A 57,671-nucleotide genomic window follows, 5' to 3' on the forward strand; every position below is an offset into this window, starting at 1 on the left:
CTCGCGGCGTCCGAAACTCTAAACGTAAGCCGAACGTCCGCTTGACCAGGTCCGGCGCTCGATAGCAGACTGTCCGGAAACGGCCCATAAGCAGAATTGGTATTGCATCATTAAACTGCGCGCCCATTACCCACTCCCGTTACGGCCGTCGACTGATTCAAGGCAACGTCTCAAAAAACGCACATTGATTATTGATCGCCGAGCGGCAACGAAGGCGGACGATCTGCCATTAATTACGATATGAATCCAATTGCAGGCCATGTTTTGCAATTTTCTCATAAAACGTTTGCCGCGATATGCCCAACACAATGCATGTCTCCGAAACTTTTCCACGCGTATGCTGCAAAGTTTCAATCAGTATGCTTCTCTCATACGCCGATATACGCGCGGATAAGCGAACGTCTCCATTCCCCTTTCCTGTGATCGTCCGACTTAAACCCAGTACCGCGTTAAAGGCGTAGCTGCGCAATTCACGGGCGTTGCCGGGCCAGTCATGTTCAAGCAATTGCCGTCGGTCAGCTGCGGAAATGGCAAAGTTCGTGCGCCGTGTGCGGTCAAGCGCCTCGCGCACGAATTGCGCAAACACGACGGGAATGTCATCGCGCCGTTCGCGCAACGGGGGAATGCGAAGGCGCAGCAAGGCGAGCCGATAGAACAGGTCTTCGCGGAAGCGGCCGGCAGCAACTTCGGTGTCGAGCGCGGCCCGGGTCGCGGCGATAATCCGCGCGCCGGCGGGGCCATCGCCCTGCCGCTGCTCGCGCGTCTCAAGATAGGCAAGCAGCCGGGCCTGAAGCGGCGCGGGCAGCGCATCAACCTCTGCGAGGAACAGCACCCCGCCGTCAAGCGCGCGCAGCCAGTTGCCAGCCGATCCGGCGTGGCCGAACAGATCGCCAAGCCCGCTTTCGCCGAGCGTGGAGCAGCGGATCGCACGGAACGGCATCAGCGCCCGGGGTGAACGCCTGTGCAGCGCCCGCGCCATGACTTCCTTTCCGGTGCCCGTTTCACCTTCGATCAGCACGTCGAGATCAAGCATCGCCATTTGCCCGACCATCGTGCGCAGGCTGGTGATCGCCTCCGAGGTGCCGACAAATTCATCGGCCGCCGCCTGTTCCACCGCCTCGCGCAACGCGCGGTTGTCGAGCACCATTTCGCGCGTTTGCGCTGCCCGGCGCACTGCTGCGATCAGCTGATCGGTAGAAAACGGCTTGGCGAGAAAATCGAAGGCCCCGCCCCTGAGCGCTGCCACCGCCATCTGCACATCACCATGCCCGGTAATGAGGATGACAGGAATGTCCGCGTCAATCGCATGAACTGCCCGCATCAGCTCGAGCCCGTCCATCCCGTCGAGCCGGATATCGGTGACAACGCAGCCTGCGAAAGCCCGGTTGATTTTTGCCAGCGCTGGCCGGGCGGAGGGATGGGCGGCGGGGCTGTAATCAGCCAATTCGAGCGCCTGCACCGTGGCCAGGCGCAAGGGCTCGTCATCCTCGACGAGGATCACGCGTAGCCGCTGTTCGGGCGCGCTCATGCCGGGATCAGCCGGGCGACGAAGACGGAACCGGTCGGCCCGGTTGACCAAAGCGACAGGTCGCCGCCGAATTCGCGCAGAATGTCGCGCGCGATGGCGAGGCCGAGGCCGAGCCCATCCTCGCGCGCCGTCGCAAAGGGAGTGAATAGCCGGCCGCGCAAGGCTGCCGGCACGCCGGTGCCATCGTCAGCGAACGAGACCGCCACGCTGTCGGCAGCGGGCTCGATGCCGATCGTAAGCACGCCTCCGGGACGCGTGTCCGATGCGTCGAGCGCATTCTGGATCAGATTGACGAACACCTGCTCGAGCCGCACCCGATCGCCTCTCACACTGCGCTCTGCATCGGCCGCGTCCCACAGCACGCGGGTCTGCGTCTCGGTGATCCGATGGTGCACCAGCAGCAGCGCGCCCTCGATCGCGTCGCCCAGCTGGACGGGCCCGACATCGGGTGTCTTGCGGCGCGAAAAGCTGCGCAGTTCGGCGGTGATTTGCGAAATGCGCTGCGTCAGATCGACGATCTGGCCGAGGTTGCCGGCCACCTTGACTGCTGCCCCGGCGGCGAGGAATTTCTCGGCATTTTCGGAATAGGCGCGGATCGCGGCGACGGGCTGGTTTATTTCGTGAGCCACGCCGGCGGCGACCTGCCCGAGCGTCGCCAGACGGTTGGCCTGCGCCAGTTCTTCGCGCGAGCGCCGGAAGCGTTCATCCGCCTGCTGGCGCCGCGCGCCTTCGGTCAGCAGCCGGGCATTGACCTGGCGAAGCTCGGCCGTCCGCTCCTGTACCTTCGTCTCCAGATCGCGTTGCGCCGCATGCTGCATTCGCGCCCGCTCGCGCTGCCGCCACAGCCAGATCGCGCTGCCGCCAAGAAGGATCGCCAATATCAGCAACACCACGCGCGCCCGGGCGCGCGCCGCCGCCAGCGCAGGTTCGAGCGGGGCCAACGCGACGAGTTTTGCGCCCGCCAGGGCAACCCCGGCGTCTGCCCGACGATAGGCGACGCCATCGCTGGTCGCCGCTTTGCCGCTGAACGCCACCGGCAGCGGCCGCAGCGGCAGGTCGTCAAATTGGCGGGTGCGGGCAATCTCTGCCTGTTCGGCCCGCCGCAGCGCGCGCAGACGGTTAAACCGCCACGCCGGCCGGGAACTGATGATCACCACGTCGTGCACGTCCGTGACAAAAGTCGTGCCCGCCTGCGCACCCCAGGCCGCCTCCATCCTGTCGAAGGCGATCTTGGCGACGACAACACCGGCCGGCGCGCTTGCTGTCCCCACCCGCCGGGCGATGAACAGGCCGGGGCGCCCGCTGACCGTGCCGAGCGCAAACAGTTCGGACGCACCCGTGGCCAGCGCTTCAGTGAAATAGGGCCGGAAGCCGTAGCTTTGCCCGACAAAGCTGGTCGGCAGCGCATAATTGCTCGCCGCCACCGTGCGCCCGCGCGCGTCGATCACATAGATGGCTGACGCGCCGGTGCGCCGGGCCAGCACCTCCAGCCGCTGGTTCAGCGCCAGCGGGTCCCCGGCTGCCGATCGCAGCAGGGCGGACACATCGGGGTATTCCGACAACAAGGTCGGCACGAGGCGAAATTTCTCGAGCTCGCTATCGAATAGGAAGGCGTTAGACCGCGCCATTTCGCGCGCCTGCGCATCCGCCGCTCTCGTCGCCCAGCGCGCGGCCCAATGCTCACTGGCCCACAGACCGGCCGCCAGCAGGGCGAAGGTGGCAAAAGCGGCGGCCGCAGCCGTTCGCCAGCCCCGATTTGAAACATGCGCTGTCAGCCTTTCCAGACGATACCGCCCCAAACTGTCCGGATTTCCTGACATACGCGCATGATCCGGCGAGCGATTATCTCTAAGCTAGGTTGAAAAACAGATGCTTACGGGAATTTATCAAGTCCGTTGACACCGCACTCTAACGACCGTCACACAGGAGTCAAAGAAGCTGACGCAGCGGGGATGGGGCATGGGGGCACGTCAGGCCAGTAGCGATAGCGCGCCGGTTCCACGCAGTCGTTGGCGGCGCACTGTCGGCTCGCTCTATTTTCAGGTCATCGCGGCAATCATTGCCGGGATCGTCTTGGGCGCCGTCAGGCCGGACATCGGCGTTGCTTTGCAGGCGTTGGGTGACGGCTTCATCAAGCTGGTCAAGATGATCATCGCCCCGGTTATTTTCCTCACCATCGTCACCGGTATCGGCAATGTGCGCAGCGCGGGCAATTTGGGCCGGGTTGCCGGCAAGGCATTTGTCTATTTCCTCGCCCTGTCCACGCTGGCGCTGATTATCGGGCTGATCGTTGCCAATGTCGTCCAGCCGGGCGCCGGCATGGGCGTTAACCCGGCCACGCTGGATGCAACCGCGATCGAGGAATACCGCACAAAGGCCGACGAATCTTCGGTCGCACAATTCCTCCTCGACATCATCCCCACGACCTTCGTGTCGGCCCTGACCGACGGGTCGATCCTCCAGGCGCTGTTCGTCGCCGTGCTGTTCGGCCTTGCGCTGATGGGCGCGGGCGAGGCGGGTGCGCGGGTGACACAGGCGCTCGAAAGCGTGGCCGAGGTGGTGTTCCGCCTCGTCGCGATGCTGATGCGCCTTGCGCCGATTGGCGCCTTTGGCGCGATGGCCTTCACTATCGGCAAATACGGGGTCGGGGCGCTGATCGATCTCGGCACGCTGATCGCGACGTTCTACGTCACCTCGGCGCTGTTCGTGTTTGTCGTGCTGGGCGCGGTTGCGCGGTACAACGGCTTTTCGATCGTCCGCCTGATCGCCTATCTCAAGGAAGAGCTACTGCTGGTGCTGGGCACCTCGTCGAGCGAGGCCGCGCTGCCGCGGTTGTTGCAGAAAATGGAGGCTGCCGGCTGCCCCAAGGCGATTGTCGGGCTGGTCGTTCCCACGGGATATTCATTCAACCTTGACGGCACCAACATCTACATGACGCTGGCGGCGCTGTTCATCGCGCAGGCCACCGGTGTCGAGCTGTCGCTGACCGAGCAAATCACCCTGCTGCTGGTGGCGATGGTCAGTTCCAAGGGCGCTGCCGGGGTAACCGGGGCCGGCTTCATCACGTTGGCGGCCACTCTGTCGATCATCCCGTCGATCCCGATTGCTGGGATGGCGCTGATCCTCGGCATAGACCGCTTCATGAGCGAATGCCGGGCGTTGACGAATTTCATCGGCAATGCTGTGGCAACGATTGTCGTCACCCGGTGGGAAGGCCAGCTCGACAAGGGGGCCTTGGACGCGGCGCTGCATGGCGCGCCCGTGGTGCTCCCTGGCGAACCGGCGTTCACTGTCGAGCCGCCTGCCGGGGTTCGCTTGGGAGAGCGTGATGTCGATTGACCAGGTCAACCGCCGCGGGTTCATCACCGGTACCACGGCGCTGGCGGTGGGCGCATCGCTGCACGCGGCCAGCCCGGCGCGGGCGCATGATTGGGAAGAGATCGCCTTGTGGCCGGGCGTACCGCCCGGGCGTGGACGCGTAACAGGTCCGGAAAAGATCGGCGGCGAGGGCGCGGGGTTCGGCGCCGTTTCCAATATCTCCAACCCGCGCCTGCGGGTCTATCGGCCCAACCATACCAATGGCCGCGCGGTCATCGTCTGCGGCGGTGGGGGCTATTTCCGCATCCAGTTATGGAAGGAGAGCACACCGGCCGCACAATGGCTGCAGAACCGCGGCTACACGGTGTATGAGCTGATTTACCGCCTGCCCAACGACGGCTGGGAACCGGCCGCGCCGTTCGCAGATGCGCAGCGCGCGATGAAGATCGTTCGCAGCCGCGCGGCCGAGTTCGGCATCCGCCCCGATGCCATCGGGATCATGGGCCATTCGGCGGGCGGACATCTGGCCGGCTTCACCGCGCTGCAGCCGGACCGGCCGCTATACGCCGGCTCCGACCGGTTCGAAGCGACCAGTGCCCGGCCCGATTTTGCCGCGCTGCTGTTTCCCGTCGTATCCTTGCGGATGCCCTTTGCGACGCGGACCCGGCGCGAGATCATCGGCGATAATGCCGACCGCGCAGCCGAAGATGCCTGGTCGCTCGACACCTACGCCGCTGCGGGCGCCCCGCCGATGATCCTGTTCAGCTCGGCCGACGATGCGACCACACCGCCGGCGCACAACCTCGCGCTGTTTGGCGCGCTGCGGCAGGCGGGCGCCAGTGCTGAATTGCATATTTTCGCTGATGGCGGCCATGGCTGGGGCCTGGGCACACCGCACCAGACGCTGCACCGCTGGCCTGAATTGTTCACCACCTGGCTCGACACGCGGATGGCCGGCAGATTGTAATCGGGAGGATCGAGATCATGTCCACTACCACGCTCGCCAAGCTGGCACTGCTCGCCAGCACCAGCCTGTTTGCCGCAACCCCGGTGGCTGCACAGGTGCAAACCGCACCGGCCGCCCTGGCGCAGCCGGCTGATGCCGCGCCGGAGCCTGCCGAGGCGGAAATTGTCGTCACCGGTACGCAAATCCAGGGCGCGCAGATCAATGACGTGCTGCCCGTCACGGTGGTCGATGAACAATTGATCGAAGCCAGCGGCGCATCCTCGGGCGACGAGATGTTCCGCGCCATTCCCCACGCCGGTACGGTCGCGTTCAACGAACAGAATGCCGACACGCAGAACAATGTCCGCGGCGATGCCTCGTCGATCAACCTGCGCGATCTGGGCACCGGCAACACGCTGCTTTTGATCAACGGCCGGCGGATGAACCTCCATCCCGGGTTTCAGACCGAATTGCTGGTCCCGGTGGTTTCGCCCGATACCAACGAAATCCCGCCGGGCAGCGTCCGCCGGATCGAGGTACTGCGCGATGGCGCCTCGGCCTTGTATGGGGCTGACGCCGTTGCCGGCGTGGTGAACACACACCTCAAGGGCAACCTTACCGGCGGCTTTGTCGAAGGCGATATGCGCCTGTCTGATGGCACGAGCCTCTACAGTTACACGCTGACTGGCGGCCTCGGGTTCGATTTCGGCGACGGGCGGGGCAATATCACGGTCTATGGCAGCTATTTCCACGAAAACGGGCTGCCCGCGCGTGCCCGCGCCTATTCGCGGGATGATGACCGGCTACCGCTGGTCGAAGGCACCGACTTTGCCGGCGATGCTTCGTTCAACAATCGCAACACCTTCGGCCCGTTTGGCCAGTTCGACATTCAGGCGCCGGCCAACCGCACACCGATTGGCGATGATGATTTCTACCTCCAGCCCGGTACCTTCACCGGCTGCCGGCTGAATTTGGGCAACGGGCTGTGCGCGCGCGACGGTACCACGCCGGCCACCGAGGTGCGCTACAACACGCTGTTCGGGAACAGCCTGATCAGCGAAAAGGACCGCTACAACGCGATGGCGCTGCTCAGTTACGAGCTGACCGACGCGGTCGAAGCCTATTTCGAAGGCAGCTACTATCGGTCGCAATCAGAGCGCTTGTTCGATGCCTCGACCATCCTCAGCGCCGTGCCGGTCGGGATTTCGCGCAACGCCTATTACAACCCCTTCGGCCCGACCACGCGCGACGGGCGGCCCAATCCGCAGCGCCTGCCGGGAACGACCATCCCCACGACCGGCGCCGATGTGATCATGGAGCGGTACCGGTTCGTCGATGCCGGCAACCGGATCATCGATGTCGAGAAAGACGCCTACCGGCTTGTTGCCGGCCTGCGCGGCAATCTGGGGGCGTGGGATTTTGACACCGGCTTCGTGTATTCCGAAGCGGACACGATCGACCTTGAGCGCAACCGCGTCTCGCTGACGCTGATGCAGCGGCAGATCAATCTGACCACACCCGATGCGTATAATCCGTTCAACGGCGGCTGTCTGGATGATCCCGGGCAAGGTGACTGCACCCCCAATCCGGCAAGTTCGATCGACCCGTTCCGGATCGATGTGTACCGCAAGGGTGGCACCAGCCTTGCGCTGGCCGATTTCAAGGTCAGCCGCGACGATCTGTTCGTGTTGCCGGGCGGCAATGTCGGCATCGCGGCGGGCATCGAATGGCGGCGCGAGACGTTCTATGATGATCGCGATCCGCGCCTGGATGGAACGATCACCTTCACCGACAGCGTGACCGGCGTGTTCAACGGCAGCGATGTCGCGGGCACAAGCCCGTCACCGGACACCGACGGGAAGCGGAATGTCTATTCCGCCTTCACCGAACTGTTCATCCCCGTGGTCGGTCCCGAAATGGGCATCCCGCTGATTGAATCGCTGAACCTCCAGCTGGCCGGGCGGATCGAACGTTTTGCCGATATCAACGCGACGGCCGCCGTGCCGCGCGTGGCCGCATCGTGGACTACGATCCCCGGCGTCACCTTCCGCGGCGCATGGTCGCAGGGCTTCCGGGCGCCGAATCTGGTGCAGGTCAACGATGACGGGACCACACGGTCGAACACGCGCGACGATTTCGTGGTTTGCCAGGCGCAGGTGGCGAAACGGATTATCCCGACGCTGGCGGCGTGTGCCGGGGCGGGCGTGATCAGCTTCCGTTCGGGCGCGCGCGATCTGCGCCCCGAAGACAGCGAGAGCATCAATTTCGGCCTCGTGCTGGAACCTGAATTTATCCCCGGTCTGACGATCACCGCCGATTACTGGCGGGTCAAGCAGACCGGGCTGGTCGGCACCTTTGGCGATGATAACGCCATTGCGCTCGACCTGGTGCGGCGACTGGCGGGCAGCACCAATCCCAATGTCATCCGTCAGGCACCAACGGACGAGGATATTGCCCTGTTCACCGGCACGGGCCTCGCGCCGGCGGGCAAGATCATCCGCGTGCTTGATCCCTATCTCAATCTCGACAGCCGGGTGTCGAAGGGGTGGGACTTCGGCCTTGCCTATCGCGTGCCCGATTTCGGCGCGGGCGATTTCAGGATCAGGCTCAACGCCGCGCGGCTGACCAGCTTTGTCCAGTCAGCGGGCGCCGATGGGCAGGAAATCGTCGGTGCGATTGCCGCCGGAACGCTGCCGCTCGACGTGACGGTGGGCGGCCTTGGCGAGCTGCTGCAGGCGGACGGGCGGCCCAAATGGCGCGCGAGCGGATCGGTCAACTGGGAACGCGGGCCGGTCGATATCGGGCTGTTCGGCAGCTATGTCGGGGCGTTCTACGATACCAGTGTGGTCCGCGATGTGCTGGTGGAATCCGACGATCCCAATGCCAATTTCTTCCCGGTGGACGACATTTTCACGCTGAATGTGTCGATCGCCTACACAATCGACAATGACACCGCGCTGGACGGCACCCGGCTGCGGTTCGCGGTCAACAATGTCTTCGGCGAAGACCCGCCGTTGGCCGACGAGAATTATGGCTTCTACAGCGATTTGCACAGCCCGCGCGGCCGGCAATTCGCGATCGAACTGAGGAAGCGCTTCTGAGCGTGCCGGGACGACCTGCCAGCATGAAGGGGGCCATCGCCGCGACGGTGATCCTCCTGCTGGCGGGGTGCACGACCGTCGGATCGCGCGATGCGGTGGGCGAGCGCGGGCCGGCACCCGGTTGCCAGAGCGCGGAGGCCAGGCTCGATTTCGATTTCGGCGGCGCGTCGTTTTCGCGCTGCACGGTGCTGGGGCCGCGATCCTTTGCGCTGACGATTGCGCCCGAACACGCCCCGCCCATCAACCCCAGTCCGTGGTATGCCTTCCGCTATACAACCACGCCGGGGGCTGACGTATCAATCCGCCTCGATTATCTGCACGGCCAGCACCGCTACGCCCCCAAGCTGACGCGGTCGGGCAGCATCGTCGAACTGCCGGTAACCGTCGCGCCCGACCGGCGCAGCGCCGCGCTGACGGTGCCGGCGGGCGTGGGGACGGTCAGCGCCCAGCCTGTGATGAGCGCGGCCGATCACGCACGATATGCGGCCACTTTGCGCACCAGCCACGGTGCTGTCGAGGTTGAGTTGGGGCGCTCGCATGATGGCCGGCCGATCACCGGGCTGCGTCTGGGCGACCCGGCAGCGCGGTGGCTGATCGTGATCCTCGGGCGGCAGCATCCGCCGGAAGTGACCGGCGCCCATGCGCTGGAACCGTTTGTTACCGAACTGGCGGAGATCCTCCGCACATCGCCGGATCTAGCGCGCGACTTTCAACTTTTCGCGGTGCCGCTGCTCAACCCGGATGGCGTGGAGCGCGGGCACTGGCGGGCCAATCGCGGCGGGGTGGATTTAAACCGCGATTGGGGCCCATTCAGCCAGCCCGAAACCCGGGCGGTCCGCGATTTCCTCCTGCGCGAGCTGGGTCGGACACAGCCCATCGCGATGGTCGATTTCCATTCGACGCGAGATAATTTGTTCTATGTTCAAGGTGATGAAGGCAGCGCCGCCAATCGCCGGTTCATATCGCGGTTTCTTATGGGTAAGGAGACCCGTTTTGCGGGGTATGCTTTCTCAATTGAGCCTCGGAACGCTAATCCCGGTTCACCGACCGCCAAGAACTGGTTTCATGCGTGCTTTGGCATTCCGAGCATTACATACGAGGTTGGCGACGACGCTGGTGAGCTACCTGCACGGGAGGCCGCGCGCCATTTGGCTCGCGAATTTATTGCCGCGCTGAGGCGAGATGCACATATTTTGCCTGCGGTGCCACGACCGCCCTGTCCCCAATGAAGCGCGCCCCCGGAGCAGAGCCGTCCGCGAGCGATCACACCGTGTGGCGGCGCAACGCCGTGACAGGAGCGGCGTGCCAAGCCCATCAAGCAAAGGCTTCGCGCTTACGGTAGAGCGCGCGATCACCTACGGCTTCAACTCCGAGACGGAATCTATCCGGCTGGTCGTCGAGACGATTGATGCGACGAGGAGGGATTAGGCCGACGATCCGAGCAGTAGAACTGGCGCATCTATCAACACCAACACATGGGAATTCTGAAAGACCATTTTTGGAAGCCAACAGTGGTCCGCCTGCTATCGGCCCACATGCAGCCATTGTCAGAACAGCTTGTTCAGCAACCCTGGCTCGCTCGCCTTAAGCCGTTCCAGCATCGTATTGACGTAGAACATATCCGGCGCTGCGACTGCGGGAAGCACGACCACGAGGTAATCTGGCTGAGCGACATCTAGCGTAAAGGTCACGAGACCGACACCGTGGAGGCCGCACAAGACCTTCAGCCGGTTCATGTCGTCGCTGCTCGTGGTGTTCGGCACGACGATGTAGCTCTTATGACAGAAGAGGCGGTAGGCGACGGCCTGGCCGAAGGCGACGACCGGCTGGCCCGGAACCGCCTTGATCTCGGCAGTGACGATCTGCGGTTCGAACTTGAATATGTCCTGCGCGCGAGGCTTCAGGACGCCGATGACATCGGGAGTGCCCCACTTGCCCCCGAAGCTACTGCCGCCCAGCGCCGACGCGAATGTGGCCTCGTCGTTCTCCTCCAGCCACGCGGCGAAGCTGTCGTAAAAGTCCTGCTCGGTGACCGATTGCGCGCCCTCGACTTTCACCGGGATTGCCGCAGTCGCTTCATCTTCGGCTTTGGCCTCGACGGCCTCGGCGGTGGCGTATTTTTCGAGCTGATAGGTACCGCGCGCAATCTTGATGATACTCGCATCTGACTGGAAAAGGCTCTGAAGCGCGCCGTGGATACTGTTAGGCGGTGTTTCTGGCGCCCCTGCGTGGATGAGCTTGAGCATTTCGCCCCAGCGAATCCCACCCACCTGCTGTTCGAGAATTTCTTGTGCGCTGGCCTGAATCTGCTTGCGGTTGTACTTCACGCATTCCCCCTCAGCGCGGCATCCAGCCGCGTTGTGAAATCGGTCGCCTTCGAGCGCTCGGCCATCCAGAACACCACTTGACCGCCACTCACTTCGGCCAGCCGGGCGCCGATGTTGGCCTTCTCCAGCGTGTCCGGATCGTTGACAAGGTGGGCGCCCTTGTATTCCAGCACCAGCGTCCGCCCATCGGTCAGCTCTGCGACGAAGTCCGGGTAGAATCGGTCGGTCGAGGTCGGCAGCCAGTAGGAATGCGCGCCGCGCACGATGTTGCGGACCCAGTGCCTGACCAGCGGGTGGCTGTCGATGGCGACCGCGCACTGGTATTCCTCGCCGCTGTCCTTGATATCGTCCGGGCGCGGGTAGAAGTGCTTCTGCCAAGCGTAGCGACCGGTGTAAGGCTTCGGCGGCAGATAGCGGCCCTCGGCGAAGGTGAAGCCGTTCTCGCCCAGCGCCAGCGTAGGCCTGATGTCACCGAGCAGCAGCTGCATTCCTGCCTGCCCGGCTTCGGCGCGTAGCTGCTTCACCCGAAGCGCAATGGCCCTCTTCAGCATATCCTTCGCGCGGACCAGCGAGGCGAGCGACATGCCGCGCGCATCAACGAGATGCGTCACGACACGCCGGCAGTATTCGAGGAAGACGGGCTGCGACACGTCCGGCTGGTGCACCTGCCGGTCGAGCCAGCGCGACAGGTCCGCCGGCGTCCACGCGGTCTCGTCCTCGAGCTGCAAGGTCATCTGCGAGGCCGAACGGCTGATGCGGACCTGGCCTTCGTCGACGTCGACCACAACGGTATCGGGCGTTTCCGACAGCAGGAACTCGGGCAGATCCGGATCGACCCCGTCGAGCGTCCACCCGGCAAGATCGAGGAGCGTCGTCGGCTCGACCAGATCGAGCTCGCCATACTGCTCGAGAGCGAGGCCCGGCACGGTGAAGCTCATCCCGCGTTGCGAAGGCGTTGCCGCCGCCTGGCGCCGCTCGACGTGGGCTGCGATTGCCGGGCGCGGATCCTCGTCACCGGCCAGTGGTGCCAGCACTTCGCCTAACTGCTCGAGCACGGTATCGCTCGCGTTGGGATCGATGACGACCGACACGCCGTCGCCTTCACCGATCAGCGTGATGGCGTCCCGGACCTCAAGCGGCACCGCCGACAGGTCAGGGCGCACCTGCAGGACCACTGGCGGAATTGCGGGGCGTTCGGGCAGCGGCAGCACGGCCGCGGCCGCATCGGCTTGCTGCTGGGCGATGATCTCGTCGCGCGCGGTTCGTTCGTCGAAGTCCATCGCAACCAGCGTATCGCGCAGCTTGTTCGCTGCGGCGTGGAAGCCGACGCCGGTGACGTGAGCGTGTGCCTTGGCGATAGCATCGATCAACCGGGCATCGGGCTCACAGCTGGTCGCTGCCTCGCCGGTATCGAGGACCATCCGCATGGCCAGCCCGGATCGCTTCGGGGTCGCTGACGCGATGATCAGGAGCGCGAGCGATTCCGCATCGATCGCCATTCTGAGATGACGGCTCAGGCCGGCGGGGTCCAGCTTGATGCGCACCTCGGAAGGCATGATGTCGATGCGACCGACGATGTCGCCGACCAGCGTCTGGACCAGACCACCTTCACCACCGCGCAGCAGCGCGGCCAGTTCTCGCGCCTTGTCGACCAGCGCCAGAATGTCCTGTTCGTCCGGGGAAGACGGAGATGCGTCCAGCAGAGGGCCGGGCAGCCGCGTGCGGCGCGGCCCTGCATTTATTGTTATACCTGCGTGTCCACCGCCTATCTGCGTCAGCCCCTGCGCTGCGCGGTCAACCCGGACACCGGCTTTGAATGCGAGCGCAGCGAGGCAGCTAAAAGCCTTTCCGCGCCCCGCCATGTCGTGGTGATCGGCGGCGGGCCGGGCGGGATGGAGGCCGCCTGCCGGCTGGATGAAGCGGGCGTCAAGGTGACCTTGGTCGAGGCCGGAGCGCGGCTCGGCGGGACGCTGCGCTTTGCCGCACTCGCCTACCCGCCGAATGGCGATTTGCTGGACTATCTGACTGCGCAGATCGGGCAGAGCACAGTCGATGTGCATTGCAACACGCCCGCCACGCCTGATCTGTTGCGCCGGCTGGCGCCTGACGCGGTGGTGGTGGCAACGGGCGCGCGCCGGACCATGCCCGAGCTGCCCGGCGCCGACTTGCCACACGTCTTTAGCGGCGACGATCTGCGCGCGCTGATGCTGGGCAATGTCGCGGGCGAAGGCGCGCGCAAGGCTGGCCTCGGCACGCGGCTGGCTGCGCGGCTGGGCGCGGCGAGCGGGCTGTCGGCCAATGCGGCGCTCATTCGCACCGCGACCAAGGCGTGGCTGCCGCTGGGCAAGCGCATCGTCATCCTCGGCGGCGAGCTGGTCGGGGTGGAACTGGCCGAATTCCTCGCGGGACGCGGCCGCGAGGTCACCGTGCTCGAGCCCGCGCCCCGGCTCGGCAAGGGGCTGCTGCTGGTCCGCCGGATGCGGCTGCTGTCCGAATTGAAGGAGCACGGCGTGGCGCTTCAAGGAGGCGTCAGCGAACTGGCGATCGAGCCGGGCGCGGTACGCTACAAGGTGCAGGACGATACCGTCGTGCGCGTCCCCGCCGACCATGTCATCGTGGCCATGGGGGCGACCGGTGATACAAGCCTGGCGGACACGCTGATCGCGCAGGGCCATCGGGTCGAGGTGATCGGCGATGCCACCGGCGTCAGCTATATCGAAGGCGCCATTCGGGGCGGCGCAGAGGCGGCTCGCCGGTTGCTGGGGAACCCTCCGGTGGAGCGGGCGGCCTAGGCTGCTGCCGCGCCGTCGCGCCACCCCATCGGAATATCGCCGCCGGAAAGTTCGATGATCCGGCGCAGCACGCGCTTGGTCTCGGCAATCTCTGCGGCGGTGAAATGCGTCGCCAGTTCCGCCTCGGCCGCCTTGCCGATGGCCAGCGTTTCGATCAGCCGCGTACGGCCGGTTTCGGCCAGATCGTAGCCATCGCCGTCCTGTGTCAGCAGCCCGCTTGAGGCCATCTCTTCGAGCGCGGCAGCATCGGGCAGGTGGCCGGTATGGGCGAGCCGTTCGGCCAACTCTAGGGCAGTCAGCGGTGCTTCCATGCTGAGCGTCGCGAGTGCGAGATATTGGGCCATGCCGAGGCCATGTGCGGCCAGCGTCTCGCGCGTCGGGCGCGATGTCTGGAAATGCGCGCGGGAAATCAGGTAGAACAGGAAATCGTCGCCGAACCGGCCGTGTTCGGTGTCCACTGTCGGCGTGGGAGTGGCGGTCGGCCGGGGTCGTCTTTCGGCATAGCGGCCGCCGTGGAACAGCAGCGGCGCTTCGTCGCGCGCTTCGTAACTCACCACTTCGCCAACCAGAATGATGTGGTCGCCGCCTTCATATTCGTGCCGCGTGCGGCATTCGAAGCGGGCGACGAACTGGTCGAGCAAGGGCGAGCCCAACTCGCCGCAATGCCACGCCACATCGGCAAACTTGTCGTCGCCCGAGCGGGCAAAACGGTTGGACAAATCTTCCTGCGCGGCGGTCAGCACGTGGATCGCGAAATGCCCGGCAGCGGTGAAGGCATCGCGCGACAGCGAGTTCTTGGCGAGCGACCACAGCACCAGCGGCGGATCGAGGCTGACCGAGTTGAAGCTGCTCGCCGTGACCCCGACCGGGCGGCCCTCGGCATCGCTGGTGGTGGCAATCGTCACCCCGGTGGCAAAGGCGCCGAGCGCGTTGCGGAAGGCCCGCTGGGCCTCGGCCGTGTCCATCGTCATGCCCGTCCTTCCGTGCTGCGCCTGAAGCTGTGTTTGGCGGAGCAATCCGGTCGGTTCAAGCGCCCGTCGCCCGTCAATGGTCGCGATAGACGATTTTGCCGCCGACCAGCGTCATCGCCACCCGCTCGGCGCTGAGCTCGGCAAGGATTTCAGTCGGCATTCCGCGGCACAGCACGATGTCGGCGGGGGCGCCGGGGGCGAGCGCGGGGCCGAGCCACATCGCCATCGCCGCCGCGGCGTCAATCCGTTCCGCTGCGCCGATACGGGCGCCAGTGGCGGTAACGCGGTCGCACGCGCTGCGCATCCCCTGCCACGGGTCGAGCGGGCCGTAAGGCGCATCGGACGCTGCCAGCACCGGGATGCCGGCGGCCATCAGGCTGGCCGCGCGGTAGAGATCGTGCTGCTCGTCTGCCGGAACTTCGGCGAGATAGCGATCCCCCCGCGCGTGGAGGAAGCCCGGATTGGTCACCACGGTCAGCCCGGCTTTGGCCAGCACGGGCACGAAACCGGCCGGGATGATCCCGCCATGCTCGATGCGGTCGCCGGCCCTTGCGCCGCCAGCCTCGTCCAGCGCGGCGAGGAAGTGCGCCAGTTCGGGCAACGTCACGCAATGGGCGGCGACCGTGCGCCCCTGCCGGCGCGCTGCGGCGATGCGGCGGGCGGTTGCGGCGCTGGCGGGCAGGGCGCGTTCATCGAGCAGCAGCTTGAGCGGGCCGCGTACATAGCCAGCGCCTTCGAGCAGCGCCTCGCTGCCCATCAGGGTCAGGCGCTGTGGCAGGGCGCCGGCCAGCAGCGCCGCCTCCGCCGGGCCATTATGTGCCCCGGCATCGGTGACGGCGGTGACGCATAGCGGGCCAACTCCGTCCCCAGCGCGGCGAGATCGGGCGGGGGTGAGGGGAGCGCGCCAGCGAGCCACTGATCGCAGCGCCAGAACCGGCCCGTGAGCGCCCCGCTGGCGTCACGTTCGGCCCCTTCGGGCAAGCCGCCCGATGGCAGGAACGCCAGCGCTGCGCTGTTCAGCACCCACAGCGCGCCGGTGCGGTCCTGCACGCGCAAGGGTCTGTCAGCCTCCCAGCGGTCGAGCACCGCCCGGTCGGGCAGGCCGGCGGCCCGCTCGTCATAGCCGGTCGCCCGCAGCATGGCTGCCGCGCGTGGCGCGCGCAGCAGGTCGATGATCGCGGCTTCGCTACTTGCTGCCGCCAAGTCGATCGAGCGTGCGCGGGCGGCGGTGGCGAGGAGGTGAATATGCTGGTCATGCAGGCCCGGCAGCGCGGTCATTCCGCCGCCGTCGATACTTGTCCCCTCCATGTCCGGTCCGGGGCCGACTCTCGCGATCTGGCCGCGCTCGAGAACGATATCGGTACGTGTGTCGTCCATCATCGTCACGTTGCGGATCGTCAGGCGCATTAGCTGATCCGCGCGGCATAGGCTGCGGCGATGCCGGCCAGCGGGCGGTCGATCAGGCCGGTCTCACCCGCCAGCACCGCTCGCGCCGCCTCGACCCCGGTCAGCGGATCGGCCAGCGCATCGCCGAAAAAGGCGGGCTCTCCGTCGGACCACGACATCAAGCCGCCGGCAATCGCACAATCGTCGCCGAAACCGACCCGCATCGCCTTGGCTCCGGTAAAGCCGTGCCCGCTGATCGCGACCCAGGTGCAATGGGCGATTGTTTCCGGTGTCAGCCCCAGCCGGGCGAGCGCTGCGGCGCGGCCGCTGGTCACGACAATGTCGGCGTCGGCCACCAAGCGGTGGAGTCGTGCCCGATCGCTCGCTGCTGTCAGGTCGAGCGCCAGTCGCATTTTCGCGCCAATGAGAAAATGATCGAGCACCGGCGAAGCGCGCGGAGTCGGATCTGGCCGCGCGCTGTTGTCGACCCGCACAACCTCGGCCCCCACGCGCGCCAGCAGCCCGGCACAGAGCGGCCCGGCCCACAGTGCCGAGAGGTCGAGCACTGTGCCGAGCGGGCAGCCGGTCGGCGCGCCGGCAAGCGTGATCGGCTCGGCCTCGCCCGGCAGCGCGACCGGCACATGCATTTCTGCGGCCCGCGCGACAAACGCGGCGCTGGTCGTGGTCGCGGCGTATGCGGCGACCGCCTCCCAATCGTCGCCGGCACCGTAGGTGAGCGCCGGGATCAGCGCGTAATCGTCAGGCCGGGCAAGATTAAGCGCCGCCCAGCCATCCGCCGTGTGTAGCAGTCGGCAGTGGCGATTGGCCGACACCCGCCCCGGCGTTTGCAAGCCGCCCGGCGCATCGCGGATCAGCACATCGGCGGCGCCAAGCCCGAAGGGCGCGAGCCGTTCGGATAACAGGTGACGCAAGCGGCCAATCATGGCGCGATCGCGTGGATCAGGCCCCAGTCGAGCGCCTGCGCCGCGCCAATTCGGAAGCCGCCGAACACCAGCCAGGCGAGCCGGTGCCGGCCGATGGCGCGGGCCAGCGTTGCGGTGCCCCCGGCGCCGGGCATCAGGCCCATGCGCAGTTCGGGCAGTTGCACCAGCAGATCGGCCGAACCGATCCGGCGCGCCGCGGCGGCGGGTATCTCGATCCCCGAACCGATGCAGGCGCCGTGGAGACGGACGCGCGCCCGGTCGCCCATCCGGTGCAGCAGCAGTGCCGCCGACCGCGCCATGCGGATGTGGTGCGCGGCTGCCAGGTCACCGGCGCGGCCAAATTCGTCGAGCGCCCCCCCCGGTCGAGAAGCAGCGCCCCTGGGCCCGCAAGGTCACGTCGGGCCGCGAGGGATCGGCCAGCACATTGGCCAGCCCTTCCCACAAGGCATCGCGCATTGGCGCGTTCATCGCGTTGTTGGTGTCCGGCGCCGAGAGCGTCAGCGTGACGTGCGCGCCAGACCGGTCATAGCGCACCAGCTCGGTGGCAGTTGGCAACAAGGGCGGGCGCTGGGTCGCGGCACGCCAATTGCTGAACTCGTCGCCGCCCAGCAGCGTCGAATAGGCCAGCGGTTCCACCGCCAGCGCCTCGGCAAAGGGCAGCTGCTCGCCGATGCGCAGAACGCGGGCGAAGGTGGTCGCCGCTAGCGGCGCGGCGGCGATATTTGCCGCGATAAGGGCAAGCTGCCGTCAGCCGGCCGGGCGCGACCGAGACCCACGGGGCAGGGGCAGTCGGGCAGGTGGTGACGAGCGCGGCGAAATCGTGGACGGCGACTTCGGGTAAAGTGCCTGCGCGGTCGATCCCGATGACGATCGGGGCGGACGGATAGTCCTCTCCGCGGCTCAGCTCGACCAGGGCCAGCGGCTGGCCCGTCAGCGGCGACCAGGCTTCGGCCGCTAACGGATCAAGCGGGGGTGGGGCGGGTGGCACGCGAACCTCATCGGGCAAGCCCGAGGGCGTGGCAAGTTGTCTCGTGCGCGCGCTGCGTGCTGCTCGGCCGGGCCACGCGCGGCGGCCCGGCCGAGCAGACATGTCACCGCAGGCGGATGCGGAACCCGACGCGGTACGACCGGCCCAACAGGTCCGAGAAGGTCGGGTTCGCGGCCAGCCCCGTCTCCGGCAGGATCATCGCCCCTTCGTTGAACAGGTTGGTGATGTTGAGGAACAATTCGCCCTCCCGATCGGCGCCAATATCGACCTTCGCCGTCAAATTGAGGTCGGTGTAGAACGTGCCCTTGATATCGAGATCGTCATAAGTCGGCGCCTGGGTGGTCGAAACCGGGCAATTGGCCGTGCATTCGATGGCGGTGGCACTGTAGCGACCGGCGCTTACCCCGCGGCCCACCACCGTCGCGGCGAAGCTGGGCGTATCGTAAGTCGCGCTGACGCGGTAGAGCCATTTGGGCGTCGAATATTGCCCGCCATTGACGCCGACCGTGTTGACCGGAACGACGCCGGTGATGCCCGTATCGGTAAAGTTCTCGATGTAACGGGTGGCCAGCGCGCGCAGCGTCAGGCCCGCATTCTCCATATCGAACCAGCGATCCACCGGCAGGCGGTACGACGCATCGAAATCGATCCCCCGCACCAGCCGACGGGCGAAGTTGAACGGCTGGTTGCGGATCAGCAGGTAAGGCTGCGTCGGGGTCGAGCGGATTGGATCGTTGCTGATTGCGTCGCAATAGAAGGTCAGCCCTTCGTAACAGCGATTGACGATTTCCTGCGCGCTGATCGTGTCGATCGCATCGTCGAGGTCGATGCGGAAATAGTCGGCTGAAAACGCAAAGCCCGGCAGAAAGCGCGGGGTGAGAACGCCGCCGATATTCCACGAATCCGCCTTTTCCGGCAGCAGGTTGGGGTTGCCCGTGACAAAACCCGAATAGCCGAAGCTGGCCGGTGCCGTGCCGCCGGGGGTAAAGGCCGGGTTGCGGACCGAATCGCTGTTGGCAGACCCCGCCTGGAACAGTTCGTTGAGGTTGGGCGCCCGGATGTCGCGCGAACGCGTCACCCGCAGGCGGATATCCTCGATCGGCTGCCAGATGGCCCCTGCCTTCCAGGTGGTCACATAGCCGGCGGTCGAGTAATCGGTGGCCCGCACCGCACCGTTGAATTCAAGACCGAAGCCCAGCGGGATGGCGGTTTCGAGATAGGCTTCCTTGACGTCGTATTCGCCCTTGGTCGGCAGGTAATTGCCGACCGACCAGCGGTTGCTCGTTGTGACATTGCCGCTGGCATTGGTGGTGAAGACCGGCTGGAACTCTTCGGGCACGAAGCCGTCGATCTGTTCCTTGCGATATTCCGCCCCCACCGCGATGCTGACGTCACCGGCCCAGGTGGCGAAGGGGTTGAAGGCAAGGTTCACCCCGGCGACATATTGTTCGATCGTCTGGTCGCGATACGGATCGCCCAGCACGTATCCGATCGCCGCCGGATCGGCGACGCCGATGCCGAGCCGGTTGAGCGGCACGCAGGCGCGGTCGTCATTCGTGGTCACGGTATCGACATTCACCCGGCACACGATCGTCCCGGCGGCATAGCCGCCCGGATTGCCGGCGGCGGCAAATACCGCGTCGGTGGCGTTGGCCATCCGCGTCAGGTTCATGATGTTGCGCAGCTGCTCGCGCATTTCAGCGCGGCCATACTGGCCGTAAATGTCCCAATGCGCGGCCCGCCCGAAGGCGTCGAAATCGCCCTGCGCGCCGACCAGATAACGCTGCACATTGCGTTTGTTGTTGGCCACGCGGAACGGCAAATCGGCGGCGGTGGTAGCCAGCGTGACGCTGGTGATGCCGGCCAGCCGGGCGGCGCCAAGCGTGTTCAGCAGAAACGCATTGTCGGGCCTGAGGGTAATCCCGGTGGCAAGGTTCGGCCCGGAGTTGAAATAGACTTCCTGCCAGTTGTACGAACCCTCGGCGAACAGCTCGAACGCATCGCTCACCTCGTAGCTGAGGCGGCCGAACACGCCGTGCCGATCATCTTCCGGGGCAAGGCCGATGCGGCGGCCGGAATCGTTGACCTGCCACGAACCGCCCTGCGTCAGTGTGGGTGCTGCTGCGCCGGTGGGCGAGGGGAAGGTCAGCGCGCCATACTGGAACTGGTTGATCGAGCCGCCCTGGCCGAAATAGATCCCGCGCAGCCGGTTGGCGACGCCGCCAGCCGAACCGGTAATCAGGCCGCCCGGGGTCGAATTGGCCGCGCCCACTTGCGTCCGGATGAGGAATTGCGGTTCGGTGCTGGTCGCGGTCCAGTTGGGGTTCTGGATGCGGACATTGCCGGTCTGGTTCCACGGCCGGTCAATCTGGAAGATACCGTCCGTATGGGCGATCTCCCCCGCCAGCAGCACATGGCCCCGGCCATCGGCAAAGCTCATTCCGCCGGCGATGCCGCCCGAATAGTTGAACCCGTCGCCATAATGGGTGATCCCGGCGTCGCCTTCCAGCTTCAGCCCTTCAAACCTGGTGTCGAGGATGAAGTTGACGACACCCGCGACCGCGTCCGATCCGTAGGCCGCAGAAGCACCCCCGGTCGCCACCTCGACCCGCTGGATAAGCGCCTGCGGAATGGTGTTGATATCAACCAGGCCGGTGACGGTCGAGGGCACCGAGCGGCGCCCATTGAGCAGCACGAGCGTGCGCGTTTCGCCCAGGTTCCGCAGGTTGAGCGCGTTGATACCCGCCTGCCCGCTCGACAGGTTGAGCCGCGAATTGGCCGGCTTGGTCGAACCGGCCATCGAGGGGAGCTGGTTGACGAAATCGGCGACATTGTTGGTTGGCGAGGAGTTGGCGATATCTTCGGCCGTCATCACCGTCAGCGGCGTGGGCGCTTCGAACCCGCTGCGCATGATGCGCGTGCCGGTGACGACGATTTCGCGCGAACTTTCGGTTGCCGGGTCGGCGGGATCGGTGGCGGCCGCCGGCGCGGTTTGCGCCGCCGCGTTGCCCGCGACTGTCAGAGCGGCCAGTGCGCAGCTCGAAAAGAAGCCCAATTTCAATGCGTTCGCCGCGCTCATGATTATCCCCCTCGTGTGACGGTCCGACGACATTAAGAAACACAAATGGTGCCGGGCACCATAGTTTCTTTTGCCGGTGGCATAACCTGGCGTCATTGGGCCTGTCAGCAGCCTTAGGGCGTGTTACCCACCGCAAAACGAGGGGAAGGGGGAATGATGGCGAGCACGGTTGTGCAGCAGGGGCTGCCTTCATCGGCTGCTGCGGCGGAGCACCATGGGCTGCGCTGGCGGCTGCTCTACATCATGCTCGGCTTTTCGGCCGGTCTGCCTTTTTACATGTTCTCGACCGTGCTGGCGCTGCGCCTGCAGGCGCACGAGGTCGGGCTGGTGGTGATCGGCTTCTTTGCCTGGGTGCAATTGCTGCCGACCTTCAAATTCGTCTGGGCGCCGCTGCTCGACCGCTACAGCGTGCCGGGGTTCGGGCGGTTCTGGGGCAAACGGCGCGGCTGGATCATGCTGGCGCAACTGGGCATCTTCACCGCGCTGGTGGCGATGGCGCTGACCGCGGGCGACCGGAACCTGCCGCTGACCGCGCTGTTCGCCGTCCTGCTCGCCTTCTGGACCACCACGCTGGAGGTGGCGGCCGATGCCTGGCGGATCGAATTGGCTCCGACGCAGGAGGCGCAGGCCCCGCTCGCGGCGGCCAATCTGTGGGGCTATCGCACGGCGATGGTCGCAGCGGGCAGCGGCGCGCTGCTGATCGCCGATCTGCCCGGCTGGGGCTGGCGCGGCGCCTATCTCGCGGTTGCGGCCGCCGCGCTGGTGCCGTTTCCCATCCTCGCCGCGATGGAGCGCGAGGGCGGGCAGACGGGCCAGCGCGTCCCGGCCCTTGCCAGCGGGCTGGTCGCCAGCGGCGCGATCCTCGGCGCGGCGGCACTGGCGGCAGCGGCGGTGGGCTGGCTGCTGCTGGGGGTGGCCGCTGGGGCGGGGATCGACAGCCAGACCAATGTCACCCCTTATGTCCTTGTCATCTGCATGGTGCCGTTCCTGTTGCTCGCCGCCGCCTTGCCGCGTATCCGCCGGATGCCCGCCCACGCACCGATGCGCCGCTCGCTCGTGCTTGGCCCTTATGTCGAGTTCTTCTGGCGCTATGGCACCCTCGCGCTGGCGCTGATGGCGTTCGTGTCGATCTACCGGATGGGCGATGTGCTGGCGCTCAACCTGTCGAAGCCGATGATCAAGGACCTTGGCTATTCGCTGACCGCGATCGGGCTGGCTGATTCCTATGTCGCGCTGGTGGCGAGCATTGTCGGGGTCGGCCTCGGCGGATGGATGGCGGCGCGCTGGCGCTTGGGATGGGCACTGGCGGTCGCGGCCTGCTTCGCCGCACTCGGCAATTTTGCCTTTGTCTGGCTGGCACGCCAGCCGGTTGACTCAACGGCGCTTTACATCGCCACCGCCGCCGACCAGTTCGGCAATGGCATGGCCGGCGCGGTATTCGTGGTCTATCTCTCGATGCTGGTGACGCCGGCCTTTGCCGGGGCGCAATATGCCTTTCTGACGGGCTTTGCCTTCCTCCTGCCGCGCCTGCTGTCGGGTGCGGGCGGCGGAATGGTCGAGGCGTTCGACCGCTTGGGCTATGACGGGTTTGACCTGTTCTTCCTCCTTTCCGGCGTGCTGAGCCTCGCTGCGCTCATTTTCCTACCTTGGGTCGCCCGCGCGGCGGAGCACGGGCGATGATCAGTGCCGAAAGCGCCTTTGCGCCCGCAGCGGCAGCCGTCGCGCGGGGCGACGTGCCGGGGGCAACTTTGGGGATCGTGACCGCCGAGGGCGAACGCGCGGTGTTCGTCGCCGGCCATGCCGCGCTGGAGCCCGCGCCCGAACCGCTAACCCGCGCGCACTGGTTCGATCTCGCATCGGTGTCCAAGCTGATCGCGACTACGCGCATGGTGCTGACGCTGGCAGAGCGGGGGCTGCTCGATCTCGACCGACCGCTGACCGATGCAATCCCCGATCTGCGGCAATACGATGTCGCCGGCGCACCAGAGCGGCAGCTGACCTTCCGCGATTGCCTCGCCCATCGGACCTTCCTGCCGGCAGTGGAGCCGATCTACACCTATGGCGACGATCCGGCCCGCCTGCGCGCTTTTGTCCTGCAACGCGCATGGCATCACGGCCCGCCAGTCTATTCGGACATCAATTTCATCCTGCTCGGCATTGCCGTCGAGCGGTTGACCCGCGCGCCGCTCAGCGATTGGCCGCTGGAGGAGGGGCTCGGCTACGGCCCGCCTCCCGGCCCGGCGGTGGCGACCGAGTTCTGTCACTGGCGGGGGCGGATGCTGCGGGGCGAGGTGCATGACGAGAACGCCTTTGCGCTGGGCGGGGCGCCGGGCCATGCCGGGCTGTTCGGCACGGCCGATGGCGTGCTCGGTTTTGCGCACGGCCTGCTCACCGGCGAGGGCGCGTCGCCCGCCATGCTGGCGGCGATCCGCACGCCCGTTCACGCCCATCGCACCTGCGGATGGGAAATCGCCCATCCCGGCTGGCATGGCGGCGAAGCGTGCTCGCCCGGAACGATCGGCCATACCGGCTTTACCGGCACCGGTCTGTGGGTCGATTTCGAGCGCGGGCTGGCGTGGACGCTGCTGACCAACCGCGTCCATCCCACGCGCCACCGCGAGAGCCACATCATGGCCCTGCGCGCGGCCACCAGCGAGGCGGTGATTGCCGCCGCCGATGCGCGCTAATTGGCGGCGGCGATCGCCACCAGCGCTGCATCCATCGCCCCGGTCGCGCCGACATCGCCCGGCACATCATTGGCGATCAGCGAGAAGGTCAGCGTCCGCCCGCTGGCTGCGATGAGGTAACCCGACAGCGCATTGGTCTGGTTGAGCGTGCCGGTCTTGGCGAAGATCTTGCCCTCCAGCGCGGTGCCGCGAAAGCGCCGGGCAATCGTGCCATCGACGCCGCCGATGGGGAACGTCTCGCGCCAGGCCGCGCCCCAGCGTTGGCTCGCCCCATAACGCAGCAGGCCGACCAGCGCGCGCGGCGCGATGCGGTTGTAGCTCGACATGCCCGACCCGTCGGCCAGATCCCACGCGGTGCGCGGCACGCCGGCGGCCGCCATCAGCCGTGCGACCATCGCGATCCCGTCGGCCAGCGAGCCCGCCCCCTCGATCAGGCCCAGCCGCCGCATCAGCAATTCGGCATGGAGGTTCTGGCTGACCTTGTTGACGATGCGGATATCCTCGGCCAGCGGGGCGGCCGTCAGGGTCGCCAGAACGGGCGCAGGGACGAGGGGCTGGACCGTGCCGGCCCCACGGTGCGCCGGATCGTCCGACGCGCTCAGCGGGCGATGGCGGGCCTCTGGCGGGGCGCTGATCCGCACGCCGCGCGCGGCCAGCAACTGGCCCATCCGCCACGCGGCATAATGCGCCGGATCGTCGATCCCGATCCGCAGGGTTGCCGGCGCGGCGTCCGGTGCGATGGTGCCAGTGAGGCGCAGGGTGCGCTCGCCCGGCATCCGCATGATATCCAGCGCGGTCGGGGCGCCCGCGCGGGTTACGGCAAGGTTGGTCACCGTGTAATAGCCGAGGCTGCTGACGGTCGGCGCGGCGGCCGGAGCGCCCGGGGTGATGGTCAGCACCGCCTCATTATCGTCGAGCGTCAGCGCGGAAATGCCCGTGCCATAGCGGGTGGAGATATTGTTCCAGCTCATCCCCGGGCTCCATCGTTCATCGGGAAAGCGCGTATCGTCGCCCACCACCGCACGCAGATGCCGGCTCCGCGCAGCGACGGCATCGGCGAGCGCGGCGAGGCAGTTGGTGACGCAATCGGGCGCGCTCGACAGGCGGGCATCGCCATGGCCGCGCAGGACCGCGTCTTGCCCCTCGAGCGCCACAGTCGCCCCGCCGGCGCGGTCGGGCGCGCCAACATCTGGCAGCATCGCCAGCGCCGCCGCAGTGGTCAGCAGCTTGGTGTTCGAAGCGGGGATGAAGCGCTGGTCGGGGTTCACCGCGATCACCTCCTGCCCATCCTCGTCAACCACCAGCAGCCCGAAGCGCGTGCCGTGCGGCGCCTGCGCAAAGGCTTGCGCCACCGCCTGTTCGAGCGCTGGCGGTGCGCCCGCCGCGGGCAGCGGCGCGAGCGTCAGCAGCACGGCGAGGAGAGGGGCGAAGGTGCGGTGGAGTGGTGACAGGGCCATGCCGCACAGCCTACCCGCCCGTGACGGCGCTGCAAGCCGGGGCGTATGTTTCAGAGCCTTTGCCGCGCTATAACGGCCGGGCAATCCGGTCCCTTCGGGGTTGCGCGGGGGCAAGCGGCAGGCTTTCATGGGCCCATGAGCTTGCGCCGCCTGTTCGCCCTCTTCAGCTGCCTGCTGGCGCTGTTTTTTACTCCGCCTGCCGCCGCGCAGCCGCATCCGCGGCTCGCAGAGATGTTGGCCGCGCCCGCCGCCGCCGGCCTCGTTGGCGCACGCGATACCGAACTGTTCGCCTGGGTCGAAACCGCCTCCGGAGTACGCAATGTCTGGGTCGGCGGGCCGGGCAAGCCGGCGCGGCGGGTGACCCGCTATCAGGCGGATGACGGCATCCAGATATACGGCCTCGCCCTGTCGCCGGACGGGAGAAAGCTCGCTTTCGTGCGCGGCGGGGACGAGGAATGGGCGGATGAGGAAGGCCAGCCCAACACCGGCAGCGCCCCGCTGATCCCGCCGCAAGAGGTGGTGCTCGTCGATCTCGGCGCAGGCACGATCAACGTGGTCGGCGAAGGGCACTCGCCCGTTTTCTCGCCCGACGGCCGCGCGCTTGCCTTTACCCGGCGGGGGCAGCTGTGGCTGGCGTCTGCTGGCGAACCCGCCCGCCGCATTGCCCATCTGCGCGGGTCGGTGCGGCGGCTCAGCTGGTCACCCGATGGCACCGCCTTGCTGCTGAGCGAAGTGCGCGAGGACAATTCCTATATCGCGCTGGTGGACGCTGACGGCACGCGCCTGCGCTATCTCGATGCGGGTCTCGGCCAGTCGGTCGAGCCGGTGTTCTCGCCCGATGGCAAGGCGGTCGCGTTCATCCGTTATCTCGATCCGCCCACCGGGGCAGGAGATCGTGGCGGACCATACTGGTCGCTGCGCCATGTTGATATCGTCACCGGGGAAGCGCGCGAACTTTGGCGCCCGACAGCCGGGCAGGGCGGGCGTTATGCCGGCACGCGCAGCCGCAATCTGTTCTGGAGCCGCAGCGGCGTGCTGCTGTTCCCGTGGGAGGAAAGCGGCTGGCTCCACGTCTATGCCCTCGACCCTGCACGACCTGCCGCGCCGCGTGCGCTGACGCGCGGCGCGTTCGAGGTGGAGAGCTTCGCTCTCGACGAGCGGGCCAACGTGCTGATCCACGCTGACAATTCCGCCGATATTGACGGGCGCACCATTCGCCGCACGCCGCTGGCCGGCGGACGCACGCAGCCGGTCGCCCGCGCTGGCGGGATGCAATTTGCCCCGGTGGTCGCGGGGACGGCCCTGGCTGCCATCGCCACCAACACTGCGCAGCCCGCGCACCCCGTGATGCTGGCCGAAGGGCGCTGGCAGCCTTTGCGGCAGCCAGCGTCACTGGGTTCCTTTGACGCGCCGCAATCGGTCCGCTTCCCCAGCACCGACGGGCAGACGGTCTATGGCCAGCTCTTCCGCGCCCGCGGCCCCGGCCCGCATCCGGCGGTGATCTTCATCCATGGCGGGCCGCGCCGGCAGATGCTCGCGGGGATGCATCCGTCGAGCTATTATGCGCGCACCTATCTGCTCAACCAGTATCTCGCCGCGCGCGGCTTTACCGTGCTGGCGGTCAATTATCGTGGCGGGACCGGCTACGGCCAGGCGTTCCGCGATGCGGCGGAGACCGGGCGCGAGGGGGCGAGCGAATATCGCGATATTCTCGCCGCCGGGCGCTGGCTCGCCGCGCGCCCCGAGGTGGACGGTGCGCGCATCGGGCTGTGGGGCGGCAGCTGGGGCGGCTATCTGACCGCGCTCGGCCTCGCGCGGGATAGCGATCTGTTCGCCGCCGGGGTCGATCTCCACGGCGTGCATACGCTGCTGCGCGCGCCCTCGACCATGCGCTCGCCCGCGCAGCAGCAGGACGACCGGCAGCTGCAATGGGACAGTTCGCCCGTCGCGGCGATCGACGGGTGGCGTTCGCCCGTGCTGCTGATCCACGGCGATGACGATTTCAACGTCGACTTCGCGCAATCGGTGCTGCTCGCCCGCGAACTGGCGGCGCGCGGCATTCCGTATGAGGAGCTGGTGTTTCCCAATGAACGCCATTCCTTTTTCCGGCATGACAGCTGGGTTCGCGCGCTGACGGCGACCGCCGGTTTCCTCGAGCGCAAGCTGGGGGCGCCGCGATGAGCTTTTTCCGCGCCTTCCTCGCGATATTCGCGCTGTTGTTGCTGGGGGCAGCCGCGCCCGAACCCGTGACGCTGATCCGCGGTGCGCACGTGTTCGACGGCAGCGGCAGCCCCGCGGTTCCGGCCGATGTGCTGCTGCGGGGCGAGCGGATCGCCGCCATCGGCCAGCGGCTGCGCGCACCGCGCGGCGCGCGGGTGATCGAGGCGCGCGGGATGACCTTGCTGCCGGGGCTGCACGATCTCCACACGCATTTGCGCTCGCCCGGCACCTCGGCGCCGGACGATCTGCCCAAGGCGTGGGCGGCGCATCTGCTGCACGGCGTGACCAGCGTCGCCGATTTCTCGGTATCGGGCGAGATGCTCGCACCCATCCGCCAGCTCAGCGCATCGGACGCAATTGCCGCGCCGCATCTGGCGCTGGCGATCCGCTTCGGCGTGCCGCAGGGGCACGGCACCGAATATGGCTGGGGCGATGTTTTCACCCGCCAGGTCACCACGCCGCGCGCGGCCGAATTGGCGATGGACCGCGCCCTCGCCTACCGCCCCGACGTGATCAAGGTGTTTGCCGATGGCTGGCGCTATGGCCGCTCGCCCGATCTCGACAGCATGAACCTGCCGACGCTGCGGACGATTGTCGAGCGCGCGCATGAGGCGGGGATTCCGGTCATTACCCATACGGTGACGCTGGCCGGGGCCAAGCTGGCCGCGCGCGCCGGGGTCGATGCGCTGGGCCACGGAATCGGCGATGCGCCGGTGGATGACGAGTTGATTGCGCTGATGCGGGCCAGCGGCACCGCCTATGTCCCGACCATGGCGGTCTATGAACCGCAAGCGGGGCGCGCGCTGCTCGTGCCCGAAGCCGCGCGTCTGTCAGCCGCAGAGCGCGCTTATGACGCGGCGGAGCGCGCCGCGGACCCGCCGACCCCCGAATATGAAGCGCGCCGGTGGGAGATATTGCAGGACAATCTGCGGCGGTTGAAGGCAGGCGGGGTGGCGGTCGGTGTCGGCACCGATGCGGGGATCGGCGGGGTCTATCAGGGATCGTCCGCGATCCGCGAAATCCGGCTGCTGGCGCAGTTCGGCCTCACCCCCGCCGAGGCGCTGGCGGCGGCCACCAGCGTCAGCGCCGATATCATGATGCGCGGTGCGGATAGTGGGCGAATTGCGCCGGGGATGCGCGCCGATCTGCTGCTGGTGCGCGGCCGGCCCGACCTGCGGCTGAGCGATCTCTACGCGGTCGAACAGGTATTCGTGGCCGGGAGGTCGGCTGATCTGGCCGCGCTGCGCCGCGTGGTCGAACGGGACGGGCCATCGCCGCTACCGGCGCTGCGCATGACCGGCCCGATCGATACGGTGCTGCGCGCTGATGGGCGGACCGACCTCGGCACGCTGCCCGATGCCACCAACGAGGCTGGCACTGACCACAGCCATCTGCACGCGATTACCGCGCCAGATGCGCCGCCCCGCCGGCTGCTCTATGCGAAATTCGGCGCGGCCCCGGCGCCCTTTGCCAATTTCGTCATCCCGCTGACCCCCGGCGCGGTGCAGCCGGCCGATGCGCGCGGCTTTACCGGGATAGCCTTTACCGCGCGCGGAACCGTGCGGTATGAGCTGCTACTCGACGAATACGGCCGGCGCAGCTCCGCCGCGTTCCGCGCGCCGTTCGACGGCGGTGCGGCTCTGGGCGAGGTACGGCTCCCCTTCAGCACCTTTGCCAGCGGCGAGGGCGCCCAGCCCGACCTTGCCCGCCTGCGCGCGCTGGTGTTTCGCCTGCACGGCGAACCGGGGGGCGAGGCCACGCTCGAACTCGGCACTGTCAGGTTCTACCGCGATTGACGCCGCGAGGCATCAGGGGCAGGTGCCCGCTGGCGGCGTCCGCGGCAGGCCGCGCCCGGCGGCCCGGCCGGTCAGCGCTCCGCGTTCCACCGCCAGCGCGCCATTGACGAACACCGTGTCGACCCCGGCCGCGAGCAGGGTGGGGGCGCCATAATCCGCCCGCGCGGCAAAGCGGGCGGGATCGAACACCACGATGTCGGCATAGGCGCCCGCCACCAGCTCGCCCCGCCCGGCAAGGCCGAAAGTGCGCGCCGCCAGGGTGGAGCTCCGGTAGATGAATTCGCGCAGGCTCAGCGCCGGGTTTGTGCGGACATATTCGGCATATTTGCGCGCGAACGAGCCATAGGCACGCGGGTGGCCGGCCGAAGCGTCGGACCCGGTCATCACCCACGGCCGGGCCATGAAGGCACGAATGTCGCCCTCGGTCTGGTTGAACGAGGCAACCGCCACGTCGGCCCGGCGAATGGTGGCCAGCGCGGCTGTCACCGGGTCGGTCTGCGCGGCGGCGGCAATCTCCGACAGGCGGCGGCCGGCATCGGGACCTTCGGTAATCAGCAGCGACGCTGCCCCGCCGCGCCGGCGCAGGTTCTCGGCCATCTCGCTGTGCAGGCGCGCTCTCTGCGCCGTATCGTCGAACCGCGCGAGCATCGCGCTGCGCCCGCCATCCATCGCCCAGCGCGGAACCAGCGCCGCCGCGAGCGAGGTGCCCGACGCACTCCACGGATATTGGTCGGCGGTGACGCGTTGGCCCGCGGCCTGCGCCTGTTCGACGAACGCGATCAACGCGCCCGCTTGGCCGTGCACATCGACGCCGAGTGCCTTGATATGCGCGAGATGGACCGGCAGCTCGGCCTGCTGCCCGATCGCCAGCGCCTCCGCCACCGAGGCGAGCAGGCCGATCGAATAGCTCGATTCGTCGCGCAGATGGGTATCGTAAAATCCGCCGCGCCGGCCCGCCGCGGCCGCCACATCGGCCACTTCCTGCGTCGTGGCAAAGCTCTGCGGGGCGTAGAACAGCCCGGTCGACAGCCCCAGTGCGCCCTCGCACATGGCGGCGGCGACCAGCGCGCGCATCTGCGCCAGTTCGGCGACATCGGGCGCACGGGCAGCATCGCCCAGCACCGCGCGGCGCACTTCGCCAAAGCCGACATAGGTCGCGTAATTGATGCCCACCGGCCGCTCGCGATAGCGCGCGAGGACGGCGCCCGTATCCAGCGCGCCGCCGCCATCATTGCCGATGAAGGCGGTCGTCACCCCCTGCATCAGGAAGCCCGTAACAAGCCGCGCATCGGGCTGGTCGCTGGCCAATTGGTCGCTCAGATGCGTGTGCGGATCGATGAAGCCAGGGGCGACGATCAGCCCGGTGGCATCGATCACCTGCGCGCCGCCAGCCTCGAGCGCCGGGGCGGCGGCAAGGATGCGGTCGCCGTCGATAGCCACATCGCCGATGAACGGCTCGCCCGCGCCGGGATAGACCGTCCCGCCGCGCAGCAACCAGTCGGCGCGGCCGTCGGGCTCGGCTGCTGCAACCGCCATCGGCGCGCAGCACAGGGCGAACGCTGCAAATCCGATGATCCTTGCCGTCATGCCGCTCCCCAGAAACCGGGCGCTGCGGGTGCGAGATAGCCGCCCGCCATGCTGACCCCGCCCTTGCGGTCTTCCGCCAGCCATGCCGGCCCGTCAAGGTCGACGAAATCCGCCTGTCCGGCAAGGTGCAGCGCCGGGGCGATCGACAGCGAGGAGCTGACCATGCAACCGGTCATCACCCCCATGCCCCGCGCCCGGGCCGCCGCCATCAGGTCGAGCGCGGCGGTCAGCCCGCCGGTCTTGTCGAGCTTGATATTGATCGCCTGATAGCGCCGGGCAACCTGTTCGAGATCCTCCAGCGTATGCACCGCCTCGTCCGCGCAGATCGGCACCAGGGGCGCGAAATCTTCGAGGAACGCGTCGGCCGCTGCGGGCACGGGTTGTTCGAGCAGGTCGGCACCGATTTCGACCAGCACCGGTTGCATCGCGCGCAGCAAGGGCTCGTCCCAGCTTTCATTGGGATCGACGATCAGCGCGGGCGAGGGTGCGGCGGCGCGGACGGCGCGCAGGCGGGTTGCAGGGTCATCGGCATCGAGCTTGACCTTGATCAGCGGGTGATGGGCGAGCAGCGCCGCCTCCCTGGCCATGACGGTCGGCGTATCGATCACCACCGTCATCGCTGTGGCCACCCGCCGGGCTGGCGGCAGCGCCGCGGCGGATGTGATTCCGCTACGGAGCTCCCAATCCCATAATGCGCAATCGAGCGCATTACGCGCAGCCCCCGGCGCCAGCGCGCCCAGCAGATCCGCGCGGCTGCCGCCTTGCTCGACCAGCACACGCGCACTCTCGATTGCGGCCAGCGTGCCGTCGATGGTCTCGCCGTAGCGGGGGTAAGGCACGCCTTCGCCCCGTCCGATGACCCCGTCCCCGCTGATCGTGACGGTCACCACATCTGCTGCGACTTTGGTCCCCCGCGCGATGCGGAACGGGCGGTTCAGCCGGAAGCTGTCGTGCCGCGCGGTTAATGTGCGGGGCATAGGTGGTCGATGATCGGGGCCGTGCCGAAAGCCAGCGGGTCGGTGCAGGGCAGGTTGAACCGCGCGGCGGTCGCGTCGCACAGCCGGCGGGCTTCGGCGCGCTCGAGGCCTTGCGTGTTGAGGCAGATGCCGGCGGCGACGACATCGGGGCTGGTCAGGCGCGCGGCTTCGAGATTAGCGTGGAGGCACTCGGCAAGGTCCGACACGGCGCGATGCGGCAGCCCGCGCAGATGCGGTCGGCCCGGTTCATGGCACAGCACCAGCGCCGTGGGCTGCGCGCCGTGCAGCAGGCCGAGCGACACGCCCGCGAAGGACGGATGGAACAGCGAGCCCTGTCCCTCGATCAGATCCCAGCCGTCATCCTTGCGGGCCGGGGCCAATTGCTCGATCGCGCCCGAGATGAAATCGGCCACCACCGCGTCGACCGCCACCCCCGCGCCGGCGATGAGAATGCCGGTCTGCCCGGTGGCGCGAAAGGTCGCGGCAATCCCGCGCGCGCGCATCTCGCGCTCCAGCGCCAGCGTGGTGACCATCTTGCCGACCGAACAATCTGTGCCCACGGTCAGCAGTCGGTTGCCCGCGCGCGGCAGGCCGGTGCCCACTGCGAGCCCTGCGGGCGGATCGCGGACATCGAACAGGTTGAGCCCGCGCTCTCGCGCCAGTTCGGCCAGCCGGGGCTGATCCCGCAGCCGATTGTGCAGGCCCGAGGCAACATTGAGCCCGTTTTCAAGCGCGTCGGCCGCGTCGGCAATCAATTCTTCAGTCAGCGCGCCGCCGGCCCCGGCAATCCCCAGGATGAGCGTGCGCGCCCCCGCCGCCGCCCCTTGCGCCATCGTCATGCGCGGCAGGCCGAGCGTCTGGGGCGAGGCGTCATGGCGGAATTCACCGACGCAATCTTCGGCGCGGAACAAAGCCACCCCGCGCGAGGTCTTGATCGACAGCGGATCGGCGGTGCTGCCGAGATAGAGCAGATAGGGCGCAGGGATCATGCGGGCGACGCTATCGCCAGCGCCGGCACAGCGCCGCATATTCATCGCACAGCGCGCCATAGCCGGCTGCTATGGTGCGCGCCGCGCGGGCTTACGGGGTGTCGAGCACCTGCTTCAGCACCTTGAGAAATTCATCCGCCAGCGCGCCCAGCGGCCGGCTGGCCAACGAGACGGCATGGATGTCGAACGCGACGCGCGGACGCAGCGGGCGCATCGCCATGCCGGGGCCGAGGCAGGCCTGTGCGGTAAAGCTGTCGACCACCGTCAGCCCGACGCCCTGGCGCACAAGCGCCGCCGCCATGTAAAAGGTCCGCGCGCTGACCGACCCTTCGAGCGTGACACCCCGCTGTTCGAGTTCGGCCGCCATCAGGCGCCCGGTCGGTCCGGAGCCGGCAACGCTGATGAAGGGCGACCCACCAAGCTGCTCCAATCCGATAGAGGATGGCGCGTCGGGCAGGTCGGCCTCGCGATAGAGCACTACCAGTTCCCCTTCGCCGACCCAGCGTTGTAGCACCGGGCCGGCGGGCGGCACCTCGTAGGCAATGGCCAGATCGGTTTCTCGCTCGTGCAGCTTTCGCAGCACCTCGTCATGGTGCAGCGTCTGGAGGTCGAAGCGGACGTCGCGATGCTTGTGCAGGAAGCGCGCGACCGCCGTCGGGATCGCGTCCAGCGCTAACGACGGCAGCGCCGACACGCGCAGCGTGCCGCCGACGCCGCGCCGCAGATTGCGGCCCGCTTCGCGTAAGCCATGAACCCGGTCCTGGATCTCGCGCACCTCGCCGAACAGGGCGTGCGCATCCTCGGTCGGGATCAGCCCGCCATTGGTGCGCTGGAACAGCGGGAACCCCAGCAGGCTTTCGGCGTGGCGCAACATCTTCGACACCGATGGCTGCGACACGTTGAGCGCGCGCGCCGCACCGCTGACCGAGCCGTTGACATAAACGGCGTGGAAGATCTCGATATGGCGCAGGTTCATCGCTTGCCCGTCACCCCGCGCAGCCGCGCCCCGCGTTCCGTCCCGCGCGTGAACCGGCCGGCAACTCCGCGCTGATAGACGCGGCTCATGACAGTCGAGACCGTGACGAATTCCGCCGTGGCCGCCTCGCGCGTCAGGGTGACAAGGGTGTAACCTTTGTCATCCTGATTATTGAACACGACCTCGTTATTCTGCGCCGCGATGATTTGGCCGAGGCCGGGCAGCAGCGAGCCGAAGGACGGGCTGGAAATCGCCGTGGTGCCAAACTCGCTGGCCACCACCGTGCCGCTGGCATCGGCCAGATCGTTGGCCCAGGCGGCATGGCTGTCGCCGGCAAACATGACCGGGCGCGCGCCAATCCGGCGGAGCATGGCGTAAAGCCGCTCGCGCGCGGCGGGATAGCCGTCCCACGCATCCATGTTGAACGGTAGACCCGCACGATAGCCCGCGAGCGTTGCGCGGATGCGCGTGCGCCACCCTTCGGGCATCCGCGCGATGATCGCGGCGAAGCGTTCAGGACCATAACCGAGTTCGATATCGGGGCCGGCGACGCGCGCCATGACCACCTGATTGCCGAGCAATTGCCAGACCTTGCCCGAGTCGACCGAGCGGCGCAGGACATTTTCCAGCCAGGCAAACTGCGCCGCACCCAGCAATTCGCGGCCCGGCTGCTGGCGATCGCGCAGCATCCGGGCAATGTCCGCATCAGCCACCACTTCGCCCTTCGAAGCGATCTGCTCGTCGCGGCCGAGCAGCCGGGTTTCGACCATCGCCAACGTGGCGAGATCGCCGATCTCGAAGCTGCGGAAGATCGCGGCCGGGTCGCTGCCGCGGCGTGGATCGCGGATCGGCATCCACTCGAAATAGGCCTGCAACGCCGCCGCCTTGCGCGCGCGCCAGTCGCCTTCGGTGTCGGGATCGTGGTTCTCCGCCCCGCCGATCCACGCATCATTGGCGGTTTCGTGGTCGTCCCACACGGTGATGAACGCGGCGCGGGCATGAGCCGCCTGCAGCGCGGGGTCGGTTTTCACCTGCGCATGACGGCGGCGATAATCGGCCAGCGTGATGATTTCATGCGGCGGATCGGGCAGCCGGCCAAGCTGGCGGCCGATATCGGTGCCATAACCGTCCGCGCCATATTCGTAGATGTAGTCGCCCAGGTGCAGCACCGCGTCGAGCCGGTCGAGCCGCGCCATATCGTCATAGGCGTTGAAGAACCCGCCGGCCCACAACTGGCACGAGGCGAGCGCGAGTACGAAATCCTCGGTCCGGCCCACCGGTAGCGTGCGGAAGCGACCAACGGGCGAGGGGGTGCCGCTGCTTGTGGTGAACCAGTACCAATAATCCCGCCCCGGCTGCAGGCGGGTGACCTCGACCTTGGCAGTGTTGTCGCGCGCGGCGGCGGCGGTGACGCGGCCCGAGCGGATCGGCTGGGCGCCGGCCTGCTCGGCGACGTGCCATTGCAGCGGAATATCGCCTGCCGCGCCCTCGGCCGGGGTCGCCCGGGTCCACAGGATCGCGCCTGCGGCTGTCGGATCGCCGCTCGCCACCCCGTGCAGGAAACGGGCATCGTCGAGCCGGCGCGGCGTGGACAGGGCCGGGCTGGCGAGGCCGGCGCTGCTGGCGCCAAGCGCGGCGAGGGCTGTGCGGCGGGTGACGGTCATGCTCATCGGGAAATCTCCTTCACACCCGCGCCTATTCGCTGCTTGTTTCAATCTGTTTGCGAAACAGCACCCGATCTTCCGGCCCGAAGCCGGCCCGCCAGATCACATAGCCGTAGGTTGCCAGAATGGCCGGAATACCAAAAGCCAGTTCGGCCCATTCGGGCAGGAATGTTGCCAGCCAGCCGATCAGCGCGGCGGGAATTGCCGCCCAGACCAGCGCCCAGCGCCAATTGTTGACCGGCACGGCAAGGATCCGCGACAGCAGCCACGCCTTCGACAGCGAGGCAAAGGCGAGCGCGACCATCAGCGCGGCGGCGGCCGCAGCGGCCTTGTAACCTTCGTTCCAGTCCATTTCGCGGGCGAGCAGCATGGCCCCCACGGTCAGCCCCGCCTGCAAGGCAATGGTAGCGAGCGACAGCATCAGGTTCTTGACCCGCGCGACATAGACCAGCGCGGCTTCGGACACGACAGCTGTGGCGGCGACCACCTCGGCCGCCAGCAGGAAGGCCAGCGCGCCGGTGCCGCCGACGAAATTGGGCCCGACGAGGCCCATTACCCCTTCGCCCGGAATGCCCAGCGCCAGCCCGATCGCAGCTTGCGCCGCGGTGATCCAGAAGCCCACCTGACAGATCTGGCGGGCAATCGCGGCGTAGTTGCGGTCTTTCAGATTGCGGGTGATGACCGGCCCCAGGATTGGCTCGAAACTTGTCTTGAGCTTCTGCGGCAGAGAGGCGACCTGCTGAGCGACATAATACACGCCCACGGCCGTGGGGGCGGCAAACAGGCCGAGGATGAAGATGTCGAGCCGGCGCGTGCCCCATTCGATCGCGTCGGCCGCGGCCAGCGGCATCGCGCGCCAGCTCATCCGGGCGAGCGTCGGCAGATGCGGGCGCCAGCCGACCGGGCGGCCATAGGTTCGCAGCAACGGCCATAGCGCCGTCGCCAGCCCGGCATAGATCGAGGCGAGATAGGCCAGTTCCAGCCCGCTATCGGGCACCACGAACCATAACAGGCCCGCGAGGATCGAAATCGTCCACGGCTCGACAATCGCGCGCGCCCGCACGGTGGTGGCGATGTCGAACTTGTAAGCCTGCGCGGCCAGCGCGATTTCGGTGAGGGCATAGCCGGGGATCGCCAGCACGATCAGCTGATCGAGCGGCGTGTAATTGCCGCTCGGAAACAGTGGCTGCGGCACCAGCCAGAAGAACCCGGCCATGATCAGCGACAGCACCAGCGCCGCCAGCAGCCCGTCGTATATCAGGTTCGCTTCACGCGTGTCGCTTTCGGCCAGCCGCTGCGCCAGGCCGCGTTTTTCGCCCAGCGAACAGACGAGCGCGACCAGTTCGACCACCACCAGCGCCGAGGCGAACCGCCCGAGCGCATCGGCGCCGTACAGCCGCCCGGCGATGAACAGGAACGGCAGGCGCGCGGCAAGGCGGAGCAGGAAACCGAGAAAGTTGGTCCGCCCCCCCTTGGCCAGCGCGGCGATTTCGCCGTCGGTGGTGGCGGTCACGCGGGGCTGTCCTGCTCGGGCTTGAGCGGGCGGGCGAGCAGCGCGCCAACCACCGCGCGGGCCGGGGCACCGCCCAGCAGCGCCACGACCGCATCGACGATCGGCATGGCAATGCCGCGCTGGCGGGCGAGGCCGGCGAGGACCGGGGCGGTGTGCGCGCCTTCAGCGACAGTGCGCCGGTCGGTCATCAGCGCAGCCGCGCTCTGCCCTTCGCCGAGCGCCTTGCCGAGCGAGAAATTGCGGCTCGAGGTGGACGAGCAGGTCAGCACCAGATCGCCCAGCCCGCACAGGCCGGCCAGCGTTTCCGCGCGCGCGCCCAGCGCCTCGCCAAAGCGCAGCATCTCGGCATAGCCGCGCGCGATCAGCGCCGCGCGGGCGTTCTGGCCCAGCGCCAGCCCGTCCACCACGCCGCAGGCAATGGCGAGCACGTTCTTGACCGCGCCGCCCACCTCCGCGCCGGCGAGATCGTCGGAATAATAGGGGCGGAAAGCCGGCCGCGCGATGATCGGGGCGAGCCGCTCCCACTGCTCCTCGCCGCCGCTGCAAGCCAGCGTTACCGCGGTCGGCAGGCCGGCGGCGACCTCGTGCGCGAAGGTCGGGCCCGAGAGCACCGCCAGCTGCGCGCCGGGCATCGCCTCGCCGGCGACCTCGTTCATCAAGCGCCCGCTACCGGCCTCGATCCCCTTGCTGCACATTACCAGATCGCGCGGCGCGGCGGCCAAGCCGGTGAGCATCTGGCCGAGGAATTGCGCCGGGGTGACGGCGAGGATGGTATCGCACGCCGCCAGCTCGCCCAGCGTGCCGGTGGCGCGGATACTTGGCGCGAGCGCCGCGCCGGGCAGGAACGGCGTGTTGCGGTGGTCGCGGTTGATTTCCCCGACCAGCTCCTCCTCCCGTGCCCATAGCAAGACGGGACGGCCATCGGATGCCAGCATCTGCGCCAGCGCCGTGCCCCACGCGCCGGCGCCCAGCACCCCGACCTGCGCCTCAGCGTCCATCGCCCATCGCCCTATCCTTTATACCCGGCGCCGCGCACCGGCTCGGCCGCCGGGTCGAGCGGCCAGCGCGGCCGTGCGGCAATGTCGAGCGGGGCGGGGGTGAAATCGGTCTGCGCCAGATGTTCGATCCCGGCCCAGGCGATCATCGCGGCGTTGTCGGTGCACAGCGCGGGCGGGGGCGCGGTGAAGCGCAGGCCGTGGGCGGCGGCGACCGCTTCGAGCGCGGCGCGCATCACCTGATTGGCGGCGACACCGCCCGCGACCACCAGCGCAGTGACCGGCCCCATCTGCTCCAGCGCACGCGCCAGCCGGTCGGTGACGCAATCGATGGCGGCCTGCTGGAACGAGGCGGCAATGTCGGCATCGGCATGGGCGCCGCTTTCTTTGGCGCGCAACACCGCGCTCTTGAGCCCGGCGAAGGAGAAATGCGGCTCGGCGCTGCCCTTGAGTGGCCGGGGCAGGGGGACCGCGTGCGGGTTTCCGGTGGCCGCCAGTTCTTCGACCGCCGGGCCACCGGGATAGCCGAGGCCGAGGATTTTCGCGGTCTTGTCGAACGCTTCGCCCAGAGCATCGTCGATCGTCGTCGCCAGCCGGCGATAGCGGCCCACGCCATCCACCCGCAGGATCTGGCAATGCCCGCCCGAAACCAGCAGCAGGGCATAGGGAAAGTCGAGCGCCGGGTCGGCCAGCCGCGGGCTCAGTGCGTGGCCCTCGAGATGGTTGATCGCGATCAGTGGCACATCGGATGCCATCGCCAGCGCCTTGGCGCTGACGAGGCCGACCATCACCCCGCCGATCAGTCCGGGCCCCGCCGTGGCGGCAATCGCGGCGAGATCGGTCAATTCCAGCCCGGCATCGTCCAGCACCGCGGCGATCATAGGTGCCAGCCGTTCGGCATGGGCGCGGGCGGCGATTTCGGGCACCACCCCGCCATAGGGCGCGTGCGCATCGTCCTGCGAGGCGATCCGCTGGGCGATGATCCGCCGGTCCGCACTGACGAGCGCAGCGGCGGTTTCGTCGCAACTGGATTCGATGCCGAGCACGATCGCCATGGCCGCTTCCCCTGAACCAGATGCACCGCTAGGGCAAGCAACCCATGAGCGAGGCCTCCCCGGATATCGCCCCGATGTTGCGTCTCGGGACGCGCCAGTCGCCCTTGGCCATGGCCCAGGCGCACGAGGCACGTGCGCGGCTGTGCGCGGCGCATGGCTGGCCCGAAAGCGCGGTCGAACTGGTCAGCGTGCGCGCCAGCGGCGACCGCATTCAGGACCGGCCGCTGGCCGATATTGGCGGCAAGGCGCTGTGGACCAAGGAACTCGACGCCTGGCTGGCGGGCGGCCAGATCGATGCGGCGGTGCATTCGATGAAGGATGTCGAAACCAGCCGCCCGGCTGCGCTCCATATTGCCGCCGTGCTGCCACGCGCGGATGTACGCGACGTGCTGGTGGGCGCGCGCTCGGTCGAGGCGTTGCCGCAAGGTGCGGTGGTCGGCACCAGCGCGCCGCGCCGGGCGGCCCAGTTGCGCCATCGCCGGCCGGACTGCCAGGTGGTGCTGTTCCGCGGCAATGTCGCCACGCGGCTGGCCAAGCTCGCTGCGGGCGAGGCCGATGCGACCTTCCTCGCCGCCGCCGGGCTGGCGCGGTTGGGTGAAACCGGCACCGGCACGCCGCTGGAACCGGGCGACTGGCTGCCTGCGCCGGCCCAGGGCGCGATCGGGATCGAATGCCGCAGCGGCGATCAGCGGGTTCGCGACCTGCTTGCCGCGATTGACCATCAGCCGAGCCATCAGGCCGTGCTCGCCGAACGCGCGCTGCTCGCGGCGCTGGGCGGTAATTGCCACAGTCCGATCGCGGCGTGGACCGAGATGGACGACAACCATGCCGTTCTGCACGCGGCGCTGTTCAGCAGCGATGGGGCAGAGCGTGTCGATGGCTCAGCCAGTTTTGCACTGAGCGAAACACAAACGCCCGCGCGGCTGGCGGCCGATCTGCTCGCGCGCGCCACCCCCGGCATCGCTGCCCTGTTTGCCGGACCATGAAGCCGGTATTCTGCATCCGGCCGGAACCCGGCTGGTCGGCGACCCGCGCGGCGGGTGCCGAGGCAGGTCTGGCGATTGGCGGAATGCCGCTGTTCGCGGTCGAGCCGGTCCGATGGCAGTCGCCTGATCCGGCGAGCTATGACGGACTGCTGATCGGCAGCGCCAATGTCTTTCGGGCGGGCGGACCGGAACTGGCTGCGCTTGCCGCGCTGCCGGCGCATGTGGTCGGCGAGGCGACCGCCGACGCCGCGCGCGCCGCGGGCTTTACCGTGGCCAGTTGCGGCGAAGGCTATTTGCAAGGCGTGGTGGACCGGCTGGCGGCGGACGGGGCGCGGCTGCGCCTGCTGCGCCTGTCAGGGGAAGAGCGGGTGCTGCTGGACCTGCCGCCTACCGTCACGGTGGACGAGATCGCGCTGTATCGCGTGGCTGCCTTGCCCCTGCCGAAGTCGCTCGGCGACCAGCTCGCCGGTGGCGGGATTGTCCTCCTTCATTCCGCCGCCGCCGCGCGCCATTTCGCGCGCGAATGCGACCGGTTGGCGCTTGACCGGTCCCGACTGGCGCTGGCGACCTATGGGCCCCGCATCTCGGCGGCCGCCGGCCCCGGCTGGCAGGAGGTCCGCCATGCCGACCGCCCGGCCGAGGCGCCATTGCTAGCGCTGGCGGCAGCGATGTGCCACAAGCTTGGCACTGACGCTGAAAGCGGCGCGGCGGACGGGACGGAATCATGAATATGCAGCAGGAACGGCCGAGCCGGTCCGCATTTCCGCTTTGGGCATTGCTGACTGCCTTTGTGGTGGGCGCGGTGCTGTCTGGCTGGATGGTGTGGCGCGTCGCGGCCGAGAATGGCGCGCGCGCGGCCAACCAGCCGATTGCGACCACCACAAATACTACGCCCGCCAGCTCGGCCCGGGCAACACCGCTGCCTCTGCCCAGTGCGACAACACTAGCGCGCGAGGTGACCGAGGTGGCCGAGCAGCAGGGCGGGCTGAACCAGCGGCTGGCCGCGGCCGAACAGCGCATCGCCCGGCTCGATCTGCAGGCCCAGGCCGCGACGGGCAATGCCGCGCGGGCGGAAGGGTTGCTGATCGCCTTTGCCACCCGCCGCGCGCTCGAGCGCGGGGCCGAGCTGGGCTATTTGGGCGAACAATTGCGCCTGCGGTTCGGTGATGCGCTGCCCAATGCGGTTGAAACCGTGCTGCGCGCTGGGCAGAACCCGATCACGCAGGATCAACTCGCGGCCCGGCTCGACGGGCTGGCACCGCAACTGGCCTCACCCAGCAGCGAACAGGGATGGAGCAGGTTCAAGCGCGAATTGTCGGAACTCTTCGTCATTCGCCGCGCCAGCTCGCCATCGCCGGCAGCGGACCAGCGACTCGAGCGCGCGCGCGCGTTTCTCGAAACCGGCCGCATCGACGCGGCGATTGCGGAGGTGCAGGCGCTGCCCGGCGCCGATGGCGCGAGCCGCTGGATCCGCGACGCGCGCAATTACGGTGAAGTGCAAAAGGCGCTCGACCTGATCGAGACGGCTGCGATCCTCGAACCGCGGCGGCTGCGCGATGGTGAAGGCCATGCGGTCGAACAGCTCAGCCCGGCAGCAGAAACCGCCATCGCCCGCTAGGCGCTCAGCCGCGCATCAGCGCCGGCACCTCGCCCGATACGCCCCGCGCCTCGTCCATGAACCAGGTCTTGAGCGGGCCGAGCCGTTCGACCCCGCCCATGCCCAGCCGGCGCACCGCCGAGGCGGTGCGGCCGGGGATGCCGAACAACCGGGTCAGCCCGTCGGTCGCGAGGGCGACACTGAAACTGTCGAGCCCGCGCCACCGCTGATACCGCGCCAGCAATTGGGCGTCGCCCGGCTCCAGCCCCAAGCGTGCGCCTTCGGCCAGCACTTCGACCAGCGCGCCCACATCGCGCAGGCCGAGATTGAGCCCCTGCCCGGCAATCGGGTGGATGCCGTGGGCGGCATCGCCGACCAGCGCCAACCGATCCTCGACGATCCGCGCAGTATGCTGGAAGCCCAGCGGATAGGAGGAGCGCGGCCCGACCGAGAGGATTTCGCCAAACAGCGGCCCCATCCGCGCGCGCGCTTCGCCCAGAAACGCCGCGTCGGACAGCTTGAGCACGCCGGCCGCGTCCTGCTCGCTCACGGTCCAGACCAGCGCGCTGCAATGGCGGCCGGCCGCATCATCGAGCATCGGCAGCAGCGCAAAGGGGCCCTCGGGCCAGAAGATTTCCCACGCGACATTGTCATGCGCGCGTTCGTGAACCAGCCCGGCAATGATCGCACGGTGATGATAATCCCACTTCGCCAGACCGATCCCGGCCTCGTCGCGCGTGGGCGAGGCGCGGCCTTCGGCGGCGACCAGCAGCGAACCGCGCAACTGCGTTCCGCCAGCCAGGGTAACCGCGACGCCGTGCGGGCCGCGCTCGCGATGAATGACTTCGGCGCGCGGATGCCAGGCGATCAACGGCTCGGCCGCAGCCGCCTTGAACAGAGCCAGCCGCAACTGCCGGTTAGCGAACATCCGCCCCAGCGAGCCTTCCTCGGGCCCGGGCCGGAAGCGGATTTCGCCCGGCTTCAACTGGTCGCTGACGGCGATTTCGGCGATCGGGCAGCCATGCGATTCCAGCGCATCGGCCAGGCCGATATTGGTGAACAGGTTCCAACTCGCGGTGGAAATGGCCGATGCGCGCCCGTCGAACCCCTCGGCGGTCAAGTCTGACGGATTGGCGCGATCGACCACATGGCTCGACAATCCGTGGCGCGCGGCGGCCAGCGCCAGCGTCATCCCGACCAGCCCGCCGCCAAGGATCACCAGATCTCGCCTGTCGCCGTCCACGGCCTGTTCCGATTGCCCGTTCATCGCCGCTGTCCTAGAGGCGCGGCACCATGAGTGGCAAGCAACTTGGCGCGCGGAAGAGGGAACTGTGGCTGGCGCTGGCCGTGCTGTGGCTGGCGGTGTTCGCTGCGGCCGCGCCCACGCTGCTGAATGCCCAGGGCGCCAACAATATCGCGGTAAGGCTGAGCGTCGCGCCCGCCGATGCGCGAGGGCAAGCCAGCGCGGTGCTGGCGTTCGACCCGGCGCCCGGCTGGCATGGCTATTGGTCCAACCCGGGTGATGCCGGCTACGGGATGCAACTCGACTGGCGCTTGCCGCCGGGCTGGAACGCGGGAGAGCCGCTCTATCCGGTGCCGAAAAGGCTACTGATCGCGGGCCTGATGAACCATGTCTATGAGGGGCGTTACGCGGTGGTCGTGCCGCTGACCGGCCCGCCCGGGGCGGCGGTTCCGGCGCTGGGTGTCGAGGCCCGCTGGCTGGCCTGCACCGACACAATCTGCGTGCCCGAGCAGGCGCAGCTCAGCGCCGCCGAGGCTACGCTTGATGCTGGACAACTGGCCGCAGCGCAGGCGGCCATCGCCCCGCCGCTCGACCGGCCGGCGCGCTTTGCGATCGACGGCAACACGCTGCGGCTGGCCATCCCGCTGCCGGCTGATCTTGCCTTGCCCGATCCGCACATTTTTGTCGGGACCGGGGAGATCGCCCAATATGCCGCCGCGCAGCGTTTCTTTCGCCAGGGCGATCTGCTGATCGCGGAAATCCCCACCAGCACCGCCGGCACTGGCGCCGCGCTCCCCGCCGTGCTGGACGGTATCGCCGCCTTCGGCCCGGCGGGCGAAGGCGTGCGCTTCACCGCCGAGCCGGGCAGCGTGCCGCGTGGCGGGACGCCGTTGGCGCTGGGCGGCACCGCGCTGCCGCCACTATGGACGCTGCTGCTGGGCGCGCTGGTGGGCGGGTTGCTGCTCAACATCATGCCCTGCGTATTCCCGATCCTCAGCCTTAAGGCGCTGACCCTCGCGCGGGCAGGCGGCAGCGAGCTGGAGGCGCGGCGTGAAGGTGTGGCCTATACGGTGGGCGCGGTGATCGCGTGCCTGGCACTGGGCGGGGTGCTGCTGGCGCTGCGCGCCGCGGGTGAGCAGGTTGGCTGGGCGTTCCAGTTGCAAGAACCGCTGGTGGTCGCCGCCCTGCTGGTGCTGGCCGCCGCGATTACCGCCAATCTGGCCGGGCTGTTCGCGTTGCCGCAACTGGCGGTGGGCGGCGCGGGGCGCGGGCAGGGTGCCTTTGCCACCGGGTTGCTGGCCGCCTTCGTCGCCACGCCCTGCACGGGCCCGTTCATGGCCGCCGCGATGGGCGCCGCGCTGCTGCTGCCGGTGCCGCAGGCGCTGCTGCTGTTCGGCGTGCTGGGGCTGGGGCTGGCATTGCCGTTCCTGCTGCTGGGCTTTGTGCCGCGGCTGCGCGCCATGTTGCCGCGCCCCGGACCGTGGATGGAACGCTTCCGCCGGTGGATGGCGCTGCCGATGGGGCTGACGGCGCTGGCGCTGCTGTGGCTGGCGGCGCGGCTCGGCGGGCCGTGGTTCGCAGCCTTTGCCGCGGCTGTCGCGGCGGCGCTGATCGCGGCGCTGGCGCTGTGGCAGCGCGGGCGGGAGGGCGGCGACCGGCGGTTCACCCTCGCCGCCGGCATCGCGGCCGCCTTTGCGGTGATCGGTGCGGCCAACCTGCCCTATCGCGTTGGCGGACCCGCGGCCGCGAGCGCGCAAGTGCTTCCCGCTGAGCCGTTCAGCGAGGCCGCACTCGCAGCGGCGCGGGCCAGCGGCCGCCCGGTGTTCGTGTGGTTCACCGCCGATTGGTGCGTCACCTGCAAGGTTAACGAGAGCGTCGCGATCGAGCGGGAGGCGACGCGCACCGCCTTTGCCAAGGCCAACGTCGCGGTCTTGCGCGGCGATTGGACGCGGCGCGACCCGGCGATCACCCGCTTCCTGACCGGGCAGGGCGCGGCCGGGGTGCCGCTTTATCTGTGGTATCCGGCGGGCGGCGGCGCGCCCCGGCAATTGCCGCAATTGCTCACGCCCGAAGCGCTTACGGAGCTGTCGGTGGCGGCGCCGGTTCAGCGCTAGGCCCGGTTTCCGGCGCGGCGTTGCCGGCACAGCGCGCGATCAGCGCGGTCGGCAAGGGCGAGGAATGCAGTTCGACCGCACCGCCCCCCGGCACCGTGGCCCGCACCGGCCCGCCAGCGGCAAACACTGCGAGGCGCGGCTCCGTTGCCGGGATGGCGCCCTGCCAGATCCAAGCGCGCCCGTTCCAGACAGCATCGACCGGCATCCGCAGCACCGGGCCGGTGCCGACCAGCGCCATCAGCGCCTTGGCCTCGGCATCGGCGCGCACGTAGCGCGTCACCATGATGGAAGGCGCCGCGCCCTGCCGCGCGCATTCGAGCGCGAGTAAAGGCTGCTCCCCCGGAATACCGTATAGCAGCCGCTCGGCACTCGCGCCGCTGGGAGCCCACACCGCGCCGGTCACATCGGGCGATGCCGCCGGGGGCGAGGGCATCCGCGCATGGTCGGTCAGTTCGGTGCGGGTGACGTAATTGTCCGCCGCTGGCGGCTGGCATGCGGCGACGAGCGCGCAGGCCAGCGCCAGCCCGGCTGCGTGGCGCACGCGATTACCGGCCACGGATAAAGGCGCGCACATCCTGCGACAGCTTGGCCCGATCCTCGTCGCGGACATACATCATGTGTCCGCTATCATAATAGGTCCAGCTGATCCGGCTGCGGTCGAAACCCGGGCGCGACAGCGCATATTCCGCAGCGAAGAACGGGGTGGCAAAATCATACCAGCCCTGCGCCACCAGAATGCGCAGGCCCGAATTCTCGCGCAGCGCGCGGCCGAGATAGGGCGCGACGTTGAGATAGGCATTGGTGTCGCGCCCACCCTCGATCTGCCAGTCCCACGGGCCGACACTGCCGATGGTCACGTAATTGCGGTCGGTCTGATAGCCCACCGTGTCACGCAGATAGGCGTTGATGGCCGCAGTATAGCCCCCGTCGATCCCGTAGAAGCTGGGGTCGTTATCCGGCGTTTCCCCGGCATTGTCGTAATCGCGGCCGGTATAGCGGCTGTCGAGCCGGCCGACCGTCAGCCCGCGATCGCGCAGCAATTCCTTGTAGAACCGCCCCGGCGTGACCCGCAGATTCGCCTGGTCGAGATAGGTTTCAGGCAGGCCGGTGAAGCGCGCCAGATCGCGCCGGATCGCCGCGTGCTCTTCGGCTGAGGCGTTCTGCCCCTTCAGCAGGAAAGCGGCGTAGGGGCCGATGGCAAAGGCCCGCGCTTCATCGACGAAGGCCTGCGTGGAGGGTGCACTGGCCTTCCCGTGATAGAGCGCAGTCGCTGCCATCGTCGGCAAATTGGTGATATAAGACAGCTCGTTGCCTTCGGTATCGGCCCCGGCGGCGAAATCGAGGATCGTCGAAATCAGGATCACGCCGTTCAGCGAAACGTCGTTGAACGCCCCTTCGAGTTGGTTCACGACCGCTGCCGAGCGGGTGGTGCCATAACTTTCCCCGCCGAGATATTTCGGGCTGTTCCACCGGCCATTGGCCGAAATCCACTGGCGGATCGCCTGCGCAACGGAACGCGCATCCTTGGTGATGCCCCAGAATTCCTCGCCCTTGACCTCCCCGATCGTGTGCGAAAACCCGGTGCCGACGGGATCGATGAAGACCAGGTCGGTCACGTCGAGGATCGAATCGGGATTGTCGAGGATCCGGTAGGGCGGAGCGCCATCGTCGCGGGCGTCGCTGGGGATCGCCACCCGCTTGGGCCCGAACGCGCCCATTTGCAGCCAGACCGAGCCGGAGCCCGGCCCGCCATTGAACAGGAACGTCACCGGCCGGCCGGGATCGCGCGGCTCGGCGACATAGGCGGTGGTGACGATGGCGGCGCGCGGCGTGCCGTTCTCGGCCCGCAGCACCTGCTCTTCCACCGTCGCGCTATAACGCATCGTGCGCCCCCCGAAGGTGCCAGTGAAGGTCCGGCTGGCGCGGTTGGGCTGGTAGGGAGCGACCGTGGCAGCGGTGGGGGTCGGCGCCGCGGCAGCTTGCGCCAGCGCCGGGGTGGCCGTCAAGGGTGCGGCGAGCACCGCGATCAGCGATGACAGGAAACGGACGGAGATGTGCATCGGCGGGCTATGGCATTGCGAAGCCGGCCGGTAAATCGCCTTCAAAGCCGATCTCAAGCTATCCCGCTCAAGGTTTGCCGCCTATGCGCTTGTAGCGCGTCTTGCCATAGCGCGTCTTGCGGGTGCCGGGCTTGCCCTCGTTGCTGCGGCCCACCACCGGCGCGCGGCGGTCGGTATCGGGAAGCCCCAGCTCGCCGGCCTCGAGCCGGCGGATTTCGTCGCGCAGGCGGCCGGCTTCCTCGAATTCGAGATCGGCCGCGGCGGCGCGCATCTTCTTTTCGAGGTCTTCGATATAGCCGCGCAGATTGTGCCCGACGAGGTTGTTGGCCCCCTCGGCGTCGATATCGACCAGCACCCCGTCCTGCGCCGCCGTGTGGGCGACGATGTCGTGAATGTCGCGCCTGATCGTCTGCGGGGTGATGCCATGCGCCTCGTTATAGGCCCGCTGCTTGTCCCGCCGGCGGTCGGTTTCGGCCATCGCGCGTTCCATGCTGCCGGTGATCCGGTCGGCATAGAGGATCACCCGCCCGTCGACATTGCGCGCCGCCCGGCCGATGGTCTGGATCAGTGACGTTTCCGACCGGAGGAACCCTTCCTTGTCGGCATCGAGAATGCAGACCAGCCCGCATTCGGGAATATCAAGCCCTTCGCGCAGCAGGTTGATGCCGACCAGCACGTCATAAACGCCGAGCCGCAGATCGCGGATCAGCTCGATCCGCTCCAGCGTCTCGACGTCGGAGTGCATGTAGCGGACGCGGAGGCCCGCCTCGTGCATGAATTCGGTCAGATCCTCGGCCATCCGCTTGGTCAGCGTAGTGACCAATGTGCGATAGCCGTTGGCGGCGGTCTGCTTGCATTCGTGAATGCAATCCTGAACCTGATCCTCGACCGGGCGGATGATAACCGGGGGGTCGATCAGGCCCGTCGGGCGGATCACCTGTTCGGCAAATACGCCGCCCGATTGCTCCATCTCCCACCCGCCGGGCGTGGCGCTGACGGCAAGGGTCTGCGGGCGCATCGCGTCCCATTCGTTGAACCGCAGCGGGCGGTTGTCGATGCAGCTCGGCAGGCGGAACCCGTATTCCGCCAGCGTCAGCTTGCGCCGGTGGTCCCCTCGCGCCATCGCGCCGATCTGCGGGATCGTCTGGTGGCTTTCATCGACGAAAAGCAGCGCGTTTTCGGGCAGATATTCGAACAGTGTCGGCGGCGGTTCGCCCGGCAGGCGGCCGGTGAGGAAGCGGCTGTAATTCTCGATGCCCGCACAAGAGCCGGTAGCGGCAATCATCTCGAGATCGAAATTGGTCCGCTGCTCGAGCCGTTGCGCTTCGAGCAGGCGCCCTTCGGCGTGAAGTTCCTTGAGCCTTTCTTCCAGCTCGAATTTGATCGCCGCGCTGGCCTGCTTCATCGTCGGGCCGGGGGTGACGTAGTGCGAATTGGCATAGACCCGCACCCGGTCGAGGCTGGCGCCCTTCTTGCCGGTCAGCGGGTCGAATTCGGCGATTTCTTCGATCTCATCGCCAAAGAAGCTCACGCGCCAGGCCATGTCCTCGTAATGCGACGGGAAGATTTCGAGGCTGTCGCCGCGGACGCGGAAATTGCCGCGCGCAAAGGCGGCATCGTTGCGCTTGTATTGCAGCGCCACCAATTTGCGGATGATCTCGCGCTGATCCTGGGTGTCGCCTTTCTTGAGGTCGAAGATCATCGCCGAATAGGTTTCGACCGAGCCGATGCCGTACAGGCACGAAACCGAGGCGACGATGATGACATCGTCGCGTTCGAGTAGCGCGCGCGTGGCCGAATGGCGCATCCGGTCGATCGCCTCGTTCACGCTCGATTCTTTCTCGATATAGGTATCGCTGCGCGGCACATAGGCTTCGGGCTGGTAGTAATCGTAATAGGAAACGAAATATTCGACCGCGTTATTGGGGAAGAAGCTCTTGAATTCCCCGTATAATTGCGCGGCAAGAATCTTGTTGGGGGCAAGCACGAGGGCCGGGCGCTGCAATTCCTCGATCACCTTGGCCATGGTGAAGGTCTTGCCGCTGCCGGTCACGCCGAGCAGCACCTGCGTCTGTTCGCCGCCGCGCGCGGCCTCGACCAGTTCGGCGATGGCGGTGGGCTGGTCGCCGGCGGGCTGATAATCGCTGACCAGTTCGAACCGCCGTCCGCCCATCGACTTTTCAGGGCGGGCTGGCCTGTGGGGTACGAAATCGGCGGAGGTATCGGGCTCTTCCAGTCCGCGGCGGATGACGAGTTCGGCCATTGCTGCGATATGGGCGCAGGAACCGGGCGCCGCAAGGCGCGCGGGCGGGCTGGCAAAGAAGGACCGGGCGATGAAGGCAGGGTGGATTGTGGCCGCGTTAATGGGCGCGTTAGCGGCTGGCGGGTGCAAAAAGCCGGAGCCGAAGAGCGGCGAGGAGGTGGTGGCCGAAGCGCGGCGCCTGACCAAGCCGGAGCCAGGGATGTACGAGACCAGCGTCAAGCTGGTCAATTTCGCGATGCCGGGGATGCCGGCGGACCAATTGAACCAGCTACAAGAACAGTTCGGCGCGATGGCCAATCGCAAGGCGTCGCAATGCCTGACCGCTGCCGATGCCGATGCCGGATTCGAGCAGGTGGTGCGGCAATTGGGAGAAGGGGTCGGCGGGATGCAATGCGTGTTCGACCGTTTCGCCGCCGATGGGGGCAAGCTCGACGCGGCGATGGCCTGCACCGGACCGGGCGGCATGAAGGCGCAGATCGGCATCGATGGGACGGTGGTGCGCGACCGGTCGGCCATGACGATGACGATCGAACAACAGATGGGTCCTATGCCGGGCGGGATGACAATGCAGATGCAGTTCGATTCGCGCCGGACCGGGCCTTGCTGATTGCGGCGGAGCCGGGGCGAGCGCGGTTCATGACGGTTTCATGAAACTACGGCGAAAATGTTGCGTTTCTGTAGCACCGGCCCGAGGATCGCATCATGTTCACCGCTTCTGCACACCCTGCCTTAGAGCGCACTGCGCAGGCCCGCGCCGAACTGGCTCGGCGCGTCGCACTGGCGCGCGAGGCTTGTCCCGACGATGTCCGCAGCCCGCCCTGGCGTCTGCTGGCCGGTGAACTGAGCTATGTCGCAGAGCCGCTACGCCGCCGCTTGCACCCGCTCCACGTGGCACCTGCGGTGCGGCCGCAAACGATCATCCTGATCCCCGGCTTCGGCGCTCATCCCTTGCGAATGCGCTATATGGCCGAGCAGATCGAGCGCGCCGGGCACACGGTCAAACGGTGGGGACAGGGGTTCAATCTCGGCCCGTCGCAAGACCGGTTCGACCGGCTGGAGCAGCGACTGGTCGATGTCCATGCACGCGCGGGCGAGAAGGTGGTGTTGATCGGCTGGAGCCTTGGGGGCGTGTTTGCGCGTGAAATCGCCAAGCGCCATCCCGACAAGGTTGCCAAGGTGATCACCATGGGCTCACCCTTTTCGGGCAATCCGCGCGCCAACAACGCCTGGCGAGCCTATCATTTCGTTACTGGCCACAGGGTCGAGGAGCCGCCCATTGCGGCGCGCGTTCACGAAAAACCGCCCGTACCCACGATCGCCCTGTGGAGCCCGCGCGACGGCATCGTTGCGCCGCGCGCCGCCTGCGGCCGCCCTGGCGAACGTGACCGCGCGGTGGCCCTGCGCTGCACGCATATGGGCTTTGCCCATTCGGGCGAGGCAATTGCCGCTGTGCTGCGGGAACTTGATATCGCATAAACCCGTTCCTCCCGCTAAGCCTGCCATGCCAAAAGTGGCGGCGGGGGAAATTCGGGGCTTCATGCGCGGCGGGTTCGGCAAGTTTGACGAGATGTTTGGCGAGGATGGCGCGCTGACCGCAGCCTATGCCGATTACAATGTCTGGTTCGAACAGCAGGACCCCAAGCTTCTCCAGCGCAAGGATGCCGAGGCGGAACAGAATTTCCGGCGCACCGGCATCACCTTCAACGTCTATGGCGAGGACGAGGCCGAGGAACGGCTGATCCCGTTCGACATGGTTCCGCGGATCATCACCGCGGCTGAATGGCGCCGCCTGAGCCGCGGGATCGAACAGCGCGTGCGGGCGCTTAACGCCTTTCTGCACGATCTCTATCATCGGCAGGAAATCGTCCGCGCTGGTCGCCTGCCCGAACGCGTTCTGCGCGGCAACGATGCGTGGCTGCCGAACATGGTCGATTTCACCCCGCCGGGCGGGGTCTATACGCACGTCGTCGGGATTGATCTGGTGCGAACGGGGCCGGACGAATTCTTCGTGCTCGAGGATAATGCCCGCACGCCATCGGGCGTGTCGTACATGCTTGAGAACCGCGAAACGATGATGGTGATGTTTCCCGACCTGTTCACGCGGATGCAGGTCGAAACCGTGTCGGATTATCCGCGCCGCCTTGCCCGTAGTCTGGCTGCCTGCGCACCCGGAGGTGGGTCGGGGCGGCCGGTGGTCGCGGTGCTGACGCCGGGCATCTATAACAGCGCCTATTTCGAGCACGCCTTCCTCGCCGACCAGATGGGCGCCGAGCTGGTCGAGGGGAGCGATCTGCGCGTCGTGGATGGCCGCGTCGCGATGCGCACCACTGCGGGCTATCAGCCGGTCGATGTGATCTATCGCCGGGTGGACGATGAATTCCTCGATCCGCTGACGTTCAATCCTGACAGCGTGCTGGGCGTGCCCGGCATCATGGACGTCTATCGCGCCGGGCGGGTGACCATCGCCAACGCGCCGGGCACAGGCGTCGCCGACGACAAGGCGGTCTATTCCTTCATGCCCGAAATCGTGGAGTTCTACACTGGCGAAAAGCCGATCCTGCCCAATGTCGAGACCTGGCGCTGTGCCGACAAGGACAGCCTCGCTTATGTGCTCGACAATCTGGCCGATCTGGTGGTCAAGGAGGTGCACGGATCGGGCGGTTACGGGATGCTGGTCGGGCCGACCTCGACACGCGAGCAGATCGCCGAGTTTCGCAAGCGGCTCGAGGCCAAGCCCGCCAATTACATCGCTCAGCCGACACTGTCGCTGTCGACCTGTCCGATCTTCACCAAGAAGGGGCTGGCCCCGCGCCACGTCGATCTGCGGCCCTATGTGCTGGTATCGCCGCACGGGATCGACATCACCCCGGGCGGGCTGACCCGCGTGGCGCTGACCGAAGGCTCGCTGGTGGTCAATTCGAGTCAAGGCGGCGGAACCAAGGACACCTGGGTGCTGAAGGAATGACCGCGCGCGGACGACCGATGCTGGGGCGCACCGCGAACGGGCTGTTCTGGATGTTCCGTTATCTCGAACGGGCGGAAAATACCGCGCGCCTGATCGAGGCCGGGCTCAGAATGGGGTTGACCCGCGATGTCGTGACCGCCGAGGAGGAATGGCGCTCGGTCATCGCGACCTCGGGCCAGCGCGCCGCCTATGAGGCGAAGCACGGCACCTATACCGGGGTTCAGGCGTGGAATTTCCTGCTGCGCGACAAGGCTAATCCGAACAGCGTGCTGGCGATGTTCGAAATGGTCCGGACCAATGCCCGGCTCGCGCGTAATGCGATCAGCGGCGAGGTGTGGGAAGCAGTCAACGAAAGCTGGATGGCCCTGCGCGACTTTCTCGCCCGGCCGGTCAGCCAGCAAAGCGTGGGCGAAGCGGTGGCGATGGTACGCCATGCCGGAACGCTCGCGCATGGGGCGATGACCGGTTCGATGCTGCGCGATGCCAGCTTCCATTTCGCCCGTGCGGGCACGCATCTCGAACGCGCGGACAGCACGGCGCGCATCCTCGATATCAAATATTACCTGCTGCTGCCTTCGCTCGCCTATGTCGGGTCGAGCCTCGATACCAGCCAGTGGGACACGGTGCTGCGCTCAGTTTCGGGCGACCGGGCCTATCGCTGGATCAATGCCGGCCAGATCGATGCGCGCCGGATCGTCGAGTTTCTAGTGCTTGACGACCGCTTCCCGCGCAGCCTCGCCTTTTGCCATTCGGCCTTGCGCGAAAATCTCGCGGCGCTGGCGCGCGGCCATGGCAGCGAAGGGCACGCCCATGCGCTGATCCGCGATGCGCATTCGCGGCTGACGGCGCTCAGCGTCGATGACATTTTTCGCGGGGGGCTGCATGAATTCCTGCTCCGCTTCATGGCCGACAATGCGGCGATTGCCGAGGCGATCGCCGCCGATTACAGGTTCCTCGGCTGATGCGCCTGTCCGTCCGCCATACGACCCGCTACACCTTCGTCGCGCCGGTGCTTCATGCTCTACAGCGGCTGCGGCTGACGCCCAAGACGACCCAAGGGCAGCGCGTGATCGACTGGACAATGCGCTTCGAGAATGCCGTCCAGCAGCTCGATTACGAAGACCAGAACCATAACCGCGTGACCTTGATCGCGGTGGAAGCGGGCGCGCCATTTGTGTCGGTGGAATGCTACGGGGTGGTCGAAACCGAGGATCATGCCGGGGTCATCGGCCACCATGCGGGCAACCTGCCGCTGTGGAGTTTCATCGGGCAGACCGCGCTGACCCGCCCCGGTCCGCGCCTGCGCGATCTCGTGCGCGATCTGCGCCCGGAAGGGGACCGGATCGCCTTCCTCCATGCCTTGTCAGGGCGGATAGCGGACCGGATCATTTACGGCACGGGCAATACCGGCGTGACCACAACCGCCGAACAGGCCGCGGCCGCCGGCGCCGGCGTGTGTCAGGACCACGCCCATATCTTCATCGCGGCGGCGCGGATGTTCGACATTCCGACGCGCTATGTCAGCGGTTACCTGATGATGAATGACCGCATCGATCAGGAAGCCACGCACGCCTGGGCCGAAGCCTATGTCGAAGGGATAGGCTGGATCGGGTTCGACATCTCGAACCGAATCAGCCCCGATTCGCGCTATGTGCGGGTTGCCACCGGCCGCGACTATCGTGATGCGGCGCCGATCACCGGGATCACCTACGGCACGTCGAGCGAGGACCTGCACGTCGCCGTGGCGGTCGAACAACAACAGGTTCCACAGCAATGAACGAGGGCCTTCGCCAATGACTTATTGCGTCGGGATGATGATCGACAAGGGCCTGGTGCTGATGAGCGATACTCGGACCAATTCGGGCGTCGATAACATCTCCGTGTTCCGCAAGATGTTTCACTGGAAGGTGCCTGGCCAGCGCATCGTTTCGTTGATGACGGCCGGTAACCTCGCAACCACGCAGGCTGTCATCAGCCTGCTGGAAGAGCGCACCAAATCACCGGGTGAGCGGATGAATGCGCTGCTCGAAGCGCCGACCATGTTCCAGATGGCGAGCGAGATCGGCAATGTACTGCGCGAGACCATCTCGACCCGGCAGGAGCGCAACGGCACCAGCGGGCGGGGCCGCTTCACTGCATCGATGATCCTGGCCGGGCAGATCGCCGACATGGAGCCGCGGTTGTTCCTGATCTATCCCGAAGGCAATTTCATCGAAGCGAGCAGCGAGACGCCGTTCTTCCAGATCGGCGAAACCAAATATGGCCGCCCGATCATCCTGCGCGGATACGACCCGGCGATGAGCATCGAGGACGCGGTCAAGCTGCTGATGGTGAGCTTCGATTCAACGGTTAAGGCCAATCTGTCGGTCGGCTTGCCACTCGATCTGATGGTGATCGAACGCGACAAGTTCGAGCCCGGGCATATCCGCAGGATCGGGGTGGATGACGAATATTTCCAGGCGATCTCGGCGGGATGGGGCAATGCGCTGCGCGATGCATTTCACGCGCTGCCCGATTACAGCCTCTACGCTCATTCTAGGTAGTCTTGCTAAGTCGTTACACGGAAGGGGAAACCACGCAGAAAAAAGGCGCCGTTACGGATATAACAGCGCAGGTCGCGCGGCAATGCGAGCGGTGGCATTGCGCGGCGAACTATCTCCAATTCGGTAGTACTACGGAATGCGTGGCGCGGCGCGGCGCGGCAGGTTTGCCGCATGAAAACACGCACCACGCTCCATTTCGTCGACGGCAACAGCCGCTCTCGCGCCGAACTTTCGCGAATGGCCTTCGCAATGGGCCATCATTGCGAGGTCTATGCCGATTTGGCGGAAATCTTCGCCCACCCCCCGCGCGAGGGGATCGTCGTGGCGACCGACGATTCTGCCGGGCCCAGCATCCCTGAAATCATCGACCAGCTGATGGAGGCGGGCATCTGGCTGCCGGTCATAGCGCTCAGTCCTGCACCGGAACTCGACCGCACCGTTGCCGCGATGCGCGCAGGGGCGATCGGCTATCTCGCCGCGCCGCTGGCGCAGGAGCAACTTGAGCAGACGATCGCCGCGCTGGAGGAGGAAGCAGAGCATTTCGCCGCCGCGCGCAAACGGTTGATCGAAGCGCGCCGGCTGGTCGCGGCCCTATCCAGTCGCGAGCGCGACGTGCTCGACCGGCTGGCGCAGGGCAACAGCAACAAGGCGATCGCCCGCGATCTCGGGATCAGCCCGCGCACGGTCGAAATTCACCGCGCCAACATGATGAGCAAGCTGGGCGCACGCCATCCGGCCGATGCAGTGCGCGTGCGTCTCGAAGCCGGCAGCTGAGCGCATGCCAATCGCGCATTGGCCAAAGCCGGCGCGGGCGGCTAACGCGCGGCCATGCCGCTCGACCGCATTGCCCTGGCCGATTTCCGCAACCACCGGGAAAGCGCGCTGGACGGCACGCGCCAGTTCAACCTGCTGCTCGGCGATAATGGCGCGGGCAAGACCAACATTCTCGAGGCGCTGTCACTGCTGGCGCCGGGGCGGGGCCTGCGCCGCGCCACGCCGGCCGAGATGGCCCGCAAAGGCGGAAGCGGCGGGTTCACGCTGGGCGCCGATCTCGCTGCCGACACGATGCCGGTCCGGCTGGGCACGCTGGTCGATCCGGCGCGGCCGAACCGGCGGATGGTGCGGATCAATGGCGCCGACAGCAGCGCGGCCACGCTGGGGGAGTGGGTGTCGCTGGGCTGGCTGACCCCGGCGATGGACGGACTGTTCACCGACAGCGCTGGCGCGCGCCGCCGGTGGCTCGACCGGATGGCGCTGGCGCTGGCACCGACCCATGCGCGCACCGCCATTCGGTATGACGAGGCCTTGCGCGAACGCAATCGGTTGCTGGCGGACGATGCGCCGCCCGACCCGCTCTGGCTTGGCGCGATCGAGCAGCGGCTCGCGGAACATGGGGCTGCGCTGGCGAGCGGGCGGCGCGCGCTGGTCGCCGCGCTGACCCAGGCCTTGTCCGCCGCGCCCGACGGCCCGTTTGCCCGCCCGCTGCTGGCCTATCAGCCAACCGCGCCAGAGGACACCGCAGCCTTTGCCGAGGCGCTGCTGCGCCACCGTGCGCGCGACCGCGCGGCCGGCCGCACGCTGATTGGCCCGCACCGCGACGAGCTGACCGTAACCATGGCCGGCAGCGGCGCGCCGGCCGCACACTGCTCCACCGGCGAACAAAAGGCGCTGCTGATTGCGGTGACGCTGGCCCATGCGGAACTGGCGGCAAAGGGCCGGCCGGCAGTGCTGCTGCTCGACGAGGTTGCCGCGCATCTCGATCCCTCGCGACGCGCGGCACTGTTCGAACGGCTGCGCGGCAGCGGGACGCAAGTGTGGATGACCGGCACGGAAGCAGCGCCCTTCGCCGCGATCATGGAAGAGGCGGCGTGCTGGGAAATCGCCGGCGGCGCGGCGCACAGGGTCAGCTAGCCGGCAGCGCCCCGGAGACGACCGCTTGCGTGTGGCCGACCAGCGCGTCGATCCCCGCAGCGGTGGGGTGGACGCGGTCAGGCTGGATCAGTTGCGGCTGATCATAGACCGGCTCGAGGAAGAACGGCACCAGCGTCGCGCCATATTCCTTGGCCAGCGCGGGGTAGGCGGCATCGAATGCGCGGACGAAATCTGCCCCCAGATTGGGCGGCGCGCGCATCCCGAAAAGCACCACCGGGATCTCGCGCCGCTGCAATTCGCCGAGCATCGCAGCGAGATTGGCGCGCGTTTCGGCCGGCGACAGGCCGCGCAGCAGGTCGTTGCCGCCCAGTTCGAGCAATACGAGATCGGGCTTCCTCGGCAGGCTGTCGAGCGTGAAAGCCAGCCGCTGCCGGCCGGCGGCGGTGGTGTCGCCCGATACGCCCGCATCATGCACCCGCACGGGCCGGCCCGCACCGCGCAGGGCTGCCTCCAACCGCTCGGGATAACCCTCGGCCGGCGCGAGGCCATAGCCGGCGAACAGGCTGTCGCCAAAGGCCAGCACCAGTCGCTCGTCGCCTTGCGGCGCGGGCGCGGGGGATGCCTGTGCGGCGGATGGCTCGCTGGGCGCGGCGCCGGTTTGCGGCGAGGCCTCTTTGCACCCGGCGGCAAGGCACAGCAGCAGCGCGGCGGCGGTCGAGCGGGTCAGGCGAT

Annotated in this window: 46 protein-coding genes and 1 pseudogene (1 of these 47 running past the window's edge); 21 read left to right on the forward strand and 26 right to left on the reverse strand. The window is 67.5% G+C overall.

Annotated features, from left to right (window positions below; genetic code table 11):
* Positions 1-229: 229 nt before the first annotated feature.
* The 3 genes and pseudogenes from ILT46_RS08980 to ILT46_RS08985 form a co-directional block, all read right to left on the reverse strand.
* A complete protein-coding gene (locus ILT46_RS08980; RefSeq protein WP_233397147.1) occupies positions 230-1,147 on the reverse strand; it encodes a sigma-54-dependent transcriptional regulator in 918 nt (305 codons plus the stop codon).
* A gap of 81 nt (positions 1,148-1,228) precedes the next feature.
* Positions 1,229-1,528, reverse strand: a pseudogene (locus ILT46_RS12415) (response regulator); the annotation flags it as partial.
* A complete protein-coding gene (locus ILT46_RS08985) occupies positions 1,525-3,348 on the reverse strand; it encodes a sensor histidine kinase (protein ID WP_255528373.1) in 1,824 nt (607 codons plus the stop codon). The pseudogene ILT46_RS12415 and the gene ILT46_RS08985, both read right to left, overlap by 4 nt.
* Before the next feature lie 139 nt (positions 3,349-3,487).
* On the opposite strand from ILT46_RS08985, the gene ILT46_RS08990 reads away from it, so the two are divergent.
* Genes ILT46_RS08990 through ILT46_RS09005 form a run of 4 tightly spaced genes read left to right on the forward strand, consistent with a single transcriptional unit; the run spans position 3,488 to position 10,122 of the window.
* The gene (locus tag ILT46_RS08990; RefSeq protein ID WP_199504314.1) at positions 3,488-4,867 is read left to right on the forward strand and encodes a dicarboxylate/amino acid:cation symporter; all 1,380 of its coding nucleotides are present in this window, start codon (positions 3,488-3,490) and stop codon (positions 4,865-4,867) included.
* Positions 4,857-5,813, forward strand: coding sequence for an alpha/beta hydrolase (locus tag ILT46_RS08995; RefSeq protein ID WP_199504315.1), 957 nt, complete (start codon positions 4,857-4,859; stop codon positions 5,811-5,813). Before ILT46_RS08990 ends, ILT46_RS08995 begins: the two co-directional genes overlap by 11 nt.
* Before the next feature lie 17 nt (positions 5,814-5,830).
* A complete protein-coding gene (locus ILT46_RS09000; RefSeq protein WP_199504316.1) occupies positions 5,831-8,893 on the forward strand; it encodes a TonB-dependent receptor domain-containing protein in 3,063 nt (1,020 codons plus the stop codon).
* A 23-nt stretch (positions 8,894-8,916) separates the two neighbouring features.
* Positions 8,917-10,122 (forward strand): M14 family metallopeptidase, encoded by a 1,206-nt coding sequence (locus tag ILT46_RS09005; protein ID WP_199504317.1) that lies wholly within the window; start codon positions 8,917-8,919, stop codon positions 10,120-10,122.
* Between the two features lie 318 nt (positions 10,123-10,440).
* On the opposite strand, the gene ILT46_RS09010 is transcribed toward ILT46_RS09005, so the two are convergent.
* Positions 10,441-11,220 carry a hypothetical protein gene (locus ILT46_RS09010; RefSeq protein WP_199504318.1) on the reverse strand — a complete coding sequence of 260 codons (780 nt, stop codon included), beginning with the start codon at positions 11,218-11,220 and terminating at the stop codon, positions 10,441-10,443.
* Positions 11,217-13,082, reverse strand: a complete 1,866-nt coding sequence (locus ILT46_RS09015; RefSeq protein ID WP_233397149.1) for a hypothetical protein — start codon at positions 13,080-13,082, stop codon at positions 11,217-11,219. Before ILT46_RS09015 ends, ILT46_RS09010 begins: the two co-directional genes overlap by 4 nt.
* Positions 13,083-13,088: 6 nt before the next feature.
* Here ILT46_RS09015 and ILT46_RS09020 point away from each other — a divergent pair, with 6 nt between their 5' ends.
* The gene (locus ILT46_RS09020) at positions 13,089-14,012 is read left to right on the forward strand and encodes an FAD-dependent oxidoreductase (RefSeq protein ID WP_370592401.1); all 924 of its coding nucleotides are present in this window, start codon (positions 13,089-13,091) and stop codon (positions 14,010-14,012) included.
* Here the strand turns inward: ILT46_RS09020 and ILT46_RS09025 are convergent.
* The 7 genes from ILT46_RS09025 to ILT46_RS09055 form a co-directional block, all read right to left on the reverse strand.
* Positions 14,009-14,983, reverse strand: coding sequence for a flavin reductase (locus ILT46_RS09025; RefSeq protein WP_199504321.1), 975 nt, complete (start codon positions 14,981-14,983; stop codon positions 14,009-14,011). The two genes, ILT46_RS09020 and ILT46_RS09025, sit on opposite strands and share 4 nt — an antisense overlap.
* 73 nt (positions 14,984-15,056) lie before the next feature.
* Positions 15,057-15,740 (reverse strand): amidohydrolase family protein, encoded by a 684-nt coding sequence (locus tag ILT46_RS09030; protein ID WP_199504322.1) that lies wholly within the window; start codon positions 15,738-15,740, stop codon positions 15,057-15,059.
* Positions 15,741-15,745: 5 nt separating this feature from the next.
* Positions 15,746-16,390, reverse strand: coding sequence for a hypothetical protein (locus tag ILT46_RS09035; RefSeq protein WP_199504323.1), 645 nt, complete (start codon positions 16,388-16,390; stop codon positions 15,746-15,748).
* On the reverse strand, positions 16,390-17,313 hold the full coding sequence (locus ILT46_RS09040; RefSeq protein WP_199504324.1) for a CoA transferase: 924 nt from the start codon (positions 17,311-17,313) through the stop codon (positions 16,390-16,392). The genes ILT46_RS09035 and ILT46_RS09040 overlap by 1 nt, the downstream gene beginning before the upstream one ends.
* Positions 17,310-17,612: an enoyl-CoA hydratase/isomerase family protein gene (locus tag ILT46_RS09045; protein ID WP_199504325.1), complete on the reverse strand. Its 303-nt coding sequence runs from the start codon at positions 17,610-17,612 to the stop codon at positions 17,310-17,312. Before ILT46_RS09045 ends, ILT46_RS09040 begins: the two co-directional genes overlap by 4 nt.
* Positions 17,613-17,637: 25 nt before the next feature.
* The gene (locus ILT46_RS09050) at positions 17,638-17,949 is read right to left on the reverse strand and encodes an enoyl-CoA hydratase/isomerase family protein (protein WP_199504326.1); all 312 of its coding nucleotides are present in this window, start codon (positions 17,947-17,949) and stop codon (positions 17,638-17,640) included.
* Between the two features lie 455 nt (positions 17,950-18,404).
* Positions 18,405-21,380, reverse strand: a complete 2,976-nt coding sequence (locus tag ILT46_RS09055) for a TonB-dependent receptor plug domain-containing protein (RefSeq protein ID WP_199504327.1) — start codon at positions 21,378-21,380, stop codon at positions 18,405-18,407.
* A gap of 156 nt (positions 21,381-21,536) precedes the next feature.
* Between ILT46_RS09055 and ILT46_RS09060 the strand changes: the two genes are divergently transcribed.
* Both ILT46_RS09060 and ILT46_RS09065 read left to right on the forward strand, forming a co-directional pair.
* Entirely contained in the window at positions 21,537-23,060 is a 1,524-nt protein-coding gene (locus ILT46_RS09060) for a permease (RefSeq protein WP_233397150.1), read from the forward strand.
* Positions 23,057-24,067, forward strand: a complete 1,011-nt coding sequence (locus tag ILT46_RS09065) for a serine hydrolase domain-containing protein (RefSeq protein WP_199504328.1) — start codon at positions 23,057-23,059, stop codon at positions 24,065-24,067. The genes ILT46_RS09060 and ILT46_RS09065 overlap by 4 nt, the downstream gene beginning before the upstream one ends.
* Here the strand turns inward: ILT46_RS09065 and dacB are convergent.
* Complete coding sequence (gene dacB, locus ILT46_RS09070; protein WP_199504329.1) at positions 24,064-25,524, reverse strand: D-alanyl-D-alanine carboxypeptidase/D-alanyl-D-alanine endopeptidase; 1,461 nt, start codon at positions 25,522-25,524, stop codon at positions 24,064-24,066. The genes ILT46_RS09065 and dacB overlap by 4 nt on opposite strands.
* Positions 25,525-25,659: 135 nt before the next feature.
* On the opposite strand from dacB, the gene ILT46_RS09075 reads away from it, so the two are divergent.
* Together ILT46_RS09075 and ILT46_RS09080 are read left to right on the forward strand one after the other, a co-directional pair.
* Positions 25,660-27,705: an alpha/beta hydrolase family protein gene (locus tag ILT46_RS09075; protein ID WP_199504330.1), complete on the forward strand. Its 2,046-nt coding sequence runs from the start codon at positions 25,660-25,662 to the stop codon at positions 27,703-27,705.
* Positions 27,702-29,540: an amidohydrolase family protein gene (locus ILT46_RS09080; RefSeq protein ID WP_199504331.1), complete on the forward strand. Its 1,839-nt coding sequence runs from the start codon at positions 27,702-27,704 to the stop codon at positions 29,538-29,540. The genes ILT46_RS09075 and ILT46_RS09080 overlap by 4 nt, the downstream gene beginning before the upstream one ends.
* 12 nt (positions 29,541-29,552) lie before the next feature.
* On the opposite strand, the gene ILT46_RS09085 is transcribed toward ILT46_RS09080, so the two are convergent.
* The 8 genes from ILT46_RS09085 to tsaD all read right to left on the reverse strand — a co-directional run bounded on the left by ILT46_RS09085 (position 29,553) and on the right by tsaD (position 39,296).
* Complete coding sequence (locus tag ILT46_RS09085; protein WP_199504332.1) at positions 29,553-31,127, reverse strand: N-acyl-D-amino-acid deacylase family protein; 1,575 nt, start codon at positions 31,125-31,127, stop codon at positions 29,553-29,555.
* Positions 31,124-32,104 carry an N-acetyl-D-Glu racemase DgcA gene (gene dgcA, locus ILT46_RS09090; RefSeq protein ID WP_199504333.1) on the reverse strand — a complete coding sequence of 327 codons (981 nt, stop codon included), beginning with the start codon at positions 32,102-32,104 and terminating at the stop codon, positions 31,124-31,126. Before dgcA ends, ILT46_RS09085 begins: the two co-directional genes overlap by 4 nt.
* Entirely contained in the window at positions 32,089-33,093 is a 1,005-nt protein-coding gene (gene dgcN, locus ILT46_RS09095) for an N-acetyltransferase DgcN (protein WP_199504410.1), read from the reverse strand. Before dgcN ends, dgcA begins: the two co-directional genes overlap by 16 nt.
* 91 nt (positions 33,094-33,184) lie before the next feature.
* Positions 33,185-34,069: a LysR family transcriptional regulator gene (locus ILT46_RS09100; RefSeq protein ID WP_199504334.1), complete on the reverse strand. Its 885-nt coding sequence runs from the start codon at positions 34,067-34,069 to the stop codon at positions 33,185-33,187.
* Positions 34,066-35,739 carry an alkaline phosphatase D family protein gene (locus ILT46_RS09105; RefSeq protein ID WP_233397151.1) on the reverse strand — a complete coding sequence of 558 codons (1,674 nt, stop codon included), beginning with the start codon at positions 35,737-35,739 and terminating at the stop codon, positions 34,066-34,068. The genes ILT46_RS09100 and ILT46_RS09105 overlap by 4 nt, the downstream gene beginning before the upstream one ends.
* A 25-nt stretch (positions 35,740-35,764) precedes the next feature.
* Positions 35,765-37,246 carry a lipopolysaccharide biosynthesis protein gene (locus ILT46_RS09110; RefSeq protein ID WP_370592402.1) on the reverse strand — a complete coding sequence of 494 codons (1,482 nt, stop codon included), beginning with the start codon at positions 37,244-37,246 and terminating at the stop codon, positions 35,765-35,767.
* On the reverse strand, positions 37,243-38,244 hold the full coding sequence (locus tag ILT46_RS09115; RefSeq protein WP_199504335.1) for an NAD(P)H-dependent glycerol-3-phosphate dehydrogenase: 1,002 nt from the start codon (positions 38,242-38,244) through the stop codon (positions 37,243-37,245). The genes ILT46_RS09110 and ILT46_RS09115 overlap by 4 nt, the downstream gene beginning before the upstream one ends.
* Before the next feature lie 11 nt (positions 38,245-38,255).
* Entirely contained in the window at positions 38,256-39,296 is a 1,041-nt protein-coding gene (gene tsaD, locus ILT46_RS09120) for a tRNA (adenosine(37)-N6)-threonylcarbamoyltransferase complex transferase subunit TsaD (RefSeq protein ID WP_199504336.1), read from the reverse strand.
* Between the two features lie 44 nt (positions 39,297-39,340).
* Between tsaD and hemC the strand changes: the two genes are divergently transcribed.
* The 3 genes from hemC to ILT46_RS09135 are packed head-to-tail and all read left to right on the forward strand — an operon-like array spanning position 39,341 to position 41,900.
* A complete protein-coding gene (gene hemC, locus ILT46_RS09125; RefSeq protein WP_255528375.1) occupies positions 39,341-40,282 on the forward strand; it encodes a hydroxymethylbilane synthase in 942 nt (313 codons plus the stop codon).
* Entirely contained in the window at positions 40,279-41,010 is a 732-nt protein-coding gene (locus tag ILT46_RS09130; protein ID WP_199504337.1) for a uroporphyrinogen-III synthase, read from the forward strand. The genes hemC and ILT46_RS09130 overlap by 4 nt, the downstream gene beginning before the upstream one ends.
* Positions 41,007-41,900: a mitofilin family membrane protein gene (locus ILT46_RS09135; RefSeq protein ID WP_199504338.1), complete on the forward strand. Its 894-nt coding sequence runs from the start codon at positions 41,007-41,009 to the stop codon at positions 41,898-41,900. Before ILT46_RS09130 ends, ILT46_RS09135 begins: the two co-directional genes overlap by 4 nt.
* A gap of 4 nt (positions 41,901-41,904) precedes the next feature.
* Here the strand turns inward: ILT46_RS09135 and ILT46_RS09140 are convergent, their stop codons facing one another.
* Entirely contained in the window at positions 41,905-43,146 is a 1,242-nt protein-coding gene (locus ILT46_RS09140) for a UbiH/UbiF/VisC/COQ6 family ubiquinone biosynthesis hydroxylase (RefSeq protein WP_199504339.1), read from the reverse strand.
* 26 nt (positions 43,147-43,172) lie between these two features.
* Between ILT46_RS09140 and ILT46_RS09145 the strand changes: the two genes are divergently transcribed.
* A complete protein-coding gene (locus ILT46_RS09145) occupies positions 43,173-45,236 on the forward strand; it encodes a protein-disulfide reductase DsbD (protein ID WP_199504340.1) in 2,064 nt (687 codons plus the stop codon).
* Here ILT46_RS09145 and ILT46_RS09150 read toward each other — a convergent pair.
* The 3 genes from ILT46_RS09150 to uvrB all read right to left on the reverse strand — a co-directional run bounded on the left by ILT46_RS09150 (position 45,199) and on the right by uvrB (position 49,559).
* Positions 45,199-45,792: a hypothetical protein gene (locus ILT46_RS09150; RefSeq protein ID WP_199504341.1), complete on the reverse strand. Its 594-nt coding sequence runs from the start codon at positions 45,790-45,792 to the stop codon at positions 45,199-45,201. The two genes, ILT46_RS09145 and ILT46_RS09150, sit on opposite strands and share 38 nt — an antisense overlap.
* Positions 45,782-47,296 (reverse strand): S10 family peptidase, encoded by a 1,515-nt coding sequence (locus ILT46_RS09155; protein WP_199504342.1) that lies wholly within the window; start codon positions 47,294-47,296, stop codon positions 45,782-45,784. The genes ILT46_RS09150 and ILT46_RS09155 overlap by 11 nt, the downstream gene beginning before the upstream one ends.
* 67 nt (positions 47,297-47,363) lie before the next feature.
* A complete protein-coding gene (gene uvrB / locus ILT46_RS09160) occupies positions 47,364-49,559 on the reverse strand; it encodes an excinuclease ABC subunit UvrB (protein ID WP_199504343.1) in 2,196 nt (731 codons plus the stop codon).
* Here uvrB and ILT46_RS09165 point away from each other — a divergent pair.
* The 8 genes from ILT46_RS09165 (at position 49,543) to recF (ending at position 56,978) form a co-directional block, all read left to right on the forward strand.
* A complete protein-coding gene (locus ILT46_RS09165; RefSeq protein WP_199504344.1) occupies positions 49,543-50,166 on the forward strand; it encodes a DUF3617 domain-containing protein in 624 nt (207 codons plus the stop codon). The two genes, uvrB and ILT46_RS09165, sit on opposite strands and share 17 nt — an antisense overlap.
* A 95-nt stretch (positions 50,167-50,261) precedes the next feature.
* On the forward strand, positions 50,262-51,035 hold the full coding sequence (locus tag ILT46_RS09170) for a lipase family alpha/beta hydrolase (protein WP_199504345.1): 774 nt from the start codon (positions 50,262-50,264) through the stop codon (positions 51,033-51,035).
* A gap of 61 nt (positions 51,036-51,096) precedes the next feature.
* The gene (locus tag ILT46_RS09175) at positions 51,097-52,524 is read left to right on the forward strand and encodes a circularly permuted type 2 ATP-grasp protein (RefSeq protein WP_199504346.1); all 1,428 of its coding nucleotides are present in this window, start codon (positions 51,097-51,099) and stop codon (positions 52,522-52,524) included.
* A gap of 17 nt (positions 52,525-52,541) precedes the next feature.
* Entirely contained in the window at positions 52,542-53,486 is a 945-nt protein-coding gene (locus ILT46_RS09180) for an alpha-E domain-containing protein (RefSeq protein ID WP_199504347.1), read from the forward strand.
* The gene (locus ILT46_RS09185) at positions 53,486-54,301 is read left to right on the forward strand and encodes a transglutaminase family protein (protein WP_199504348.1); all 816 of its coding nucleotides are present in this window, start codon (positions 53,486-53,488) and stop codon (positions 54,299-54,301) included. Before ILT46_RS09180 ends, ILT46_RS09185 begins: the two co-directional genes overlap by 1 nt.
* Positions 54,302-54,317: 16 nt before the next feature.
* On the forward strand, positions 54,318-55,067 hold the full coding sequence (locus tag ILT46_RS09190; protein WP_199504349.1) for a proteasome-type protease: 750 nt from the start codon (positions 54,318-54,320) through the stop codon (positions 55,065-55,067).
* Between the two features lie 171 nt (positions 55,068-55,238).
* Positions 55,239-55,841 carry a response regulator transcription factor gene (locus ILT46_RS09195; RefSeq protein WP_199504350.1) on the forward strand — a complete coding sequence of 201 codons (603 nt, stop codon included), beginning with the start codon at positions 55,239-55,241 and terminating at the stop codon, positions 55,839-55,841.
* Between the two features lie 54 nt (positions 55,842-55,895).
* Positions 55,896-56,978 carry a DNA replication/repair protein RecF gene (gene recF, locus ILT46_RS09200; protein ID WP_199504351.1) on the forward strand — a complete coding sequence of 361 codons (1,083 nt, stop codon included), beginning with the start codon at positions 55,896-55,898 and terminating at the stop codon, positions 56,976-56,978.
* Here the strand turns inward: recF and ILT46_RS09205 are convergent.
* Positions 56,971-57,671, reverse strand: the 3' portion of a protein-coding gene (locus ILT46_RS09205; protein WP_199504352.1) for an arylesterase. The gene runs 4 nt beyond the window's last position; the window shows 701 of its 705 coding nt (coding positions 5-705); its start codon lies beyond the right edge, outside the window — the gene reads right to left on this strand; the stop codon is at positions 56,971-56,973. The genes recF and ILT46_RS09205 overlap by 8 nt on opposite strands.

The organism is Qipengyuania sp. YIM B01966, assembly GCF_016461955.1.
Taxonomy (GTDB): Bacteria; Pseudomonadota; Alphaproteobacteria; order Sphingomonadales; family Sphingomonadaceae; genus QFOP01.

Bases quoted from the DNA above. Each gene is read 5' to 3' on its own strand.
- ILT46_RS08980 (WP_233397147.1), bottom strand. From the start codon at position 1,147: ATGGTGCTCGACAACCGCGCGTTGCGCGAGGCGGTGGAACAGGCGGCG.
- ILT46_RS08985 (WP_255528373.1), bottom strand. From the start codon at position 3,348: ATGTCAGGAAATCCGGACAGTTTGGGGCGGTATCGTCTGGAAAGGCTG.
- ILT46_RS08990 (WP_199504314.1), top strand. From the start codon at position 3,488: ATGGGGGCACGTCAGGCCAGTAGCGATAGCGCGCCGGTTCCACGCAGT.
- ILT46_RS08995 (WP_199504315.1), top strand. From the start codon at position 4,857: ATGTCGATTGACCAGGTCAACCGCCGCGGGTTCATCACCGGTACCACG.
- ILT46_RS09000 (WP_199504316.1), top strand. From the start codon at position 5,831: ATGTCCACTACCACGCTCGCCAAGCTGGCACTGCTCGCCAGCACCAGC.
- ILT46_RS09005 (WP_199504317.1), top strand. From the start codon at position 8,917: ATGAAGGGGGCCATCGCCGCGACGGTGATCCTCCTGCTGGCGGGGTGC.
- ILT46_RS09015 (WP_233397149.1), bottom strand. From the start codon at position 13,082: ATGGCGGGGCGCGGAAAGGCTTTTAGCTGCCTCGCTGCGCTCGCATTC.
- ILT46_RS09025 (WP_199504321.1), bottom strand. From the start codon at position 14,983: ATGACGATGGACACGGCCGAGGCCCAGCGGGCCTTCCGCAACGCGCTC.
- ILT46_RS09030 (WP_199504322.1), bottom strand. From the start codon at position 15,740: ATGGGCAGCGAGGCGCTGCTCGAAGGCGCTGGCTATGTACGCGGCCCG.
- ILT46_RS09035 (WP_199504323.1), bottom strand. From the start codon at position 16,390: ATGCGCCTGACGATCCGCAACGTGACGATGATGGACGACACACGTACC.
- ILT46_RS09040 (WP_199504324.1), bottom strand. From the start codon at position 17,313: ATGATTGGCCGCTTGCGTCACCTGTTATCCGAACGGCTCGCGCCCTTC.
- ILT46_RS09045 (WP_199504325.1), bottom strand. From the start codon at position 17,612: ATGGCGCGGTCGGCGGCACTGCTGCTGCACCGGATGGGCGACCGGGCG.
- ILT46_RS09055 (WP_199504327.1), bottom strand. From the start codon at position 21,380: ATGAGCGCGGCGAACGCATTGAAATTGGGCTTCTTTTCGAGCTGCGCA.
- ILT46_RS09060 (WP_233397150.1), top strand. From the start codon at position 21,537: ATGGCGAGCACGGTTGTGCAGCAGGGGCTGCCTTCATCGGCTGCTGCG.
- ILT46_RS09065 (WP_199504328.1), top strand. From the start codon at position 23,057: ATGATCAGTGCCGAAAGCGCCTTTGCGCCCGCAGCGGCAGCCGTCGCG.
- dacB (WP_199504329.1), bottom strand. From the start codon at position 25,524: ATGGCCCTGTCACCACTCCACCGCACCTTCGCCCCTCTCCTCGCCGTG.
- ILT46_RS09075 (WP_199504330.1), top strand. From the start codon at position 25,660: ATGAGCTTGCGCCGCCTGTTCGCCCTCTTCAGCTGCCTGCTGGCGCTG.
- ILT46_RS09080 (WP_199504331.1), top strand. From the start codon at position 27,702: ATGAGCTTTTTCCGCGCCTTCCTCGCGATATTCGCGCTGTTGTTGCTG.
- ILT46_RS09085 (WP_199504332.1), bottom strand. From the start codon at position 31,127: ATGACGGCAAGGATCATCGGATTTGCAGCGTTCGCCCTGTGCTGCGCG.
- dgcA (WP_199504333.1), bottom strand. From the start codon at position 32,104: ATGCCCCGCACATTAACCGCGCGGCACGACAGCTTCCGGCTGAACCGC.
- dgcN (WP_199504410.1), bottom strand. From the start codon at position 33,093: ATGATCCCTGCGCCCTATCTGCTCTATCTCGGCAGCACCGCCGATCCG.
- ILT46_RS09100 (WP_199504334.1), bottom strand. From the start codon at position 34,069: ATGAACCTGCGCCATATCGAGATCTTCCACGCCGTTTATGTCAACGGC.
- ILT46_RS09105 (WP_233397151.1), bottom strand. From the start codon at position 35,739: ATGAGCATGACCGTCACCCGCCGCACAGCCCTCGCCGCGCTTGGCGCC.
- ILT46_RS09115 (WP_199504335.1), bottom strand. From the start codon at position 38,244: ATGGACGCTGAGGCGCAGGTCGGGGTGCTGGGCGCCGGCGCGTGGGGC.
- tsaD (WP_199504336.1), bottom strand. From the start codon at position 39,296: ATGGCGATCGTGCTCGGCATCGAATCCAGTTGCGACGAAACCGCCGCT.
- hemC (WP_255528375.1), top strand. From the start codon at position 39,341: ATGAGCGAGGCCTCCCCGGATATCGCCCCGATGTTGCGTCTCGGGACG.
- ILT46_RS09130 (WP_199504337.1), top strand. From the start codon at position 40,279: ATGAAGCCGGTATTCTGCATCCGGCCGGAACCCGGCTGGTCGGCGACC.
- ILT46_RS09135 (WP_199504338.1), top strand. From the start codon at position 41,007: ATGAATATGCAGCAGGAACGGCCGAGCCGGTCCGCATTTCCGCTTTGG.
- ILT46_RS09140 (WP_199504339.1), bottom strand. From the start codon at position 43,146: ATGAACGGGCAATCGGAACAGGCCGTGGACGGCGACAGGCGAGATCTG.
- ILT46_RS09145 (WP_199504340.1), top strand. From the start codon at position 43,173: ATGAGTGGCAAGCAACTTGGCGCGCGGAAGAGGGAACTGTGGCTGGCG.
- ILT46_RS09155 (WP_199504342.1), bottom strand. From the start codon at position 47,296: ATGCACATCTCCGTCCGTTTCCTGTCATCGCTGATCGCGGTGCTCGCC.
- ILT46_RS09165 (WP_199504344.1), top strand. From the start codon at position 49,543: ATGACGAGTTCGGCCATTGCTGCGATATGGGCGCAGGAACCGGGCGCC.
- uvrB (WP_199504343.1), bottom strand. From the start codon at position 49,559: ATGGCCGAACTCGTCATCCGCCGCGGACTGGAAGAGCCCGATACCTCC.
- ILT46_RS09170 (WP_199504345.1), top strand. From the start codon at position 50,262: ATGTTCACCGCTTCTGCACACCCTGCCTTAGAGCGCACTGCGCAGGCC.
- ILT46_RS09175 (WP_199504346.1), top strand. From the start codon at position 51,097: ATGCGCGGCGGGTTCGGCAAGTTTGACGAGATGTTTGGCGAGGATGGC.
- ILT46_RS09180 (WP_199504347.1), top strand. From the start codon at position 52,542: ATGCTGGGGCGCACCGCGAACGGGCTGTTCTGGATGTTCCGTTATCTC.
- ILT46_RS09185 (WP_199504348.1), top strand. From the start codon at position 53,486: ATGCGCCTGTCCGTCCGCCATACGACCCGCTACACCTTCGTCGCGCCG.
- ILT46_RS09190 (WP_199504349.1), top strand. From the start codon at position 54,318: ATGACTTATTGCGTCGGGATGATGATCGACAAGGGCCTGGTGCTGATG.
- ILT46_RS09195 (WP_199504350.1), top strand. From the start codon at position 55,239: ATGAAAACACGCACCACGCTCCATTTCGTCGACGGCAACAGCCGCTCT.
- recF (WP_199504351.1), top strand. From the start codon at position 55,896: ATGCCGCTCGACCGCATTGCCCTGGCCGATTTCCGCAACCACCGGGAA.